This is a genomic window from Butyricicoccus sp. AM27-36 (genome assembly GCF_003480945.1).
Classification (GTDB): domain Bacteria; phylum Bacillota; class Clostridia; order Oscillospirales; family Butyricicoccaceae; genus Agathobaculum; species Agathobaculum butyriciproducens.
The window spans coordinates 1-54879 of record NZ_QUJR01000005.1; the positions used below are offsets into that span (position 1 = coordinate 1).

Annotated in this window: 55 protein-coding genes; 42 read left to right on the forward strand and 13 right to left on the reverse strand. The window is 50.5% G+C overall.

Annotation, left to right across the window (positions count from 1 at the left end):
* Positions 1-103: 103 nt before the first annotated feature.
* From DW724_RS07850 to DW724_RS15440, 22 genes are all read left to right on the forward strand, one after another.
* The gene (locus DW724_RS07850) at positions 104-3274 is read left to right on the forward strand and encodes an S-layer homology domain-containing protein (protein WP_158580237.1); all 3171 of its coding nucleotides are present in this window, start codon (positions 104-106) and stop codon (positions 3272-3274) included.
* A 341-nt stretch (positions 3275-3615) separates the two neighbouring features.
* Positions 3616-3984, forward strand: coding sequence for a sigma-70 family RNA polymerase sigma factor (locus tag DW724_RS07855; RefSeq protein WP_118761136.1), 369 nt, complete (start codon positions 3616-3618; stop codon positions 3982-3984).
* A gap of 148 nt (positions 3985-4132) precedes the next feature.
* The gene (locus DW724_RS15590) at positions 4133-4297 is read left to right on the forward strand and encodes a hypothetical protein (RefSeq protein WP_158580238.1); all 165 of its coding nucleotides are present in this window, start codon (positions 4133-4135) and stop codon (positions 4295-4297) included.
* Complete coding sequence (locus DW724_RS07860) at positions 4297-4701, forward strand: sigma-70 family RNA polymerase sigma factor (protein ID WP_118761137.1); 405 nt, start codon at positions 4297-4299, stop codon at positions 4699-4701. Before DW724_RS15590 ends, DW724_RS07860 begins: the two co-directional genes overlap by 1 nt.
* Before the next feature lie 456 nt (positions 4702-5157).
* Complete coding sequence (locus DW724_RS07865) at positions 5158-5331, forward strand: transposon-encoded TnpW family protein (protein WP_118761138.1); 174 nt, start codon at positions 5158-5160, stop codon at positions 5329-5331.
* An 87-nt stretch (positions 5332-5418) separates the two neighbouring features.
* Entirely contained in the window at positions 5419-5835 is a 417-nt protein-coding gene (locus DW724_RS07870) for a recombinase family protein (RefSeq protein WP_158580239.1), read from the forward strand.
* Positions 5832-7499 (forward strand): recombinase family protein, encoded by a 1668-nt coding sequence (locus tag DW724_RS07875; RefSeq protein ID WP_243105709.1) that lies wholly within the window; start codon positions 5832-5834, stop codon positions 7497-7499. The genes DW724_RS07870 and DW724_RS07875 overlap by 4 nt, the downstream gene beginning before the upstream one ends.
* Before the next feature lie 288 nt (positions 7500-7787).
* Positions 7788-8165 carry a hypothetical protein gene (locus DW724_RS07880; protein ID WP_118761140.1) on the forward strand — a complete coding sequence of 126 codons (378 nt, stop codon included), beginning with the start codon at positions 7788-7790 and terminating at the stop codon, positions 8163-8165.
* A gap of 402 nt (positions 8166-8567) precedes the next feature.
* The gene (locus tag DW724_RS07885) at positions 8568-9752 is read left to right on the forward strand and encodes a THUMP domain-containing class I SAM-dependent RNA methyltransferase (RefSeq protein ID WP_118761141.1); all 1185 of its coding nucleotides are present in this window, start codon (positions 8568-8570) and stop codon (positions 9750-9752) included.
* A 174-nt stretch (positions 9753-9926) separates the two neighbouring features.
* On the forward strand, positions 9927-10211 hold the full coding sequence (locus tag DW724_RS07890; RefSeq protein ID WP_110436870.1) for a co-chaperone GroES: 285 nt from the start codon (positions 9927-9929) through the stop codon (positions 10209-10211).
* A 20-nt stretch (positions 10212-10231) separates the two neighbouring features.
* On the forward strand, positions 10232-11857 hold the full coding sequence (gene groL, locus DW724_RS07895; protein ID WP_118761142.1) for a chaperonin GroEL: 1626 nt from the start codon (positions 10232-10234) through the stop codon (positions 11855-11857).
* Positions 11858-12122: 265 nt separating this feature from the next.
* A complete protein-coding gene (locus DW724_RS07900) occupies positions 12123-13691 on the forward strand; it encodes a type I restriction-modification system subunit M (RefSeq protein WP_118761143.1) in 1569 nt (522 codons plus the stop codon).
* Positions 13688-14944: a restriction endonuclease subunit S gene (locus DW724_RS07905; protein ID WP_118761144.1), complete on the forward strand. Its 1257-nt coding sequence runs from the start codon at positions 13688-13690 to the stop codon at positions 14942-14944. The genes DW724_RS07900 and DW724_RS07905 overlap by 4 nt, the downstream gene beginning before the upstream one ends.
* Positions 14945-14985: 41 nt before the next feature.
* Complete coding sequence (locus DW724_RS07910) at positions 14986-15519, forward strand: restriction endonuclease subunit S (protein WP_243105710.1); 534 nt, start codon at positions 14986-14988, stop codon at positions 15517-15519.
* 12 nt (positions 15520-15531) lie between these two features.
* On the forward strand, positions 15532-18660 hold the full coding sequence (locus tag DW724_RS07915; RefSeq protein ID WP_118761146.1) for a type I restriction endonuclease subunit R: 3129 nt from the start codon (positions 15532-15534) through the stop codon (positions 18658-18660).
* Positions 18661-19283: 623 nt separating this feature from the next.
* The gene (locus DW724_RS07920) at positions 19284-19583 is read left to right on the forward strand and encodes a helix-turn-helix domain-containing protein (RefSeq protein WP_118761147.1); all 300 of its coding nucleotides are present in this window, start codon (positions 19284-19286) and stop codon (positions 19581-19583) included.
* Positions 19584-19914: 331 nt separating this feature from the next.
* Complete coding sequence (locus tag DW724_RS07925) at positions 19915-20226, forward strand: hypothetical protein (protein WP_118761148.1); 312 nt, start codon at positions 19915-19917, stop codon at positions 20224-20226.
* Between the two features lie 156 nt (positions 20227-20382).
* Positions 20383-21372, forward strand: a complete 990-nt coding sequence (locus DW724_RS07930) for a viral replication protein (RefSeq protein WP_118761149.1) — start codon at positions 20383-20385, stop codon at positions 21370-21372.
* On the forward strand, positions 21320-22591 hold the full coding sequence (locus DW724_RS07935) for an FtsK/SpoIIIE domain-containing protein (protein WP_158580240.1): 1272 nt from the start codon (positions 21320-21322) through the stop codon (positions 22589-22591). The genes DW724_RS07930 and DW724_RS07935 overlap by 53 nt, the downstream gene beginning before the upstream one ends.
* A gap of 8 nt (positions 22592-22599) precedes the next feature.
* Positions 22600-22800, forward strand: a complete 201-nt coding sequence (locus DW724_RS07940) for an excisionase (RefSeq protein WP_118761151.1) — start codon at positions 22600-22602, stop codon at positions 22798-22800.
* 79 nt (positions 22801-22879) lie between these two features.
* On the forward strand, positions 22880-24037 hold the full coding sequence (locus tag DW724_RS07945; protein WP_118761152.1) for a tyrosine-type recombinase/integrase: 1158 nt from the start codon (positions 22880-22882) through the stop codon (positions 24035-24037).
* A 223-nt stretch (positions 24038-24260) separates the two neighbouring features.
* Positions 24261-24452, forward strand: coding sequence for a hypothetical protein (locus DW724_RS15440; RefSeq protein ID WP_147358649.1), 192 nt, complete (start codon positions 24261-24263; stop codon positions 24450-24452).
* 82 nt (positions 24453-24534) lie between these two features.
* Here DW724_RS15440 and glyA read toward each other — a convergent pair whose 3' ends face one another.
* The 10 genes from glyA to DW724_RS07995 all read right to left on the reverse strand — a co-directional run bounded on the left by glyA (position 24535) and on the right by DW724_RS07995 (position 33306).
* The gene (gene glyA, locus DW724_RS07950; protein WP_110436868.1) at positions 24535-25788 is read right to left on the reverse strand and encodes a serine hydroxymethyltransferase; all 1254 of its coding nucleotides are present in this window, start codon (positions 25786-25788) and stop codon (positions 24535-24537) included.
* 158 nt (positions 25789-25946) lie between these two features.
* A complete protein-coding gene (locus DW724_RS07955) occupies positions 25947-26312 on the reverse strand; it encodes a hypothetical protein (RefSeq protein WP_116704907.1) in 366 nt (121 codons plus the stop codon).
* Between the two features lie 141 nt (positions 26313-26453).
* Positions 26454-28145, reverse strand: coding sequence for a recombinase family protein (locus DW724_RS07960; RefSeq protein ID WP_442861271.1), 1692 nt, complete (start codon positions 28143-28145; stop codon positions 26454-26456).
* Between the two features lie 38 nt (positions 28146-28183).
* A complete protein-coding gene (locus DW724_RS07965; protein ID WP_004849804.1) occupies positions 28184-28369 on the reverse strand; it encodes a hypothetical protein in 186 nt (61 codons plus the stop codon).
* Positions 28370-28639: 270 nt separating this feature from the next.
* Positions 28640-29980 carry a virulence-associated E family protein gene (locus tag DW724_RS07970; protein WP_118749564.1) on the reverse strand — a complete coding sequence of 447 codons (1341 nt, stop codon included), beginning with the start codon at positions 29978-29980 and terminating at the stop codon, positions 28640-28642.
* Entirely contained in the window at positions 29865-30605 is a 741-nt protein-coding gene (locus DW724_RS07975; RefSeq protein WP_118749565.1) for a CHC2 zinc finger domain-containing protein, read from the reverse strand. The genes DW724_RS07970 and DW724_RS07975 overlap by 116 nt, the downstream gene beginning before the upstream one ends.
* A 47-nt stretch (positions 30606-30652) precedes the next feature.
* A complete protein-coding gene (gene mobQ / locus DW724_RS07980) occupies positions 30653-32125 on the reverse strand; it encodes a MobQ family relaxase (RefSeq protein ID WP_182436540.1) in 1473 nt (490 codons plus the stop codon).
* Between the two features lie 2 nt (positions 32126-32127).
* Complete coding sequence (locus tag DW724_RS07985; RefSeq protein ID WP_182436539.1) at positions 32128-32445, reverse strand: DUF3847 domain-containing protein; 318 nt, start codon at positions 32443-32445, stop codon at positions 32128-32130.
* Between the two features lie 286 nt (positions 32446-32731).
* Complete coding sequence (locus tag DW724_RS07990) at positions 32732-32935, reverse strand: hypothetical protein (RefSeq protein ID WP_004614949.1); 204 nt, start codon at positions 32933-32935, stop codon at positions 32732-32734.
* A gap of 146 nt (positions 32936-33081) precedes the next feature.
* Complete coding sequence (locus DW724_RS07995; protein ID WP_005362423.1) at positions 33082-33306, reverse strand: helix-turn-helix domain-containing protein; 225 nt, start codon at positions 33304-33306, stop codon at positions 33082-33084.
* Positions 33307-33683: 377 nt separating this feature from the next.
* Between DW724_RS07995 and DW724_RS08000 the strand changes: the two genes are divergently transcribed.
* The 6 genes from DW724_RS08000 to DW724_RS16295 all read left to right on the forward strand — a co-directional run bounded on the left by DW724_RS08000 (position 33684) and on the right by DW724_RS16295 (position 38724).
* On the forward strand, positions 33684-34649 hold the full coding sequence (locus tag DW724_RS08000) for a DUF6076 domain-containing protein (protein ID WP_442861272.1): 966 nt from the start codon (positions 33684-33686) through the stop codon (positions 34647-34649).
* A 120-nt stretch (positions 34650-34769) separates the two neighbouring features.
* The gene (locus DW724_RS08005; RefSeq protein WP_118347102.1) at positions 34770-35471 is read left to right on the forward strand and encodes an ABC transporter ATP-binding protein; all 702 of its coding nucleotides are present in this window, start codon (positions 34770-34772) and stop codon (positions 35469-35471) included.
* The gene (locus DW724_RS08010) at positions 35464-36168 is read left to right on the forward strand and encodes a hypothetical protein (protein ID WP_118347100.1); all 705 of its coding nucleotides are present in this window, start codon (positions 35464-35466) and stop codon (positions 36166-36168) included. Before DW724_RS08005 ends, DW724_RS08010 begins: the two co-directional genes overlap by 8 nt.
* The gene (locus DW724_RS08015; RefSeq protein ID WP_118719088.1) at positions 36159-36806 is read left to right on the forward strand and encodes a hypothetical protein; all 648 of its coding nucleotides are present in this window, start codon (positions 36159-36161) and stop codon (positions 36804-36806) included. Before DW724_RS08010 ends, DW724_RS08015 begins: the two co-directional genes overlap by 10 nt.
* 33 nt (positions 36807-36839) lie before the next feature.
* The gene (locus tag DW724_RS08020; RefSeq protein ID WP_118347096.1) at positions 36840-38144 is read left to right on the forward strand and encodes a hypothetical protein; all 1305 of its coding nucleotides are present in this window, start codon (positions 36840-36842) and stop codon (positions 38142-38144) included.
* Positions 38125-38724 carry a response regulator transcription factor gene (locus DW724_RS16295; RefSeq protein WP_118347094.1) on the forward strand — a complete coding sequence of 200 codons (600 nt, stop codon included), beginning with the start codon at positions 38125-38127 and terminating at the stop codon, positions 38722-38724. The genes DW724_RS08020 and DW724_RS16295 overlap by 20 nt, the downstream gene beginning before the upstream one ends.
* A gap of 225 nt (positions 38725-38949) precedes the next feature.
* Here DW724_RS16295 and DW724_RS08030 read toward each other — a convergent pair whose 3' ends face one another.
* The 3 genes from DW724_RS08030 to DW724_RS08040 form a co-directional block, all read right to left on the reverse strand.
* Positions 38950-39087, reverse strand: coding sequence for a helix-turn-helix domain-containing protein (locus tag DW724_RS08030; RefSeq protein ID WP_118761153.1), 138 nt, complete (start codon positions 39085-39087; stop codon positions 38950-38952).
* Positions 39088-39311: 224 nt separating this feature from the next.
* On the reverse strand, positions 39312-40367 hold the full coding sequence (locus tag DW724_RS08035) for a type IV pilus twitching motility protein PilT (protein WP_118761154.1): 1056 nt from the start codon (positions 40365-40367) through the stop codon (positions 39312-39314).
* A gap of 164 nt (positions 40368-40531) precedes the next feature.
* Positions 40532-40837, reverse strand: coding sequence for a phage holin family protein (locus DW724_RS08040; RefSeq protein ID WP_118481242.1), 306 nt, complete (start codon positions 40835-40837; stop codon positions 40532-40534).
* A gap of 277 nt (positions 40838-41114) precedes the next feature.
* On the opposite strand from DW724_RS08040, the gene DW724_RS08045 reads away from it, so the two are divergent.
* The 14 genes from DW724_RS08045 (at position 41115) to DW724_RS08110 (ending at position 54556) form a co-directional block, all read left to right on the forward strand.
* Positions 41115-41852, forward strand: coding sequence for a WecB/TagA/CpsF family glycosyltransferase (locus DW724_RS08045; RefSeq protein ID WP_117751751.1), 738 nt, complete (start codon positions 41115-41117; stop codon positions 41850-41852).
* A 5-nt stretch (positions 41853-41857) separates the two neighbouring features.
* Positions 41858-42628 carry an FAD-dependent thymidylate synthase gene (thyX, locus tag DW724_RS08050; protein ID WP_118761155.1) on the forward strand — a complete coding sequence of 257 codons (771 nt, stop codon included), beginning with the start codon at positions 41858-41860 and terminating at the stop codon, positions 42626-42628.
* A gap of 69 nt (positions 42629-42697) precedes the next feature.
* Positions 42698-43564 carry a DUF2156 domain-containing protein gene (locus DW724_RS08055; protein WP_202183517.1) on the forward strand — a complete coding sequence of 289 codons (867 nt, stop codon included), beginning with the start codon at positions 42698-42700 and terminating at the stop codon, positions 43562-43564.
* Between the two features lie 5 nt (positions 43565-43569).
* Positions 43570-44370, forward strand: a complete 801-nt coding sequence (locus DW724_RS08060) for a GNAT family N-acetyltransferase (RefSeq protein ID WP_118761157.1) — start codon at positions 43570-43572, stop codon at positions 44368-44370.
* 14 nt (positions 44371-44384) lie between these two features.
* Positions 44385-44936, forward strand: a complete 552-nt coding sequence (locus DW724_RS08065; RefSeq protein ID WP_110436852.1) for a DJ-1 family glyoxalase III — start codon at positions 44385-44387, stop codon at positions 44934-44936.
* Complete coding sequence (locus DW724_RS08070; RefSeq protein ID WP_118761158.1) at positions 44923-45495, forward strand: 5-formyltetrahydrofolate cyclo-ligase; 573 nt, start codon at positions 44923-44925, stop codon at positions 45493-45495. Before DW724_RS08065 ends, DW724_RS08070 begins: the two co-directional genes overlap by 14 nt.
* Complete coding sequence (locus DW724_RS08075) at positions 45482-46372, forward strand: CPBP family intramembrane glutamic endopeptidase (protein WP_118761159.1); 891 nt, start codon at positions 45482-45484, stop codon at positions 46370-46372. Before DW724_RS08070 ends, DW724_RS08075 begins: the two co-directional genes overlap by 14 nt.
* Positions 46373-46396: 24 nt before the next feature.
* Positions 46397-47650 (forward strand): endolytic transglycosylase MltG, encoded by a 1254-nt coding sequence (mltG, locus tag DW724_RS08080; RefSeq protein ID WP_118761160.1) that lies wholly within the window; start codon positions 46397-46399, stop codon positions 47648-47650.
* Complete coding sequence (locus tag DW724_RS08085; protein WP_243105711.1) at positions 47643-48875, forward strand: peptidase U32 family protein; 1233 nt, start codon at positions 47643-47645, stop codon at positions 48873-48875. Before mltG ends, DW724_RS08085 begins: the two co-directional genes overlap by 8 nt.
* A gap of 267 nt (positions 48876-49142) precedes the next feature.
* A complete protein-coding gene (gene trpS / locus DW724_RS08090) occupies positions 49143-50153 on the forward strand; it encodes a tryptophan--tRNA ligase (protein ID WP_110436847.1) in 1011 nt (336 codons plus the stop codon).
* A gap of 18 nt (positions 50154-50171) precedes the next feature.
* Positions 50172-51260: an MraY family glycosyltransferase gene (locus tag DW724_RS08095; protein ID WP_117491700.1), complete on the forward strand. Its 1089-nt coding sequence runs from the start codon at positions 50172-50174 to the stop codon at positions 51258-51260.
* Complete coding sequence (gene wecB / locus DW724_RS08100) at positions 51253-52401, forward strand: non-hydrolyzing UDP-N-acetylglucosamine 2-epimerase (RefSeq protein WP_110436845.1); 1149 nt, start codon at positions 51253-51255, stop codon at positions 52399-52401. The genes DW724_RS08095 and wecB overlap by 8 nt, the downstream gene beginning before the upstream one ends.
* A complete protein-coding gene (locus DW724_RS08105) occupies positions 52398-53192 on the forward strand; it encodes a hypothetical protein (RefSeq protein WP_118761162.1) in 795 nt (264 codons plus the stop codon). Before wecB ends, DW724_RS08105 begins: the two co-directional genes overlap by 4 nt.
* A 107-nt stretch (positions 53193-53299) precedes the next feature.
* The gene (locus DW724_RS08110) at positions 53300-54556 is read left to right on the forward strand and encodes a methionine gamma-lyase family protein (RefSeq protein ID WP_117491692.1); all 1257 of its coding nucleotides are present in this window, start codon (positions 53300-53302) and stop codon (positions 54554-54556) included.
* Positions 54557-54879: the final 323 nt, after the last annotated feature.

A 54879-nucleotide genomic window follows, 5' to 3' on the forward strand; every position in this document is an offset into this window, starting at 1 on the left:
GAGGTCGGCGAAAGCTGGACGAAGCTGACGAGCGTCCCCGACTGGAAGCAGTATCAGTAAAAAGTTAAAACGACATACAATAGCGATATTAGATAAGGACATTATGAATAAAAGAATTATTGCAAGTATTTTGACGGTTATAATGCTTATGACCATGCTTCCGACTGCTGCTTTTGCGGCAGACGGAGAGAGCACGGAGACAGGTGACTCGACCACCCCGGAAGCTGCCATTTATCTCGACCAGCAGCATGGCGCAGATGATAATGACGGACTGAGCAAAACGACTGCTGTAAAGACGATTGAAAAGGCAAACGAGCTAGCAAACGAAAAGAATATCAAGGATATTTGTCTTTCGAGTTTTTATCAGGTCACGGGGACGGAAACTTGGGACCTTGGCGGAAAGACACTGCACCGCTATGGGCTCGGCGGCTATATGATCGAACTCGTCGGTGCGTCTGCCTCGCTGACACTGAGTAACATTGTGATTGATGGCGCAGAGTGTACTGTGGATGCAACACACGCTGCGGAAACCGACTCGATCATCAAGGCGGCGAACGGCGGCACCATCGTGCTGAACAGCGGCGCTATTTTGCAGAACAATAAAGCGGCTCAGTTCGGTTCCGGTATTTTAGCGAATAACGGCGTCAATATAACGATGGAGGACGGCGCAATCATTCGTAACAATACAAACAGCAACTACGAATTGGGCGGCGGCATTCTGATTGGCAACGGCAGCACCTTTACCATGAACGGCGGCGAGATCAGCGGCAATACGGCGAATGGCGGCGGCGGTGTCGCAATCATCGGCTCAACGATGGTCATGAACGACGGCGTGATCTCCAACAACAGCACCTACAAGACATCCGGTCAGGGCAGTTATGGTGCCGGTGTTTATGTTGCGGACTATGCCAATGCAAGCGGCGGCGATACATTGTTTACCGCTCAACCTGCCTCCTTTGAAATGAACGGCGGCAAAATTACTGGGAACACGGCGCTTGACTACGGCGGCGGTATACTCACCTTCCCGCAGCAAAGTAAGAAAATTACAATCACTATTAACAACGGCGAAATTTCCGGCAATAAGGTTACAAAGGGAAGCGGCGGCGCAGTCGCAGCATTCTTCAGCGTAACTGAGCTGAATATCAAGGACGGCACGTTAACGGGAAATAGCGCGTATCAATTCGGCGGCGGTGTCTTTCTGTATCAAGCAACGAATGTAACGATTTCCGGCGGTACGATTTCCGAAAATAAAGCCCTTCGGGGTGGCGGCGGTGTATGCTTGTTCGCTGGCTCTGAAGTGAAACAGACCGGCGGCTCTATTGAAAACAATGTTGCAAATGTAGGCGGCGGTGTCTACGGCGGTACTTATACCATGACAGGCGGCATCATCAAGGACAACAACAACTCTCTGACTGAGACAGCTCGACTTGCTGCCAAAGGTGACGGTGTTTTTGTAGGAACTGCCTTCAATCTGGGAAATGATGCTGAGATCAGCACGAATAACGATGTCTATCTGACAGCGGGCGACTCTATTTCCAAGGAAGGCCGTTATATCAATGTGATCTCCCCGTATACGGGCGCAAGCACCGCTAAACCGATTCAGATCCACAGTGAAGATCGCACGGTGGAAAATACCGAAATCGGTACGCAGCTTGTTCGTTATACGACGAACGCGGGCGGTGAGACTGCGGCAGCAAAGGCGGACGAGGACGGTATTTTCGTCCCGAGCTGGAAGATGCAGGAGGGTCTGGCCATTGGACAGAGCAAGGCGGCAGGAAAGACCGACTGGATGACCTATGTACCGGCTGTCAAGATCCAGTATCAGTGGGTCAGCACAGATAATCCCACCGATGTAACACCCCCTGCGAATGATTATATCCGTACCGGCAGAGCATATACGGCGAAAGTACAGCAGGATTCCCACCAGGGTTATACCTTTGATGGCTGGTACACGGATACTTCATGCTCGGTGCCGTATGTGGACGGTACGGTTCTGAATGCGGATACGGTTCTTTACGGTCGTTGGACGGCGGCGCACGGCAATCTGTCCGTTACCAAGACTGTAGCCGGGAACAACGGAGATACCTCCAAGGCGTTCAACTTCACCGTGACGCTCGGCGATACCGGCATCAACGGCACATTTGGTGAAATGACCTTTACCGGCGGCAAGGCAATGTTTTCCTTGAAGCACGGCGAGAGCAAAACCGCCACAAACCTGCCCGCAGGGATTACTTACACAGTGAGCGAAGCGGAAGCGGATAAGGATGGCTATACCACAACGTTCGCCAATGCCAGCGGCAGTATCGTGAAAGATGCTACCGTAACCGCAGCCTTTACCAATACCAAAGATAGCTCCGGTGGCGGTGGAGGCGGCAGCCATACAACCAAGTACACGCTGCACTACGAGTCCAACGGCGGCACAATTTACAAGGATGAGCGCTATTCCTCCGGTACGGTTGTGACGCTGGACAAGGTTCCTATCCGTGAAAGCTATACTTTCACCGGATGGTATGCGGATAAGGAACTGACCAAAAAGATCAGCAGCATCAAGATGACCAGCGATAAGACCGTTTATGCAGGCTGGAAAGCAACCGGTGTGCCGGATATACTCAACGGCGACAACCACTACGCCTATGTGATCGGTTACCCGGACGGCAATGTTCGCCCCCAGGGGAACATCAGCCGTGCCGAAGTCGCGACGATTTTCTTCCGTCTGCTCAAGGAAGAAGTGCGTGATGGTAATCTCACCGCGGAAAATACCTTCACGGATGTAACGGATGGACAGTGGCACAACAAGGCGATTTCCACAATGGCAAAGCTCGGCATCGTCAAGGGCCGCCGTGCGGACAGTTTTGACCCCGATGCCTCGATCACTCGTGCGGAATTTGCGGCAATCTGTGCGCGCTTCAACACCAAACCGGTCAAGAACAGCGGCAGCTTCTCCGACATTTCCGGTCACTGGGCGGAAAACGAGATCGAGAGAGCGGCGGCGTTCGGCTGGATTTCGGGCTATCCGGACGGCACATTCCATCCCGATGCCCGCATCACACGCGCTGAGGCCATGACCATGATCAACCGCGTACTCTGCCGTATGCCGCAGAGCGAAAGCGATCTGCTGGACAGCATGGTAACGTGGCCGGACAACAAGCCGTCCGACTGGCACTATCTCGCCGTACAGGAGGCCACGAACAGCCATGACTTCAACCGTCAGGGCGAGGTCGGCGAAAGCTGGACGAAGCTGACGAGCGTCCCCGATTGGAGACAGTATCAGTAACTTGTCTCCAATAATCATTAAGGCATTGAATATAGGAGACAGTAGGACACTAAACGATTGTGTACGCAACAGGAAATATCAATTATTGGAACATTACTATCGCTTTCAAACTTGGGTGGTATGTGTCATCCATCGCTATAACTACATGCCGATAGATTTTCTAACTCTACACAGAAGAGTCGTCCGGCTTTGCAGTTGTCCTCACACAGAAATTTGAAAAAGGCACTATTGCGGTCATTTTTACCCGCAATAGTGCCTTTTGCTATCTCCACCCGATTCGGTGTCGTGGTCCGCCACCGTGAGAATTTCAAAAATTCTCACGAAATGGAGGAACCGATACTTTGGATTGGGAAAAAATTCTGGCGGATGAGGAGCGTATCATCCGCAACGCAGACCGGCGCTTTCGCCGGCACAGCTATTCACTGGAAAGCATGAGTGAGGAACTTGTTCACATGGAATGCCGCCTGATAGAGCGCAGTGACCCGTTGGAGGTGGTGCTCATCACCGACTTTGTAGACACCGTTCAGAATGAGCGCCTTGCCACAGCGCTGCGTCAGCTGACGGATCGCCAGCGGCGCATGATCGAGCTTGCCTATTGGGAGGGGTATCCGCTCAAAGACATTGCCGTCATCATGAACTGCAAGCCGAACACCGTTTCTCAGCTGATCAGCCGGGCAAAGCGGCATCTCTACATCGCACTGACCAGATAAATGACCTAAAGCAAGACCAGCACCTGCAAGTGCTGGTTTTGCCTTAGAGCATTTCAAAATGTTTTTTCCGAGTATAGATTTTTTACCTTCTGCCGTGACCGATGAGTAGAGGGTTCTATCCTCAATAACACTCAGGAGGTACTTACCTATGGAAAAATTGATTCGTGTGATCCGTCTGCATCCCGGCGAAAGCGTTCTGATCGTCGCGCCGGAGGACACGCCGACGCCGCCTGCGGCTGTACTGCTCACAGCGGAACTGCCCATGCCGGACAAGCTGCCGGAGGACATCGCCATGCTGCTGCGGGTGGTGTAATGGCTGTCTACATCGTCACGGTGCCGGACGCAGATCGCAAAATGCAGCCAGTCGAAGTTTCTCTTGAAATCTATCAGGTCTTTGTGGAGAGCAATCGCATGGAACAGCGGCAGCGCTATGAGCGCAGGATGCACTTGGACAGCCGCCCGCTGGAGCACTGTCTGCATCGAAATGCTGCGTCTGAAACGCTGGAGGAAACCTTTGAACGGCTGGAATTGACAAGGAATGTGTGGTGTGCGCTGGCTCATCTTTCTCCCAAACAGCAGCATCGGCTCATCCTGCATTTTTGGTCTGGTTACAGCTACACGGAAATTGCGGAACTGGAACACTGCAACAAGGCAACGGTCATGCGCTCTGTCAAAGCCGGTCTGAAAAAATTTCAAAAATACTTTTTGAAAACATGACAACATTCGGGCGATTTCCCTCCTATATAGTGAGAGGGGCAAACAGAGCCTTTCGCCGTACCTTGATAAACAGCGGTCATCCGTTCATAACAGCATTCAGGAGTTTGAATGCAATGGTGAGCAGCACAAAGTGAAGCGCCAAGACCTCCTGCGGACCGGTCAGAGCAGTCCGTCAAAACGATAGCATCAAAGGAGCCGAGCGATACCTTCATTGCTGGTGTCCCTCTTGTGGTGAGAGGGACACTGCCACGACCCATTGCTGGAGATGCCGAACAGATCACCGATCTCGGAGCGTCAAAACCATGACCGACCTGAATGTTCCCGCGTACCGGGGGTGAGCCGAGGACAAGCCAAGTCCGACAATACGGTACAAAGAGTAAGAAAAGAAATCGGCAGTGCGCCGGAGCGGTTTCGCTTCGGCGTACTGTCTTGGTTATAGATTAGGATGGTGAGAAAATGGCTGATAGAAAACCGGATCTGGTCTGTGAGCGCAAGGTCAAAGGAACGACCTACATCGTTTCGTCATTCTTCAATCCTGACGCGACAGAAACAGCAGCAGAGAAAATGGGACGCATCATCGAGCGCGAGTTATCCGGCACGGTCAATGAAAATAAAAATTTATCACTTTAGCGCGGTAAACCACTTCCCAGAACAGCGGCGATGCGGTATAATAGGGGCATGACCCAAAGCCTTTTCGTTCGCAGAATGGAGGATAATATGTTACAGTCGAATGGAAAGGATAAAATTGAATATGTCGCGCTCTATTGCCGCGTTGCGACCGCCGGTCAGTTCTCCGATGAAGCGGTGAAAGTGCAGGAGGATGAACTCTTGCATTGGCTCAAGGCTTCGGAGATCAACGCAAAGGTCGTCCGCGTTTTTGCGGACAAAGGGAATCCAGCTCAGGATGCTCTGACCGAGATGATGCAGGAGATGAAACGGTATGGCGGCAAGACGCATGCGGCCGCAGTATCCGCTGACCGCTTCAGCCGGACCATCTGGAAACTGGATCACCTGATCCAGCTTGCAGACGCGCAGGATACCACGCTCTATGCTATTCGGGAAAATGCTATGTTGAATGATGAGGCGCAAATGACGCTCTGCGTTGCTCTCCTGAAAGAGGGTGCAGCACGATGATGCCGAACCTCAACAATCTGATGTCCTTTAAGCCGGCTGTGGCTCCTGATGAACCGACTGCGCTGTACGCCAGACTTTCCGTGGATGACGCGAACGATGGTGACAGCAACAGTATCGTACATCAGAAAGAAATGCTGGAACGCTACTGCAAGGACAACGGCTACACCAACTACAAATTCTATGTGGACGATGGTTTTTCCGGCACGAACTTCGAGCGTCCTGACTTTAAGCGGATGATCGCGGATGTGGAAGCCGGCAAGATCAAGCGCGTGATCGTCAAGGATCTGTCCCGCTTCGGCCGCGACTATCTTCAGGTGGGAATGTTCACGGAAGTGCTGTTTGCACAGTACGATATTCACTTCATTGCGATTGCCAACAATGTTGACTCGCAGAAAGGTGAAAATGACCTGACGCCGTTCGTCAATTTGTTTAACGAATGGTATGCGCGAGATTGCAGCCGTAAGCAGCGAGCAGTCCAGCGCATGAAAGGTACTTCCGGTAAGCGTTTATCCACGCAAACACCGTATGGCTACCTCAAAGGCGAAGATGGGCACTTGATTCCCGATGAAGAAACGGCATGGGTTGTGAAACTTATCTTCAACCTCTGCATTCAGGGATATGGGCCGACGCAGATCGCAAATGAACTCACGCGCCGAAACATCCCTACACCGGGAACGATGGAGCATCGCCGCACAGGAAATATGCGGCATTACAGTCCGGAAACAGAATGCGTATGGTGTGGTCGCACAATTTATTGTATTTTGGCAAGGAAAGAGTATTTAGGGCACACGGTTAACTTCAAGACATACTCGAAGTCGTATAAGCTCAAGAAACGGATACCCACACCAGAAGAACAGCAGGTAGTATTTGAGAACACGCACGAAGCACTGATTGACCAAGAAGATTGGGAAACAGTCCAGCGTATCCGCGCGGGGCGCAGACGGCTGAACAAGCAGGAGATCCCGGCTCTATTCTCCGGTCTGTTGTATTGTGCGGATTGCGGTTCTCTGCTTCGTGTACATCGCGGAAAAAACATCTCCAAAGGGCAGGTATGCTATGGCTGCGGACGCTATCGTGTACGGACCAAATCCTGCTCTATGCACTATATCCGTGAAGTGACACTGGCGGAGTTGGTGAAAGACAACCTCAAGCAGATCGTGAAAATGGCTGCGGAGGATGAGCAGGAGTTTGTTCGGCGATTGACCTGCCAGAGCGCGAAAGAACAGACAGTTAAGACCCGTGTTCTGAAAAAAGAACTGGAGTTGAAAGAGCGGCGTGTCAAGGAGTTGGACGGCATTATCAAGCGGCTTTACGAGGACAATATTACCGGCAAACTGTCTGATGAGCGATTCAAAATCTTCTCTGCGGATTATGAGCAGGAACAGCATTCGCTGCGGGAGGAAGTTGTTGCTCTGCAAAAGCAGTTCGATGACGCAGAGAATACCTGCACGAACATCAGCAGCTTCTTGAAAATGGCGAAACGTTATGCTGACTTCGATGAACTGACACCTGCTATGCTCCGTGACCTGATTGAGAAAATCATCGTTCATGAGGGCGATAAGAGCAGCGGACACCGGGAACAGCGAATTGAAATCTACTACACCTTTATCGGTGCGGCAGAAAGTTCGCAAATTATTGTAAAACGCAAGAAAAAAGCAGCGTAACATACAAAGTACATTACGCTGCTTCTCTCATCAGTAAAAAAACTTCCTTGTTGACATTACCCTAAAGAGCCTTCCTTTCAGGTCACAGGCCTCACGGGCTTCTGCGACACTAATCACTGTAAACAGTATAGCATAGCAAATGCCGGCCCGTAAAGCGCTGAGAAAGGCTTTATTGTTCAGACGGTATTATTCCCGCATTGTCGAAAGTGTCGGTAATGAAATCCTCATTACCGGCACTTTTTTATTTGTCCGCAGTAAAAATAGGCCTCAAATAAGGAGGAAAAAGGTGTGAAAAATGAAAAAATGATCTATCTCCCATATGTTCGTTTTGAGCAGAAAGAAGGAGAAGCAGAGGGCAGCGGCTGGTACTTTACGCAGTATAATGCCGAGACTGGAGAAGGTAAAGGCTGGCACGGAACAGAGTTCATGCCAAATTGCTTCTTTGAAACGAACTGCGAGTGCGGCGAACCGGAAACAAAGTTCTTTGACGTGCATATCAATGAGCCGATCGAGCAGTGGAGTTGGCCGGAACCGCCGGATGACGATGCGTTCACGAACTACGATGCGTGTTCCAACACAACGCGGGTTTCGCTGTCAAGTGCCTTCAAGTGCTCGGTGAGAGAAGCCAATCCTCCCGCGTTGCGGACAATATCCAACGGCAGCTGAACAACCTCGCCCAAAGAGCGAAGCGCTGCAGCCGTGCTCTTTCCGCTTGGAACATCAATACCCACTGTGTTCATATTTACCCATTGCCGATTCTATCTGTTTGCTTACATGAATGCGCTGGCTCTACCTGCACAAATCGAACACTGCTTTAATCCGCACACGGCGCGGGAAAAAGGTTTAGTGGCCTACGGGCAAACCTTGGTGTCTCCCTCTTGTGCCCGTGCAGAGCAGGCAAGAGCCTGTTCGCTTCTCAAGCGATAACGCTTCGGATAGCGGCATTCAGCAAACCGCGTTATCTCGTCGCAAATCTTGACAAAATCCTTAAAAACCGATACAATATAAAGGTTAAAAAGGACTTTCGGCTCCTGCTATGACGGCGGGAGCCTTTTTGGAGGAAACACGATGGAACTTACATTATGCTGCCCGACTTTATTCGGGCTGGAGGGCATCGTCGCGGATGAGCTGCGCTTCGGCGGCAGGCTGACCGACGTGCACGCGGAAAACGGCCGCGTGCTGTTCACCGGTGACGAAAACACGCTTGCATGGGCGAACCTGAACCTGCGGTGCGCCGAGCGTGTGCTCATCCGCATCGGCACATTCAAAGCCAAAACGTTCGACCAGCTGTTCGAGGGCGTAAAAGCACTCCCGTGGGAGCAGTTCATTCCGGCGGACGGCGCATTTCCGGTCAAGGGTCACAGTCTGGACTCCGCGCTGCACTCGATTCCGGACTGCCAGAAGATCATCAAAAAGGCAGTCGTATCGCGTCTGGGCGCGAAGTACGGTCAGACCTGGTTTGATGAGATTGGTGAAAAGTATCAGATTCAGTTCGCCATCATGCACGATGTGGCTGAGCTGTACCTCGATACCTCGGGTGCCGGTCTGCACAAGCGCGGCTACCGCGCCAACAGCAATGCCGCGCCGCTTCGTGAGACGCTGGCGGCGGCTATGGTCAAGCTGGCGCGCTGGCGCGGGCGCGATCCGTTCCTCGACCCGTTCTGCGGCTCGGGCACGATCGCGATTGAGGCGGCCATGATCGCGCAGCGCCGTGCCCCCGGTCTGCTGCGCCGCTTTGACGCGGAAAAGTGGAGCTGCTTTGACAAGTCGGTCTGGCAGCAGGCGCGCGAGAGTGCGCTCGACCTTGCCCAGCCGGACGCAAAATTCGATATTGTCGGCAGCGACATCGACCCGGACTGCGTGCAGCTGTCCATCGAGAACGCGCGCAAGGCCGGTGTAGCGAACACGGTGTTCTTCGAGCGCGCGGACGCAGTAAAGCGCGATTACAGCGGTGCAGGCGTACTGTTTGCCAATCCGCCGTACGGTGAGCGTCTGCTGGACTTGCAGCAGGCGGAAAAGCTGTACGCCGACCTCGGCAGAGCGACAAAAAACAGCCCGATGAAGCAGTATCTGCTCAGCTCGGACCCGCTGTTCGAGCGTTGCTACGGCCGCAAGGCGGATAAGCGCCGCAAGCTGTATAACGGCATGATCAAGTGCGAGCTGCATATGTATTTTAAAGACCCATCTGCACAGGATAAGCCGGTAAATAAGCACTCCGACCGTCCGTCTGCTAAACGACCGGCAAAACACTGAGCAGTACAGGGCACTGTTCATAATTTGTTCAGAAAATTTTTGTGAAAATTCCGGATTACCCCCTTGCATATTGCGGCTCCTTGGTGTAAGATAATACTCGAAGTTAGCACTCGGGTAATTTGAGTGCTAACCCCCAACATTGTAAAATCTTATTTTTCATAGGAGGAATCCATTATGAAGCTCAAGCCCCTTTGCGACCGCGTAGTTATCAAGATGGTCGAGGCGGAGGAGACCACCGCAAGCGGCATTATTCTTACCGCATCCGCACAGGAGAAGCCCCAGGTTGCTGAAATCATCGAAGTAGGCCCGGGCGGTGTTGTTGACGGCAAGGAAATCAAGATGGAAGTTCAGAAGGGCCAGAAGGTCATCACCGGCAAGTACACCGGCACCGAGGTTAAGCTGGACGGCGAGAAGTATATCATCGTTCGTCAGAGCGACATTCTGGCAATCGTAGAGTAATTTTCAGGAGGTAATTCATCATGGCTAAGCAGCTTATTTACGGCGAGGACGCGCGCAAGGCTCTGCAGCGCGGTATTGATCAGCTCGCTGATACCGTTAAGGTAACCATCGGTCCGAAGGGCCGCAACGTTGTACTGGATAAGAAGTACGGCGGTCCGCTGATCACCAACGACGGTGTTACCATCGCTAAGGAGATCGAGCTGGACGACGCTTTCGAGAACATGGGCGCACAGCTTGTTAAGGAAGTTGCCACCAAGACCAACGACATCGCAGGCGACGGCACCACCACCGCTACCGTTCTGGCGCAGGCTTTCGTTCGTGAGGGTCTGAAGAACGTAGCAGCAGGTGCAAACCCGATGGTAATGCGCCGCGGTATCGCCAAGGCAGTCAAGGCTGCTGTTGCAGCGATTGCTGAGAACTCCAAGAAGGTTGACGGCACGAACGACATCGCACGTGTAGGCGCTATCTCCTCCAGCTCCGACGAGATCGGCACCCTGATCGCAGAGGCTATGGAGAAGGTTTCCACCGACGGCGTAATCACCGTTGAGGAGTCCAAGACCGCTGAGACCTACTCTGAGGTTGTTGAGGGCATGCAGTTCGACCGCGGTTATATCACCCCGTATATGTGCACCGACACCGAGAAGATGGAAGCAAATCTGGATGACGCTCTGGTTCTTATCACCGATAAGAAGCTGTCCAACATTCAGGAGCTGCTGCCGATCCTCGAGCAGGTCGTTAAGGACGGCAAGAAGCTGCTGCTCATCGCTGAGGACGTTGAGGGCGAGGCTCTGTCCACCCTGATCGTAAACCGTCTGCGCGGCACCTTCACCTGCGTAGCTGTTAAGGCTCCGGGCTTTGGCGATCGCCGCAAGGATATGCTCCGCGACATCGCAATCCTGACCGGCGGTACCGTAATCTCCGAGGAGGTTGGTATCGAGCTGAAGGACGCTACCATGGATATGCTGGGTTCTGCCCGTCAGATCAAGGTAACCAAGGAGAACACCACCATCGTTGACGGTGCTGGCGACAAGCAGGCTATCGCAAACCGCGTTGCTGAGATCCGCGGCGCAATCGAGCGCACCACCTCCGATTTTGACCGTGAGAAGCTGCAGGAGCGTCTGGCTAAGCTGGCCGGCGGCGTAGCAGTTATCAAGGTTGGCGCTGCAACCGAGACCGAGATGAAGGAGCAGAAGCTCCGCATCGAAGATGCACTGAACGCAACCCGCGCAGCTGTTGAGGAAGGCATCGTAGCAGGCGGCGGCGTAGCTTATGTAAACGCTATCGCAGCGGTTGAGGCTCTGGCTGCCGAGGCAACCGGCGACGAGAAGACCGGTATGCAGATTGTTGCACGCGGTCTGGAAGCACCGATGAAGCAGATCGCTGCCAATGCAGGCATCGAGGGCGCAATCGTTGTTGATAAGGTAAAGCACGCTGACAAGGTTGGCTACGGCTTTGACGCTGCAACCGAGACCTACGGCGACATGATCGCAAACGGCATCGTTGACCCGACCAAGGTAAACCGTTCCGCACTGCAGAATGCAGCATCCGTTGCTTCGATGGTTCTGACCACCGAGAGCCTGGTTGCTGATAAGAAGGAGCCGGTTCCGGCTGCTCCGGCTGCACCGGATATGGGCGGCATGTACTAAGCAGTACCGAAAAACGCTGAAAACACTGGGGATTTCAAGGGTTAAAAGGCAAACTTACCATAAACTTACGATAATTATCAGTGAAAAAGCGTCAGATGTGTATAAGACCTCTGTCTGTATTTTGCAGGCAGGGGTCTTTTGTCTTGCAGGAATGTGAAAAGGTTGGCATCATGCTGATCTTCTTTTTTTGACTGAGGTTTGAAAAAGGTGCGGTATTATGGTACAATTTGCATATAACGAACAGCAGAGCAACGGAGGGTGAAGAATGGTTGACACCAAAAAGGAACAGGAGCGAGAAGAACTGCATCGCGCGATATGGGCGATTGCGGATGAACTGCGCGGTGCGGTAGACGGCTGGGATTTTAAGAATTATGTTCTCGGCACGATGTTTTACCGCTATATCTCGGAAAACCTGTGCAATTACATAAATGACGGTGAGGCTGAGGCTGGCAACGATGATTTCGATTTTGCCAAGATGCCGGATGAAGAAGCAGAGGAAGCACGCGAGGGATTGGTAGAGGAAAAAGGTTTCTTTATTCTGCCGAGCGAGCTGTTTTGCAATGTTCGTGCAAATGCCGCGAATGACGAGAACCTGAACGAAACGCTCGAGCGTGTGTTCCGCCATATCGAGGAGTCGGCACAGGGCAGCGAGGCCGAGAGCGACTTTGCCGGTCTGTTCGATGATTACGATGTCAACAGCAACAAGCTGGGTTCGACGGTCGCTAAGCGCAATGAGAAGCTCGTGAAGCTGCTGAATGGCGTTGGCGAAATGAAGCTGGGCGATGTCAAGGATCACTCCATTGACGCATTCGGCGATGCGTATGAGTATCTGATGACCATGTATGCCTCTAATGCAGGCAAGTCCGGTGGTGAGTTTTTCACTCCGGCGGAAGTATCCGAACTGCTCACACGGCTCGGCACGGTCGGCAAGACGGAGATCAACAAGGTTTACGATCCGGCGTGCGGTTCGGGTTCGCTGCTGCTGAAAGCGGAAAAGGTGCTCGGCAAGGATGCAATCCGCAACGGCTTCTATGGTCAGGAAATCAATATCACGACCTACAACCTGTGTCGCATCAATATGTTCCTGCATGATGTAGGTTTTGATAAATTTGATATTGCGTGTGAAGATACGCTGCTCAGTCCGCAGCATTGGGACGATGAGCCGTTCGAGCTGATTGTTTCCAATCCGCCCTATTCCATCAAATGGGAGGGCGATGACAATCCGCTGCTCATCAATGATCCGCGTTTTGCACCGGCAGGCGTGCTTGCGCCGAAGAGCAAGGCGGACATGGCGTTCATCATGCACAGCCTGTCGTGGCTGGCGTCCAACGGTACGGCGGCGATCGTTTGCTTCCCGGGCATTATGTACCGCGGCGGCGCAGAACAGAAGATCCGTAAGTATCTGGTCGATAACAACTATGTGGACTGCATCATTCAGCTACCGAGCAATCTGTTCTTCGGTACTTCTATCGCAACCTGCATTATGGTGATGAAGAAGAACAAGACCGACAACAAGACGCTGTTCATCGACGCGACGAGCGAGTGTGTTAAGGTTACGAACAATAACAAGCTGACGCCGGAAAACATTGACCGCATTGTTGACGTATTTGCAAAGCGTAAAGACGTCAAGCATTTTGCACATCTGGCGGAGTATGCGGAAATCGTCGAGAATGACTATAACCTGTCTGTATCTACCTATGTAGAGGCTGAGGACACCCGTGAGAAGATCGACATTGTAAAGCTCAATGCGGAGATCAAGGAAATTGTGGCTCGTGAGCAGGTGCTTCGTGCGGAGATTGATAAGATCATCGCAGAAATTGAGGTGGACGTATGAGCAGACTGGACGAACTGATTAAGGAGCTTTGCCCGGATGGGGTTCCGTTTCTTAAAATCAAGGACGTATATACTCGATTAAAAGGAACCCCGATAACAGCGGGAAAAATGAAAGAAATTGCTTGTGATGATGGAGAAATTAGAATATATGCTGGTGGAAAAACCATTATAGATGCACATGAAATAGATATTCCTAAAGCTAATATTACACGAGTTCCGGCAGTATTGGTTCAAAGTAGAGGCGTTATTGATGTTGTATATTGTGAGCGACCATTTACTTTCAAAAATGAGATGTGGGCGTATACGACTGATAATATAGTAAGCGTTAAGTTTCTATACTACGTTCTAAAAAACCATATACAATTTTTTAGAGATGCTGCTTCAGGAATGGGGTCATTGCCGCAGATTTCGTTGAAAATAACAGAAGAATTTCAAATTCCCATTCCGCCGATAGAAGTTCAAAATGAAATTGTCCGTATTCTGGACAATTTCACGGAGCTTACAGCGGAGCTTACAGCGGAGCTTACAGCACGCCAGAAGCAGTATGAGTTCTATCGGGATAAACTGTTAGACTTTGGTGTCCTCGGGGGGGCAAGTGAGTGCGTATGGAAAACACTTGGAGAGATTTGTGATGTTAGAGACGGTACACATGATAGTCCTAAAGCGGTTAGTGAAGGAAAGTATCTCATTACATCAAAAAATATCAAGAATGGGTCAATAAACTTCAAGGGTGCATATTTTATCAGTCAAAATGATTATGATAAGATAAATATGCGTAGTAGAGTAGATATTTGGGATATACTATTTACGATGATAGGAACTATTGGAGAGATTGGAATAGTATCGGAACAGCCAAGTTTTGCTATAAAGAATATAGGGCTTATAAAAACAGGGGATGAACTATTATCTCGTTTTTTAAGGCATTATTTAGTTTCTACAAGTGTTAAATCGTATATTGAAACTAATAAAAGTAAAGGTACACAATCTTTTTTTGCATTAGGGAAATTACGTAATCTTCCTGTTCCGATACTGTCTAGAGAGGTAATGAAACGACTAGTCCATGTCCTCGACAACTTCGATGCCATTTGCTCCGACCTCAACATTGGTCTGCCTGCCGAGATTGAAGCACGCCAGAAACAGTACGAATATTACCGCGATATGCTCTTGACATTTGCAGAGTCCGGCAACACAATTAGCAGAGCAGAGCAGAGCAGAGCAGAGCAGAGCAGAGCAGAGCAGAGCAGAGCGCTCTAATTAAAATTTTGCAGTATGTGTTTGGGTATGCAAATCTGACATTGGATAAGATTTCTGAAAATTGTGACCGTCAGAGAAAGCCTGTAACTAAAGGCAAAAGAGCATCGGGAAAGTATCCGTATTACGGTGCTTCTGGAATTGTTGACTATGTGGCTGATTATATATTTGACGGGGATTATTTACTTGTATCTGAAGATGGAGCAAATCTTCTTGCAAGAAGTACCCCTATTGCTTTTTCAATCTCGGGGAAAAACTGGGTCAATAATCATGCACACGTTTTGAAATTCGATACTTACGAGTTAAGACGTTATGTGGAAATATATCTTAATTCGATTGATCTTAGTCGGTACATTTCTGGTGGCGCGCAGCCGAAACTTAATCAGGAGAATTTGAATAAAATTGTTATTCCGGTTCCTGATAGTGAAAGAGTGAAATATATCGTCACTATCCTTGACCGTTTCGACACCCTCTGCAACGACCTGTCCGCAGGTCTGCCTGCTGAAATCGAAGCACGCCGTAAGCAGTACGAATATTACAGAGATAAGCTGTTATCTTTCAAAGAATTACAAAAATAAGGGGGCGGTGATGTGCCGTACTTTAATATTGTAGCGGAAACATCGGAAAATACCGTTGTCACAGAATATGAGCCGGTCAAACGACGTTCAGACAGTTATCAGAGCGAAGCCGAACTGGAGCAGGAGTTTATTCATCTGCTCGGAGAACAAGGCTATGAGTATCTGCCGATCCATACCGAAAAAGATTTGATTGCCAATCTCCGAAGCAAGCTGGAGGAGCTGAACAATTATCAGTTCTCTGATACGGAGTGGGAATCCTTTTTCAAAACCTGTGTGGCTAATCCGAATGAGCATATCGTCGAAAAGACGCGCAAAATTCAGGAGGACAACATACAGGTGTTGACCCGTGATGACGGTTCCTCGAAAAACATCACCCTTATTGACAAGAAGAACATTCACAATAACCGCTTGCAGGTTCTCCATCAATATGCCGTCAGCAGGCAGGAGGGCGCAAAGCATGATAACCGTTATGATGTTACGGTGCTGGTCAATGGTCTGCCGCTCGTCCATATTGAGCTGAAACGCCGTGGTGTTCCAATTCGTGAGGCGTTCAATCAGATTGACCGTTATCAGCGTGAGTCTTTTCAGGCTGGCAGCGGACTGTTTGAGTATGTGCAGATTTTTGTTATCTCTAATGGCACGAATACTAAATATTATTCCAATACGACCAGATATAATGCTGAGGATGAGAACAAAAAGTGCGGTTCAAGCAAGAAAAAGACAAGCAACAGCTTTGAGTTTACCTGCTTCTGGGCGGACGCGCATAACCGCGTTATTCCGGATTTGATCGACTTTACCAAGACGTTTTTCGCAAAGCATACCATTCTGAATATCCTTACGCGGTACTGTATTTTTACCTCGGAGAATATGCTGATGGTGATGCGACCGTACCAGATTACGGCAACCGAGCGTATTCTCAACCGTATCGAAATTGCCAATAACTACAAGAAATACGGCAGCATTGAGGGCGGCGGCTACATCTGGCATACAACCGGCTCCGGCAAAACGCTGACCTCGTTTAAGACGGCAAGACTGGCTTCGCAACTGCCGTATATCGACAAGGTGATGTTCGTGGTTGACCGCAAAGACCTCGACTATCAGACCATGAAAGAGTATGACCGCTTTGAAAAGGGTGCGGCAAACAGCAACACCTCGACGGCAGTCTTGAAGCGACAGCTGGAAGACCCTGATGCGCGGATCATCATCACCACGATACAGAAGCTGGCTACGTTCATCAAGAAGAACCCCGGGCATGAGGTATACAGTAAGCACGTTGTTATCATCTTTGACGAGTGTCATCGCAGTCAGTTTGGCGATATGCACATGGCTATCGTCAAGAACTTCAAGAAGTACCATCTGTTTGGCTTTACCGGTACGCCGATTTTCGCGGCTAATTCGCCCGGGGCACGGAGCACGCAGTTCCTCACCACGGCACAGACTTTCGGCGATCAGCTGCACAGCTATACGATCGTGAACGCGATCAACGATAAGAATGTTCTGCCGTTCCGCGTGGATTACATCAAAACGATGGATGTCGAGGAAGAGATTACGGATGAAATGGTCTGGGACATCAACCGTGAAAAGGTTATGATGGCGCCGGAACGTATCCGTAAGGTAACGGAGTACATATTAGAGCACTTCGACCAGAAGACTTATCGCGGCGACTCAAGGTATTATTATAGCTATCGTGCTCTGACCAATATTTCGGAAGTCGCATCGGCCAAGCGGGACGAGGTGGCGGAGATCAAGCACAAGCAGCGCCTCAGCGGCTTCAACTCGATCTTTGCGGTTGCCAGCGTTCCAATGGCGAAACTGTACTATCAGGAATTCAAAAAGCAGATGGCGGCAGACCCAACGAAAAAGCTGCGTGTTGCAACAATATTCAGCTATGGAGCGAATGAAGAGGAGTCAGACGGAATTCTCGATGAGGAAAATTCCGAGGATACTTCTGCACTCGATCAGTCCTCTCGGGATTTTCTGGAGCAGGCTATCGGGGACTATAACGAGATGTTCCATACGAATTACGATACGTCGAGCGATAAGTTTCAGAACTACTATAAAGATGTATCGCTTCGTATGAAAAACAAGGAACTTGATCTGCTGATTGTCGTGAATATGTTCCTGACAGGCTTTGATGCGACCACGATGAATACGCTGTGGGTGGATAAAAACCTGAAAATGCACGGCTTAATACAGGCGTTTTCTCGTACTAACCGTATTCTTAACTCGGTTAAGACGTTTGGCAATATCGTATGCTTCAGAAGCCTGCAAAAGCGTGTGGACAGCGCGATTGCGATGTTCGGTGATCCCAATGCTGGCGGTATCGTGCTGCTGCAGAAGTTCGATGACTATTATCATGGCTACGAGTCGGCAGACGGCAAACCGATGCCGGGTTATGTAGATATGATCGAGGAGCTGCAAGGCAAGTTCCCTCTGACAGAGCCGCAAGTTGTCGGGGAACAGAACCAGAAAGACTTTATTGCCTTGTTTGGTGCTATTCTCCGTATGCGTAATCTTTTGGTTTCCTTTGATGAATTCAAGGACAAGGAATTGCTTTCAGAGCGTGATTTGCAGGACTATCTCGGGCGGTATCAGGACTTACGCGATGAATGGAAACGCAAGCGGCAGGAAGGCACGGATATTACGGATGATGTTGTCTTTGAGATTGAACTCATTCGTCAGATTGAAATTAACATCGACTATATCCTGATGCTGGTAAAGAAATACCATGATACAAACTGTGAAGATAAAGAGGTGCTTGTGACTATACACAAGGCGATTGATGCCAGTCCTGAGCTTCGCAGCAAGAAAGAGCTGATTGAGAACTTCATTGCCGGTGTCAACGATGTGGACGATGTTATGGACGGCTGGCAGAGCTATGTAGTCGAACAGCGGAAAAACGATCTCAATGAAATCATCACAACGGAAAAGCTGAAACCGGAAGACACTCGAAAATTCATGGAAAATGCATTCCGCGATGGTGAGATCAAGACTGCCGGAACAGATATTGACAAGATCATGCCGCCGATTTCACGTTTTGGCGGTGGCGGCAGAGCGAAAAAGAAACTGGGCGTTATCGAGAAGTTGAGAGCGTTCTTTGAAAAGTATTTCGGCATTGGCGGTTCGTCGAGTTTTACTTAATAAATGACTTGGAAGTTAGGCACGGGGATTTTAAGCAATTCCCGTGCTATTTCTATTTAATGGTTGACAAAAATTCTCAAGATGATATAATATAAATATTAAGGGATAACCAATGCAATAATAAGAGTCAAGTTGGTCTGACCGATTATTGCGCTTCTGCAATCAGCGGATGAAGGAGTAGGGGCCAACCACCGAAGAGCATCCAACGGATGATCCCAAACTCGGAGGCGTTAAGGAGGAAAATGGGCCGACGGGAATGTTGTGCCCAATTGTATAAATTAAAGAGTGAACACTACTTAAGCAGTAGTGAATTTATGACACAATTTCTTTGAAATTGTGTCTTTTTTTATTATTTTATCGCAGTCCGTCTAACTTCTAATAGAAAATAAATATTTTACATTAGAAAACTGAATATGCAACCATGTGACAAGTGGTTATGTGTGCTTGCTATGTTATAATATGACGATACCAAATAATTCCATTTATCGTTTTCCTGCATATATATAGCATCAGTAATCACACAGCATTAAGCAGATTTGACTACAGGCAAGATTTATTAAGGAGCAATATAATCTATTAACCGATCAACCTATTGAACAAATATACATCTTAGGGCCAAAAATATGAATAAAGATTATATTGACTGCAAAATTGAAAGCACTTTGCATACCATCGGAGCGAGGATCAGTGCTGAGCGTAATCATCAAAATTTAACGCGTGACGATCTTGAGGAGTTATCCGGCGTGTCTTCTGACACCATCAAGCGAATCGAAGCCGGATATATTGTCAAAGTCGACAAGTTTCTGCGTGTTATATTCGCTTTAGACGTTCCAGTTGATATGTTCTTTCCTTGTGAGGTCACAAGCAAGGAAGATATGGCAAAACGTATCAAGCGTATGATAGATGAACTAGTGGAACAATAAACACCATTCAAGATGTAAGAAGCAACACCAATGGTGTTGCTTCTTTTGTTTTCTGAGGCAGTATACATAGAATAAATGTCATTATATGGATAAAATGGTCAGAACTGCATTAAGAGAGTGCAGTCATGCCCTCCCCTTCTTTTGAAACATGGATTAAGATAATAATACGCAAAGCGCATTGCATTTGTAAAGAAAATTGGAGAATATCAAAAAAACGGTCATCAGATTGCCTCCTTTTCAAAGTTAGGACGCTGATTTTGAAAATCTTTGCAGCTAAAACATAATAGCAACAGACCATTGCTATGCCGGATGAACGAGAGTAGGTGAAAAAATGATCAACATTCGCGAACTGAGGATCGACCCCGATTCGTTGGGCGAGAAAAAGCTGCTGGTAGATATCATTCCAGTGCATGAGTACCGCGACAGGCAGCGCACAGATAAGGTGGTAGGATTTCGCTACGTTGTCGCACTCCCCAGCCACAGTCTGGAAAAGATTGGCGTGCGCATCGACGGCAAGCAGCAGCTGGAGAAACCGGATGGCTACGCCGAGGTCGAGTTCGAGGGCCTGGAGCTGACGCTGTACGAGGCACAGGGTCACGTGCAAATGACGGCAAAGGCGCAAGGGATAGTGCTGATTACGTAATCAGTGGTATCGGGCAGCGCATCAACGCGGCAGCCGAGGATAGGCAGTCCTATTAAGGGATTGCCCCTCGGAGGTCGCGTTTGTGCGCCCCTGCGACCCCTCGTTAAGTATTACCGAGGGGTCGCAATGTAGCATGTAGCAGAAAGGAGAAACAAAATGGCTACGGATCCTCAAAGTCGGAGATGGAATCTGACGATTAACAATCCGCAGAATGCCGGTTTTGACCATGATCTTATCATTGAGAAAATGCTCATGTTCAATCCCACTTATTTCTGCATGGCAGATGAAATCGGCGCAGAAGGTACGTATCACACGCACATGTACTTTTGTACAAAATCACCGGTTCGGTTCAGTACGATTCATCGTCGTTTTCCAGTCGCCCACATCGAGAAGGCGATCAAAAGCTCGTTTGCAAACCGCGAGTATTTCACCAAGACCGGGAAATGGAGCGATACACCCAAAGCGCAGACAACCGTTGAAGGTACATTCTACGAATGGGGAGAAATCCCTACGGAGGCAGAAGAAGAATCACCCGGAATGTTTGAAGTTCTGAAATGCGTGCAGGCGGGCATGTCGAACGTCGAAATTATTCGTCAGAAACCCTCTCTGGCATTTCGGCTGAAAAACATTGACGAGGTTCGCGATGCGTTGCAGGCTGAACGCTTTATGCAGGAAAATCGGCAGGTAATGGTAAGTTATCTGTGGGGCGATAGCGGAACCGGAAAAACGAAAAGCATTTTCGAAAAGCACGATCCTCGCGATATATGCCGAATTACGGACTACGGCGGCAAAAATGGAATCCGGTTTGATTCTTACCATGGTCAATCCGTTCTCGTTTTTGAGGAATTTCATTCTCAAATTCCGATTGCAACGATGCTGAATCTGCTTGATGTTTATCCACTTCAGCTTCCGGCACGTTATCACGATCGAACGGCTTGTTATACAACCGTTTATATCACATCTAACATCGCGCTTGAGGAACAATACCAAGATCTGCAAATAACCGAGCCGGAAACATGGAACGCGTTCATGCGTCGTATCACACATGTTATCGAATTCCGTAAGGGCAAAGAACCGAAGGAGGTCAAGAAAAATGAAGACGAAGAAGAACAAGGATCGCAATGCACTCTGGATGAGTGGCATTGATAATGCAGCTAAGTTCATTATGCTGCTGTGCTTCCTGATTGGTGCGGTGGTTATCGCGCTCAAGCAGGATGCATGGAATGCTGCGGCAGAGAACGCGGTAATGCTGTCGCCGATGGTCAAGAGCATGATGTCGAATTTGCTCTTGGTGTATCTGGTCGCAGGAGGCATCATCGTGGTTGCACTGATGTGTTGTGCAGACAAGAGAAGAGTTCGGGCACAGTTTGAAAGTATAGGTCTAACAAATCATGTCGGCATGACGCCTGTGTTACTGCGGAAGCATCAGGAACAAAACCACTCCCAAATTATTATTTGGGAGTTTAGGAATTATAGTATTCCATTAGAAGAGTGGGAGAAGAAAAGAGCAGCGATCGAAACAGCATTAAGCATAAACATCATCAAAATAGAGTATTCTGCAGCCAAAAGACACATTCGGATTTATGCAGTTCCGGCAAGCCATGAATTGCAGTCAGTCATTCCATGGAGTGACTGTTACCTGTCTAATGAGAATTTCGTTTTGACGTTAGGTGAAAGTCATTTGGGGCTGATGACAGTAAATTTGAACCATATTCCACATATCCTGATTGGCGGCTCCACTGGCAGCGGCAAGAGTATTTTGTTGAAATCTTTACTGATGCAGGCATATCGAAAAGGTGCAGTCATCTATGTAGCAGATTTTAAGGGCGGTGTTGACTATCCGAAAATCTGGCACGAAAAGTGTCGGATGTGTATGGATGAGAGATGCTTGCTGTACTATCTAACTCAATTAACTACGGTTTTAGAAAGCCGAAAAAAGCAGTTTGCAGAAATCGGTTGTCCTAATCTGGATGGTTATAATCAAGTCACTGGTGAGAATATGCCGCGTTTGGTTTTTGCGTGTGATGAAGTAGCTGAATTGCTAGATAAAACCGGTGCGGACAGCGAACGGAAAAAGCTGATTGCACAGGTCGAAAACAAATTGGCGACTATTGCGCGGCAGGGACGTGCATTTGGCGTTCATCTGATTTTAGCGACACAGCGCCCTGATGCGAACATTATTCCCGGTCAAATTAAGAACAACATGGACTTTAGGGTATGTGGGCGAGCGGATAATGTTCTCTCGCAGATTATTTTGGATAGCACGATTGCAGCGGATCAGATTCCTAAGGATACGCAGGGACGTTTTATAACAGGTGATGGAACGGTATTTCAGGGTTACTTCTTCGACGAAAGCAAACTCTGAGGTGCATCATGTCTTGCGAAATTCCAATTTGGCAGAAGTCAAACCTGACATTAGAAGAAGCCGCTGCCTACTTCAATATAGGCATCAACAAATTACGTCAGATGACCGAAACGAAAGAGTGTGAACGGTTCGTGCTCTGGGTCGGAACGCGGAGACTGATCAAGCGCAAGGCGTTTGAGGCTTATCTGCAAAATGAATTTTCTATATAATCAGTTATAGTAAAAAGCGTTCAGATATGTTATATTAGGTGTAACACATCTGGACGCTTTTCTAAAAGGAGCGTGTAAAGTGGCAGAAAAGCGTAAAGATAAAAACGGTCGTATTTTGAAGACCGGTGAAAACCAACGTAAGAACGGAACTTACGATTATCGTTATACCGGTACTGATAAGAAAGCGCGATGCGTTTATGCAAAAACACTGGAAGAACTCCGCAAGAAAGAGGAGATCATTCAGCGTGACAAGGCAGATGGAATTGACTATGCAGCTGGTGAAATTACGGTTTCAGAGCTGATAGATCGCTATGTGAACTTAAAACGGGATTGGCGAGAGAATACTCGCCGAGCTTACGGAACAGCCATCAATCGGATTAAAGAAGATGCGTTCGGGCAGATGAAAGTACGGCTGGTGAAGCCATCTGATGCAAAAGCGTTCTATATCGGTCTGCACGATAAGGGCAGCAAACGTAATACCATCACTATTTTTCATAGTGTTCTGCGTCCGGCTTTTGAAATGGCGGTGGATGATGATATTATCCGTAAAAACCCGTTTAAGTTTCAAGTTTCGGACATTCTCCAAAACGATGCGGAAAAGCGCACTGCATTGACGGATGCGCAGCAGAAAGCGTATTTGAAGTATGTACAGGAGAATAGTCAAGATAATTACTATGATGATATTGTAATTCTTCTGGGAACAGGTCTTCGCGTTAGTGAACTGTACGGTCTGACAAAGAAAGATGTTGATTTTAAGACACGTTGCATTTTTGTTGACCATCAATTATGCAGGACGGCAGATAAGCCGTATTTCATCACTGCACCGAAAACATCGAGCGGCGTTAGAACGGTACCTATGTCTGAAACGGTATATGCGGCATTAAAACGTGTGTTCAAGAAGCGGACGGCAAGTAAGTCAGAGCCCATTATAGATGGCTATGGCGGCTTTTTGTTTCTGGATAAGTCGGGAATGCCTAAAGTTGCAATGCACTTGGAAAACTATATGCGAAATCTTCAGAAGAAAATCAACCGCATTTACGGCAATGCGTTCCCTCGAGTGACACCGCACGTTTTACGGCATACGTTCTGCACGAATATGCAGCAAGGCGGCATTGATGTAAAGAGCCTGCAATATTTGATGGGTCATTCTAATGTCAGTGTAACGTTGGATGTATATACCCATACCGATTTCAACACAGTGCAGGAAGCATTCCGCAAAGTTGCATCAAACCTGTGAGAATCGCTTTGATAGCTTACGATAAAACTTACCATTTTTGCCCGTAGATCTATGAATATCCTTGTAGAGATACGTCGAATAAGTAAAAACGAGTACGTTTATATCCCTACATAACCCTACATTTCTCGTTATAAAAATGCAGAGTTTCCATGGGCGGTATGTACTAAGCAGTACCCCAAAACGCTGAAAACACTGGGGATTTCGAGGGTTAAAAGGCAAACTTGTGACAATCGTCAGTGGAAAAGCATCAGATATGTACAAGGCCGACGCCTGCAAAATGCAGGCGTCGGCCTTTTTCCGTTGTCGAAAAATTACAGATGCAAATGTGCTTAATGGATTCTTCAAGGGGCTTGAGACTTACCCGGAAATGAAAACAGAGCGCTTCACAGCAGTGAAACGCTCTGTTTTTGTATGAGTATCATCGGATTTGCGTGCGCCGGAGCTTCATGCTGTATTGCTCAGAAATCCGGATGAAGCAGTTCCGCGGCAGCCGGAGATTATTCGTACAGCGGGAACTTCTCGGTGAGTGCCAGAACACGCGCGGAAATCTCGTCCTTCTTCTCATCGTAGTGGTAGATGCAGTCTGCGATGCAGTCCGCGATGACCTTCATCTCTTCTACACCCATGCCGCGGGTTGTAGCGGCCGGAGTGCCCAGACGAACGCCGGAGGTGATGAACGGGCTGCGCTTCTCACCCGGAACGGTGTTCTTGTTGGCGGTGATGTGAACCGAATCCAGACGCGCCTCCAGATCCTTGCCGGTGCACTCCTCGTCGGTCAGGTCAACGAGCAGCAGGTGATTGTCGGTGCCGCCGGAAACCAGCTTGACACCGCGTGCCTGCAGCTGTGCAGCCATAGCCTTGGCATTTTCGACGATCTTGCGTGCGTACTCCTTGAACTCCGGCTGCAGTGCCTCGCCGAAGCAAACCGCCTTGGAAGCGATAACATGCTCGAGCGGGCCGCCCTGGGTGCCCGGGAATACAGCGGAGTTAATGCGCTTTGCCAGAACCGCGTTGTTGGTCAGGATCAGGCCGCCGCGCGGACCGCGGAGCGTCTTGTGGGTGGTGGTGGTAACAACGTCAGCATACGGCATCGGGTTCTGGTGCTGGCCGCCGGCGACCAGACCGGCAATGTGCGCCATATCAACCATCAGGTAAGCGCCGTAGCCATGTGCGATCTCGGCCATTTTCTCGAAGTCGATGGCACGCGGATACGCGGATGCACCTGCAACGATCAGCTTCGGGCGATGCTTCTTGACAGCCTTCTCAAGCTCAGCGTAGTCGATGAAGCCGTCCTCGTTTACGCCGTAGGAAACAAAGTGGTAGTTCTTGCCGGACTGGTTGACCGGAGAGCCATGGCTCAGGTGACCGCCCTGAGACAGATCCATGCCCATAACGGTGTCGCCCAGATCGAGCAGAGCGAAGTAGACCGCAAGGTTGGCCTGTGCACCGGAGTGCGGCTGAACATTCGCGTATTTTGCGCCGAACAGCTCACATGCGCGCTCGATTGCGATACGCTCTACCTTATCAACAAATTCACAGCCGCCGTAGTAGCGCTTGCCGGGAAGACCCTCTGCGTACTTATTGGTCAGCACGCTGCCCATAGCAGCCATAACGCCGGGAGAAACGATATTTTCGCTGGCGATCAGCTCGATATTCTGGCGCTGACGGTGCAGCTCCTCGTTCATCGCACTGCCCAGCTCGGGGTCGATCGACTGGATCATACCGATGGAATCCATCATTTCTTTGTACATTTGAACTACCTCCAAGCTTTAGTAGTATAAAGTTCTCTTTGACTATACCATTGCCCTCATAAAAAAGCAAGTCGATTTTATGAAAAATATAACCAAAAATGAAGGATTGCAAAAAGCCTCCTGCAAAATGAGAAAAAGGCAGGTTACCCTGCCTTTGCTCAGATATTCTGATAGAACAGTCCGTCCCTCGTGCAGTACCACAGCAGCATGCCGTGCCGAATATAGGGCAGACGCACGTCTAATCCCCATTCCGGGTACTGCTTTTTGACGATCATCGTGTCTCCGGTGAGAAATGCAACGAACGAGATATAGTGCTCGCGGTGCATTTCATGCGGTGCGGTGATATACCATTCGCCGTCGCTGTGCTCAATTTGCAGTGCATTTTCCTCGTCCGGTTTGTGCATAACGAGGTTGGTCAATTTTGCACCGCAGCAGGTCACATCTGCGTCATCGGTCGAGAACAGCAGGTTGCCGCAGGCCGGACAGCGGTAAAACCGCATTTTCTTCATATTGCCGTTAGTCATATCGTTTCCCTCCAGATCGCCTCTCAGCAGGGCTTCGGTGTCCACGCCGAGAGCCTGTGATAACAACGGGAGGAGCGAGATATCGGGAGCACCGCCACCCGTTTCCCTTAATTAAAGATATTGTTGGGTAAAAAAGAAAGGTCAGTCGATTTTGCCGATGAAGCGGTAGTAGATTTCTACTTCCTGCTCACGACTTCCGTCCTCGCCCTTGACAGCTTCGTGGACGGTTATTTTTTCAATTAGAGTGTTCAGAAGTTCGGCGGTCAGCTCCACAGGGTTGACATACTGTTTCATTAGGGCAATCCACTTTTCAGCATCCGCTGCGGTCTGTACGGCGGCTTCCATCATTTCGTGAAGCTGTCTTATTTTTGTTTCAAGCTCCTTTTGCTCGTTCTGGTACTTCTCGGACAGCATATTGAAGTTATACTCGGTTATGCGTCCGGCAGACCAGTCCTCATACATTTTAGCAAACAGCCCGTCAACCTCGGCTTTACGCTTCTCTGCCTTTTTCAGCTCCGCAGCCTGCTTTTTCTTCGCAGAGTTTCTTTCCCTGTCGCTGGCATTGAGTAGCCGTTTCAGCAGCTTGTCCTCGTCTTTCTGTACCATCATAGACCAGTATTGCAGTCTTGCAAGCACATAGGCATACAGTACATCATAGCGGATATAGTGCATGGAACACTGGCGTAATCCCTGTCCGTTCTTGCTGCAATGGTAGTACCCGTATGGGTTTTTGTTCTGCTTGTTTTCCCCATAGGCTAAAGACCATCCGCAGTCTGCACATTTTATCAATCCTGCGAAAATCTGTGTCGTACCGTTTCTGCGTTTCCTGCGTCTGCTTGCAATCAGCTCTTGAACTTTTTGGAACACTTCTTCGGAAATGATGGCTTCGTGGGTATTTTCCACACGATACCATTCTTCCTGCGGCTTCCGCACCTTTTTCTTGTTCTTGAATGAAATGTTGCTCTGCTTGTTGTGAACGCTGTGACCGATGTAGGTTTCCTCTTTCAAAATGCTCTTGACCTGTGCAATCGTCCACGCATAGGCTTTTTCTGCGGGCGCACCGGCGTAGATATTGGCGAAAGTCCCGTATCTTTCATAGTTCAGCCAGCCGGGGGTAGGTACTTTTTCCTCCACCAGAATCCGTGTAATGCTGGCGGCTCCACGCCCGTGTACAGCAAGGTCAAAAATCTTCTCTACAATCCAGCGTGTTTCCGGGTCGATCAGAAGATGACCTTTTTTGTCCGGGTCTTTTACATAGCCCAGCGGTGCATAGGCTCCATAGTGTGCGCCATTGGCAAATCTTGTGTGCATGGCAGCCTTGACCTTTTTGCTGGTCTGTCGGGCGTGCATTTCATTCAGGATGTTTAAGAACGGTGCAAGCTCGCTTTCTCCGTTGATGGTGTCCACATTGTCATTGATGGCAATGTAGCGTACTCCCTTGCTGGGGAAATAGATTTCCGTGTACTGACCGGTCAGGATATAGTTTCTTCCCAGACGGGATAAGTCCTTTGTGACAACGCAGTTGATTTTCCCGTCTTCGATGTCATCAATCATCCTTTGGAAACTTGGACGCTCGAAATTTGTCCCACTCCATCCGTCGTCAATGTACTCGTCTACAACGGTCAGCCCATGCTCTGCGGCATACTGTCTAAGCATCATGCGCTGGGTCTGGATACTGCCGCTTTCCCCCTGTAATTCATCGTCACGGCTCAATCTCAAATATAGTGCAGTGTTATAAATCGTTGTATTGTATGGTTGTTTCACGGTTAAAAATCCTCCTTCTAAAAGAAACAACCCACGCTTATACAATACTCGCTGGTACAAGTATATCATAAGCGTGGGCTGATTGACAGTCGTTATTCCGTATTTTTTCAGGAAGCGGCGGCAGCGTGCTGGATCACATCTTCCAGCAGGCTGTCAAGCGGCTTCCCATCCTGTGCGAAATGCTCCGATACCTTGATACGGACTTTCCCCATGACAAAATACTGGGTGCCGTCTTTTTCGGTAAGCAGGGTGCCGCTGTTTTTGTTATTGCTCTCGTTTTTGCTTTTTGCCATAGGCAGTTACCTCCATAAATGAAATATGCCCGACAAGGGAATGTCAGACAGGTGTACAGCCGCAGACTGTCTCCGTGTCAACCAAACCGTGTCAACCGGCAGAAAAGACTTTGAAAACAATCCATAGGCGCTCTATTATTACTTTTTACTTTTTCTTTGATTTCTTGGTTGACATGGTTGACAAAGGAGAGAAATGCCCCAAATATCAGGCTTTTCCCCGTCAACCGGCTGTCAACCAAAGCGTCAACCAAACTGTCAACCGGTGGCTTTTCAGAATGGAAGTTCCATTTGCCGGGCTTCTTCTTCCGTGATTTCCTGAAAACCGTCCCCCTCCGGCGGAGCTTGGTTGACACGCTCCCAGCCTTTTTGAGAACCGTATTTCTTATACCGCTTCGGGCTTTTGTAGGCTACCCAGCCCTGTATGATGCCGCCCGCAATGCCGGTATTCATAATCTCGCAGATTGCCCGTGTCTCCCAGTCTGCCGGGGAATTTAAGTTCCCCAATGCTTCCTCATAAAGCTGCTTGGAGCATACCCTGTCGCCGGTGTAGTCCTCCAAATAGGCGTAGATCATGCCAGCCTGTGTGTCCTCCTGCATGAAGTCCTGCTGATGGGCGTTCAGGTATCGGTTCATTTCCATGCTGAATGACAGCTTATACTTCCCACTGCGGTAAACCGTCATGGCTTCCGCCCACATCTGTTCGATATACGCCCTCGCCGCCGCTTCATCGTCCAGTATGTGAACCTCCGCCCGTTCCGGGTACACCGTCACGGGGAGAAAGCGCCGGTTGCCGGTGCGGTCACGGGGTAAAAAGTCCTGCCGGTTGGTCGTCCCTCCAAATACACATTGCCGCAGCCGGTCTGCCGGATGTGTCTCATACGGCACTTTGTAGGTTTCTTTCTGGCGGCTTAAGAATGACTTGATTTCCTCAATACTCTTGGCGTTGGCTGTGGCGATCATCTCCGACATCTCGATAATCCAATGCCCTTGCAGCTTGCGGTACACATTTTCATCGTCCAGCTTCTTCAAATCGTCTGAAAACCATTCGTCCCTGCCTGCCAGCAGCCGGAAAAAGGTAGATTTCCCGGCTCCCTGACCACCAACCAGACAGAGCATGACCTCAAACTTGCTCCCCGGTCTGAATACCCGCCGGATGGCTCCCATCAGGAACAGTTTCAAGGCTTCATAAGTGTATTCGTCCGTATCGGCTCCCAGAAAGTGATGCAGGGCGTAACGGATGCGCTCTGTGCCGTCCCATTGCAGGTTGTTCAGGTAATCCCTGACCGGATGGTAGCGGTTTTCATTGGCAACAATCTTGATGGCGCTCTGCACCTTTTTCTCGCTGGTAAGCCCGTAATTTTCTTCCAGATACAAAAGCAGGTAGTTCATGTCCATGTCGGTCAGCGTGGTACTGGTGCGCTCCCAGCCCAGCGGCTTCACAATGTCAATCTGCTCCGTCAAAAGGTTCAGACGCAGTGCCCCACGAAACAGCGGGTCACGCTGGAACACCGTCAGGCAGTTTCGGATGCTGTTCTTCACGCCGCCTTTCTGCGTCCCCTCTAACGTCTCCCGGATTTCTTCCGGTGTCTGCGCCGGTTCCATTGTGTCCATCGTCCTTTTGACCGCTTCCTGCGTTTCCGGCGGCAAGCTCTGAAATTCGCTGTTCAAGCCGCAGCACCTCCTTTCCCTGTGCGGCGATCAATGCCGCTTTTTCTTCTATTTCTCCGTATAACAAAATATCCAAAAGGTATTCTGTGTAGCTTATCCTCTGCAACGCTTCCACAAAAAGAGGATGCCAGATGGCATCCTGCGGCTGTGGGGCGTGTGCTGTTTTCCAATGCTCCAGCAGGCGCAGATAATCGCATAGCACCCGGAAACAATACCGTTCCGTTTCCTGAAATCTCTGCTCCGCTGATTTTTGTCGGGGCTGTGACCTGTTGTGACGCTTCCTATCTGGCGGCGCATTGCCGGATTTCTCATAGGAAACGCCGAAGTCCTCCGCAAGCCTGACCGCAGCTTCCCGTTTCCCCAATCCATGCAGCAAAGCGGCAAAGTCGATCACATCCCCGGAAGCCCCGCAGCCGAAGCAGTAAAAGCGGCTGTCCACTTTCATGCTGGGCGTGCGGTCATTGTGGAATGGACAGCAGACCATGCCGTTTCTTCCCACCCGGATTCCATAGAATGAAGCAGCCTGCCGGGTGGTAACAGACTGTTTCACCGCTTCAAATACATTCAAATACTCCCTCCATAAAAATACCGGTAGCGGTAAAGCTGCCGGTTATATCATAGCTCCATCTCATGTTTCTTTCTCTGTACTGCCTGTGGCTGCTCCCTCCGGCGCAGTGCGGTATCTACGGCGTTCTGCACCTGCCGCAGCCGTATGACTTCCTCCCGGAGTGGCTTGTGCTGCGGAGACAGTTCGGCATACTCTGTTTTTAACTGTGCATATTCCTGTTTCCATGCTTTCAGGGCAATGGGTTTTCCGTCCAGTTTTTCTTTCAGAATACGGCGGGCGGCATAAAACAGCCGTAACTCCGCATCGTGGGATGTTTCAAATTTCTCCCTCTGTTTCTTAAACTTGATATTGTTCAATTCCGTATGGACAGGTTTTAGCCGCTGGTAATTCTCGCCCTCCCGTATCAATTCCTGCAATTCCTTTATCCGGGCAGATTTCTTTTTCATGGAGCCGCTTAATGCTTCAAATTCTTCACTGACAGAGGAAAGACGCTCCTGCAAATCCTCTAATGTGAGCAGCTTGTTTTCCGTCAGATAATTGACGGCTTCGGCAAACTGCTTTAAGTTTCCGGTTCTGGCTTTATTGCTCCATGCCCCTGCGTTGCGCTGGTTGTAATAAGCGATCAGCAGGTCGGCAAGGCTCGGTGTCTGGGGTTTGGAAAGTTCTTCTTTTACCTCTGCCATCCAGACAAACAGGGCTTTGATCTTCTTCCTCACATCCTGCATGAGCCGGTTGGTGGCTTTAATCCAGCGGTTCAGTTCCCCTTTCTCGGTGCGGATGCCCTTTGCTTCCATCTGCCGGACATTAGCTCCCTCGTGGACAGTAGGTATCAGGTCAAGCCCCTGCCGCACATAGGAACGGTGGTCGATACGCACATCCAGCCCTTTTTCCTCAAATTTTGTATTAACGGCAGCCGCCCACTGCTCCCGCCAGTGTTCCAGCGTTTCCGGCTCATGCCAGTCTGTTGTATGGACAGCGTTAAACATATAATCGCCGTTTTTATCCCGGATTCGGTTTCCATCTTCATCAAGAAGATATTCCCGACGCTGTTTTTGTCCCCATGTGCCATCCGGGTTCAAAGGGCGCATGGTTGTCATCACATGAAAATGCGGGTTAGGGATGCCGCCGTCCTCTTTCTCCGGGCTGTGAAAAGCAAGGTCGGCAATCATGCCTTTTGTCACAAACTGCTCCTGTACGAACTTCCTCGCCAGCTCCATGTTTTCTTCCAGCGTCAATTCATTCTGCATGGCAATATCAAAGGAATAGGCAAGCTGTGCTTTTGGATGTTTCTCGCAGTTCTCCACAGCATTCCAGAGGGTCGCCCGGTCAAGATATATTTCCGGCGCATGGGGCGGCAGCATGATTTCCGAAGCGATCACGCCGCCCTTTTTGGTGTAGTCGCTGACTTCTCCATAGTAGCTGCTGTAAAGACGCTCCCCGGCTCGGTAGGCTGCGCTGGCAATGGCGCTCTGACCGGCGCTGCGCTTGATCTGTGCGATTGAAAAATGATAAAGTGCTATCCTTAGTCACCGCCTTTCTCCTGCCCGGAAATACGGGCGTGGTTCTCTGCGGCAGACCGGATGAAATGCTCCGCCTGCGGCAGATTCAAAATGCTTTCCATGAGGGAATAAAATTCCGCTTCGGATAGCTCCTTTGTCTGTGGTGCAATGCTCTCAATAGCTGCCCCACGGGTAATCAGCCGGTGCGTCCTCTGTTTCCGGGAACCGCTTTCCAGATACGCCTGCCGGTTTTTCAAACGCTGCATTTTCCGTTTTTCCTGTTCCAGCAGGACAGTGGTTTTTTCATATTCCTGCTTCAACTGTTCCAAAGATTTTTCCATGTTCTCACATCCTTTGCTGATAAGATAAAGAAAGACCATCCGCAGACAGTCCGTGTGTCAGTGCTTCTATAAAACCCGATGAAAAGGGAAAACCGCAGAGCGGATTTCTCTTTGCGGCGGGTACACAGGGGATAGCCGCTTTAGCGGCGCAAGGGGGTGCAGCCGCCTTGTCGGAGCGAAGCGAACGCAGACCTCGGATTGCTGATTTTATCAGCGGCAGAGGTAAGCTCCGCAGGACGCACGATACATGGTCTTTAGACTATGTATAGAAGTGCGCCCTTAGTTCCTAAGGGATTTTTCCGTTTCCGGCAGTCTTGTCCTTTTTCTTGGAACGCTTGGAAAGATACTTCGGGCAGTCAACCACAACCGCCCGGAAGCTCTGTTTACATTCGTGCTGGCATTTCCGGCACAGTTCGTTGTAAGTGATACGGCTGCGGTCATTTAAGAAGAAAGACCATTCCAGCCGCCGCTTGTTGCTCATTCTTGCCATAACCGGCTCCTTTCTCCGTTTCTATCTGATGTACGCAGATAGGCTGTTTTGGTGTAGCGTCTCGGTATCATTTTTAAGGTTTTTTCTCTCTGTATGCCCCTTTGGAAAGTGCGGCAGTATTGCAGTCAGGGAATGATACCTCACGCTTATTTGTCGCTTCCCGGTACGGTTTCGGAGCCTTTTGCCATCCATTCAAAGAAAGCAATTTTGCTGACCTTGATAAGCCTCCCCCTGCGGAACGCCGGAAAGCCGGGGGTGTGTACCAGCTCATAGGCGCTCGCTCTTGAAATTCCCATAATCCGCTGAATGTCCGCCACATCCAGAACCAGCGGTAAATCCTCGTAGCTGTTCAATCTCTTTTTATCGTTCATTCTGTTCCTCCCATAAATCAAATAGGTTAAAATGCTTCCTGCTGCCGCTCTCCCCAAAAGCCGTTTTCCTGCCCCATTCCTGCGGTGTTTCCCTGCATTGGTGCGCCGGATGCGTCACTTCTCCTGCCGGTCATATCCTTTTTGGACGGTCATTCACTTGTCAAGGTACTGTGCGGTACGAAATTACCAACCGCAATCATCATAGCGTACTATCCTTGACAAAACAATGATTCTGCGATACCATGAGTGTAACTGATATAACTGAATTATATAATTACCATAAACAAAGGCAGGGGATAGGGATGGAGAATCAGTTTATACGGCATGAGCCATGTTTTGAGAGGATTTTGTTTGTCCTGACGCTGGACAGGAAGAAAATGAAAGAGCGGATTTTGATTGGGGAAGAACAGCAGATCCGCTTCCGGCTGAACGGGAGCCAAAACGCAGAGGTGCTTTGTGATATGACACGCCCGCTGGGAACTTTTTTGATAAACTTTGAGCGTGACACGGACAGAGATTGGAACTTATACGGGCTTTCTCCGCTGCGGCAAGCCCTCCACTCCAACCGACGGAAACAGCCGGAGCTGGAGCAGACGGCAAGCGAATTTCTCTGGGGAAAATATCTTAGCAATGACCCTCTGAAAATGTATGTGGCGTTCCGTATCTGGAACAGCTATCTGCTTGCCAGAGAACCCCGTGACCGTAACGCTGCCTGTGACCGCTTCATGGATAAAATGAGCAGCCTGACCGGGGTATTCCATAACGAAGCCATGAGCTTTGACAGGGAGACAGGAAAACCGAAACATTTTCAAGCTGGCAGCCTTTATTTCAAAGGCGCACCGTCAGAAGATACCCGGCTTGACCTCTGGTTACCGGACAACCGGCGCACAGAAGAATGTGTGTCTGCCTATGCGTCCCTCTACCCGTTGATTACCTATTATCTGAACAGGCTGAATGACTGGGGGCTTTGCTTCCGGCGGTGCAAGGTCTGCGGGAAATATTTTCTGGCAAAGAGCCAGCGGTATGAGCTGTGCAGCGACAAGTGCCGAAAAGCACAGGCACTTCAAAACAAGCGGGAATTTGACGAGAGGGCAAGAGAAAATAACTATGACCTGCTTTATAAAAATGAATGCCAGAACTGGCGCAACAAAATAAACCGGGTAAAAAATACCGCAGGCTTTCCGGCTGACCGTCTGGAAAAAATACAGGCTGCCTTTTCCGACTTTAAGAAAGAAGCCTTACAGAGAAAAAAGGCTGTAAAAACAGGAACGGCCAGCCCGAAAGAATTTACGGACTGGCTGTATCAGCAGAGTAATGTAATTGTGAAGCTGACTGAATACTAAATTTTTTCTCGTTGTGAGGTTTCTGTGACATTTGCCTGATGGCAGTATCGAAATTGCAGTAATTACTCATGCAAAATGCTTCTTCGTTTTATACACTATACCTATATGGTGGAGCACCAAATGAAAGGAGCAAAAAATATGTCTGAGATTCAAAATGCGATTGAAGTAAAGAACTTAAAAAAAGGTTTTGGTGGCAGAGTTTTGTTTGAGAATTTTAGCCTGAATGTAAAAGCAAATACAATCCATGCGATTATTGGCCCGAACGGTTCTGGAAAGACAACACTGCTACGCTTGATTACAGGGGTATACCAGCCAAATGCAGGGACAATCAACATTGCAGGGAAATATGCAATGGAGCTTGAAAATGACTATCTGTATGAAGAACAGACTGGTCTTGAAAATTTGAGAATTTTTGGGAAATACTTTGGATTTGAAATAAATGATCGTTCAGACAGTTATTGTACGCAATTAGGATTGACCGAGCATTTAGGAAAGCGTGTTAGCACTTATTCTAAAGGAATGAAAAGAAAACTGTCCCTTTTGATTGTGATTATGATGGGACGGGATATTCTGCTCATGGATGAACCAACATCGGGTGTAGACCCCATATCCAGAGTAGAAATCCGTAGTTTGATAGAGGCTCTAAAAGCTGACGGAAAAACGGTTATTATCACTTCACATGACCTTAGCGAGATTCAAAAGTGCGCTGATGATGTATCTATGATTAAAAATGGCAGATTGCTGTTTGATAAGGGTATTCAAGAAATGCAAGGACAATCATTGGAAGAAATCTTTATTAAGGAGGGCAATCGGTATGAGTAACATGGGAAAAGGCGCAGTCTACTATCTTACCAGAAGCAAAAGCCTCCTAATTGATACTGCGATTGTTGCCATTCTGGCAACTTTTATGAGCTTTGCAATGCAGATGGACGCCTTGCAGTCTAAGGGAGAGGATTATTTAGTCTTAATGCTCTATGCGGTTATTTTGGGTCTTACCTCCCTGCAATCCGGTGCTATGATTGTAGATTTGACAGCAAAGGATAAGTTAAGCCGGAGAATTGAATTTTTTGCAGCTTCTGGAATTGCGGTAAAAGAGATTATAAAACAGTATTCGGTACAGATTTTCCGCTTTTCTGGTATTATCCCGTTCTTTGTTTTTATGAGTTGCTATTACTTTACCGACTGGACAATGAGCTTTGGGCGGATCGTATGCGTTTATCTTAGTATTCTTGTACTTAGTTTTTGTGAGATTGTCGCTTTGAATATCATTGTACTGGATGTGAAACGAGTAAAACTGTTCAAAAATGTTCTGTTCTTTGGTAATTTTGCACTGGTTTATTTGATTGCGATGTCGGCAGAACGAATTACAGAGCTTGTGAATCAACATCATATAGGAATTGACTATTTGATTATTGTGGTTGATGTTGCACTTTGCATGATGTTTGCACTATTAAGTTTCTTTAAGACTCGGCACATGAGCAACGAAACAGTTATCAGGAGGGATGGCGAATGGGTTTGATAACCTTAAACCTTAAAAGGGTATTGAACTGGAATTTTATATTTATGAGTGCGGTAGCAACTATCTTCGGCATAATCTCTCTGATGAACTTTGGGGATATTTCAGAGAACATTGTATTTGGCGTTGATATAAAGTATTTTATGCTTGATGGCTACCTGTGCTTATTTATCTTTTTTGCCGGAGAAATAAGCAAGGATATGTTGCAGCAAGAAAAAATTACAAAGAGAATAGAATGGAAACTTGCTAATGGTATTAAAATCTCAAGTATTGTTAAAGAGAATCTGCTATCACTATGGATTGGAACGCTGATTCTTTTGTTTCCTCTGCTTTTGATGATTTCCATTCGTCTGCCAAACCTTATCTTGTTATCAGGCACCTATTTTCTGATCCTTAGCATATTGTATTCGGCATTTATAAATGTTTTGATTCTCTGGATTAGAAATATGAACTGGTTTAAGAGTATTCCTATCTTTGCAACACTGCTTCATATTTTGCTGGTTTTCTTAAAATGTGGGATATTTATGAAAACGAATAATGTGTGGGTGTTGCTACTATTTTCTCCAGTGAGTATAATAGTTTTGACTGCGTGTGGTTTATGTCTGATGACTAAAGAACGGATCGTATCATCATATTACTAACATAATGAATTTTAGCTGAAAGGAGGGGGGTCTATGCAGGATAAACGCTTCTATCCGTATCTGTTTCTTCATGCGGGTATTGTGACTTTATGGGTTATATTGGATAGAACACATAAAGGAATTGCGAATGACGGAGCCATCAACTTATTGTCGATTGCCGTCTTGCTTTGTTATTTCAATCTGCTCTATCTACATGTAATGACATCACGGCGAAAGGCAACAATATCTGAATGTGGCTGGAACCTGCTTTCTGTTTCCTTTATTGCGGCGCTGATGTATGATGGATTTTCCACCTTATACACGGGTGCATTTCTGGTTTTTGCATTGATTATCGGAATAATGCTGGTAAGAACTGACGCAAGCCGGGGAAAAATGGTTCGCTTGCTGTTTGGAATTGCGTCTATCATACTGTCGTTTTTCAATTTCCGAATTCTACCTGCGGTAACTATGTTAATTGGAATGTTCGTGGGAATTTTCCTTGATTATAAATATATAAATTTGAAACAGGTTAATATTCTTCCGATTGCCCAGAGGAAAGCAAGATATGTCCTTGTTTTCATGATTCCTTTGCTTACAATCGTACTTTATTGCTTTGATTTGTCCACCCTGCAAGTCAATGTATTTTTTCAGCTTATAATGCTTTTATTTGAGGCTTTTGCTGTCATTCATCTTGGCGACATGGAAGCTCGTTACAACGAGCTGACAAAGTATTATGAATTAACGAACTATATTGCAAGTGAGAGGGAAGATTTTTCAATGCTACTTCACAACGATGTGCTTCAAGATATTGGAGGTGCCAAAAATCTTCTGTCGCTTCGCTCACCAGCTATTGATGAAACAAAAAGGATATTATCTGATTTGGAACTGCGAATAAGAAATATGATGAATTTCTATTCGTCTAATATCTTTTCGGGGTATGCTTCATGGGAACATATTGAATATATGCTTGACGCCATTAAGAAGCTGTACCCAAAGAAAAATATATTTATAGATTTTACCATTGACAGCGAAGCAAGGATTGCTTTGAAAAAAGATAACAGTTTGGAACAGACTATGCAGATAATCAAAGAGCTTGTCAACAATGTTTATAAACACGCTGCCGCTACTTTTATCCATTTGGAAATCGCGTTAAATGAAGAAAGTAAACTCGTAATTACCTGTCAAAATGATGGAGCGAAACCAAATGACATTGAAAATATTCTTTCTTCCAAAGGTGGCATGCTGTTCTTGACGGTGTTGATAAATGGGAATGGTGGTAACATTCAGTATTTAGAGAAAGATGGTATTTTAACTGCAACGGCAGTTTTGGGGAGAAAAAATGAAGATATTACTATTTGATGACCACAGGATATTTGGAGAGAGTTTAAGCAAACTTCTGGAAGATTGGGACGCAATCTCAATCTGTCACTATGTAAGTAATGAAACAGAGTTTTGGAATATTCTTTCCGTAGACGAATGGGACATTGTATTATTGGATGTTAACCTAAGAGATCAGTCAAAAAATTCTGGCATTGACCTGATAGAAAAAATATATAACAAAAACCCAAAAACAAAAGTGGCTATGCTATCCTCTTATGATATGCCGGTTTATAGACAGGAGGCACTTAAAAGAGGTGCTGTAAGTTATATTGACAAGTCGGCTTCTGCTGATGAACTGGTAAAAAAACTTACAGCTATTAGTAAAGGTCACAAATCCACTACGCCCCCTTTATTAAATCCCCTGACAGATCGTGAAGCGGAAATTATTAAGGCGATTGGAACAGGGAAAACAAAGCATGAAATAGCTCAAGAACTGTATATCAGTGAACGGACACTTTACAACCATATCCAAAGCATCTATGATAAGCTGGGGGCTAAAAATGCTATCGAAGCCTATAACAAGGCTATTGCACTTGGATATATCACACCCTTAATATGAGTTTAGGCAATAAGAGGGACAGATATATCAGAACACAAGTGACAAGTATGCACATTATGTAAGCAGATGGCAAAAACAAGTATCATTGAACGACTTCATCAAAACAATAAAGAAAAGCTGGGAGCAAAATTAAGTCTGCTTCCAGCTTTTTTGTATTTGTTATTGTATGTGGTTGACTAAGAAATATTGTTTAAGCGTGAGTTTGTGATATTGGGTGTGGTATCTTTAACTATGGGAATGCCCGCGCTCCCATTTGGATACCGCTTTGTCGCTGACACCAAGCTGTTTGGCCAGCGCAAGCTGTGTCAGTCCCAGTTTTGTCCGCAGAGCGCGGATCAGTCTGCCGGTTTTTACCTGATCCATTCGGATCACCTCCCTTGCATTCTATTATACGGAAAACGGAGGAGAATACAATGAACGCTCCGTAGAGTTGCGGAAAATTGAGAATGGAGAATTAACGTAAGAGCGAACCTGCGGCATTCTGCTCCCAAAGCAGGCGCACTGCAAGCATAAGGCGAAAGCTGCGGCTCCTTTATGCGGCATTGCCATAAAAATCCCGCGTGAAATTCAACGCGGGATTTGTTATCTTATCGGAAGACAGACTGCGGAAACGCTTCCGGGTCGGCTGCCTTTGCGGCGGCATCGTCGATGCGGACCTCTCCGCTGCGGACGAGTTCCCCGAGCGAATCGTCCATCAGCATCATACCCTGATTGCGGCCGGTTTGCATGGTGCTGATCAACTGATACGACTTGTTCTGACGGATCAGGTTGCGCACGGCAGAAGTGCCGGTCAGAATCTCAAATGCGGCTACGCGGCCGCCCATGGTGCGCGGTATGAGCGTCTGGCAGACAATGCACTCAAGCACCTCGGCAAGCTGAATGCGAATCTGCTCCTGCTGCTCCGGCGGGAATACGTCCACGATACGGTCGATCGTACCGGCAGCTCCCTTGGTGTGCAGTGTGCCGAATACAAGGTGACCGGTCTCGGCAGCCGTGATAGCGGTCGAAATGGTCTCCAGATCGCGCATCTCACCGACGAGAATAACGTCCGGGTCCTGCCGCAGAGCTGCTCGCAGGCCGCTTGCGAAGCTGTCCGTATCCGCACCGATTTCACGCTGGTTGATCATTGAGCGAATGCGCGGGTGTACATACTCGATCGGGTTTTCAAGCGTGATGATATGGCGTGCCGCGGTGCGGTTGACATGGTCGATCAGTGCCGCCAGCGTGGAACTTTTACCGGAGCCGGTCGGTCCGGTAACGATAACCAGTCCGCGCGGCTTTTCGGCCTGCTGTATAATGATATCCGGCAGGCGAAGCTGCTCCGCAGTCGGGATTTCCATCGGCAGCAGACGCAGCGCCAGCGCCGTGTGGTGTTGTTGGCGAAACAGATTGCAGCGCATACGCACGGAATCGGCAAACGTCACTGCAAAGTCGGACTCGCCGATGGTTTTCAGCTCGTGCAGCTGATGCTCATCCGCAAGCTGCTGCGCCGCATCCTGTACATCCTGCTCGGTCAGAGGTACGTCACCGTGGGTACGCAGCTCACCGTCGATACGCAGCATCGGCGGGAGACCAACGGTTAAATGTACATCGGAGGTGTTTTTCTCCTTGGCGTAAAAAATCAGAGTTTGTAAATCGTACAAGGCGTGTCTCTCTCCTTGGTGTCCCAAAGCAGGGGACAGAGTTTATATGGGTATTGTACCGCAAATTGCCTGCTGATGCAAGTAAGGATAAACGAAAACGGCTTCGGAAAACCGAAGCCGTTGAGACCGTTGGAACACTTTGTTCTTCTTTTTGTTTTCGCGTGTTATTTCGGCGGGTCGTTTCCTTTGTTTGAACTGCAGTGTGCTATGACTTCGTTCAGATAGACCGACATGCCTGTACACAGGACACCCTGTACCACACCTTCAAACAGAGCGGCTGCCCAGTTGCCGTAGCTGGCATAGCGCGATGCGACTGACAGACAAGCCAGTCCGATCCCGCAGAACGTGAGTGCCAGAGGGATAAATTGATTGGGAAACCGCTGTATTGCTTTGAGTCCGCGTCCGATGCAGTACAAAACCGCTACCAGAACCGCGAAATCCGCCTTGATATACTGCGTTAGTTCTTCCATGGGTTCACCTCCCTCTGTATCAGCTTATGCGGAAAGAGAACGATGTTTGCCAGGCATATCGCAGGGCGGTATGACCTCATGCCGCCGTTCGCAACGATCTGCATATACTTACAGGCGGCGGGCCGGGATCAGTCCGCCCTGCATGATACGTTTATCGCTATCTACTCCTCACTCTCTGCAAGCTGGGCTTGCAGATTTTAGTTTGCTGCTGTATAATACAATAGATTAGGAATGTTCATCGCCAAATAAAAGGCTGGAAAATATGGGAGATACGAAGATGAATACTGCTTCTATTCTGGGCGTGCAATTTCACGCTGTTACCAAGCAGCAGGCTGTTGAGCTTGCAATGAGCAAGATCCGTTCCCGGCAGAAGGGCTACGTTGTTACCCCGAATCCGGAGATCGTCGATCTCTGCCGCCATGACGAAAAATTCATGGGCGTTGTCAACCATGCGACGCTTGTCCTGCCGGACGGCATTGGCATCATCTATGCTGCGAAGATCCTCGGTGAAAAGCTGCAGGGCAAGGTAGCCGGCATTGAATTTGCCGAGAGCCTTGTTGCCGCGATGGCCAAGGAGAACATGCGCCTGTATCTGCTGGGCGCGAAGCCCGGTGTTGCCGAAAAGGCAGGTGCAAATCTGTGTGCGAAGTATCCGGGACTGGTGCTCGCCGGCACGCATGACGGCTATTTCTCCGACCCGCAGGAGGTTGTGGACAGCATCAACGCCGCAGGCGGTGCGGATGTTGTGTTCGTTTGTCTGGGTGCGCCCAAGCAGGAGAAATTTATCGCGGACAACATGGACGATATCCACAGCACACTGTTCTGCGGTCTCGGCGGCTCGCTGGATGTGTTTGCAGGCGTTGCCAAGCGCGCGCCGGATATTTTCATTAAGCTGGGTCTGGAGTGGTTTTACCGCCTGCTCAAGCAGCCCAGCCGTATCGGCCGCATGATGAAGCTGCCGAAATTTCTGCTCATCGTTATCAAGGAGCGGCTTTTCGGCAGGAAGGGGAAGTGACAAGAATGAAAGTAAAACTGCTTGCTTACACGCCGGACCCGGAAAAGCTGGTCGCGGCTGCAGCAAAGAACTGCTATTCCTCCACGGACGTTGACAGCGTGCTGGATGGTCTGACCGAGGAAAAGACCGAGAGCTTTGTCAACATGCTTTCCGAGATCGGACACGAAAGCCCGATCGAGCATGTGTCGTTCACCTTTGCAATCGAGGGTGTATCACGTTCTCTGCTGGCACAGATCACGCGCCACCGCATTGCATCGTTCTCGGTACAGAGCCAGCGCTATGTGCGTGAGAAGGGCTTCGAGTATGTTGTTCCGCCGGAGATTGATAAAATTCCGGCTGCCCGGGCAAAATTCATTCAGGCGATGGAGGACGACCAGCGCACCTACGAGGAACTGACGGCCGCGCTGATGGAAGGCTACCTCAAGGAGCTGATCGAGCAGGGCGTTCCGGAGAAGACCGCCCGCAGCAAGGCTGAAAAGCACGCCATTGAGGACGCACGCTACGTTCTGCCGAACGCCTGCGCGACCCGCATTGTCATGACGGCGAACGCCCGCAGCCTGAAGAACTTTTTCCGCCTGCGCTGCTGCAATCGCGCTCAGTGGGAGATCCGTGCGCTTGCCGAGGAGATGTACAAGCAGGTATACGCTGTTGCGCCGACGCTGTTTGGTCACTGCGGACCGGCCTGCGTGGACGGTGTCTGCACAGAGGGCAAAATGTCCTGCGGCAAGGCCGCAGAAGTGCGCGCGCACTATCAGGCGCTGCGCGAGGGTAAGTAATCCTCAAATCAATCTTGAGAAAGGCATTATATGTTACCGTTTAGAGAAATTACTTTAGAAGATAAACCAATGGTCGAGCACTGCGGCTCGCATTACAACTATCATCTGTGTGAGCGCTGCTTTGTCGATCTTTTCATGTGGCGCAGTCACTACAATACGCAGATCTGCTTCAAAGATGGCTTTATGCTGGTGAAAATGTCTCCGCTGGACGGCGGGCACGACTGTTATCTTGCGCCTGTCGGTCAGGGCGATCTCGGCGCTGCGCTGGATGCGCTTGAGCAGGATGCCGCCGAACGCGGTCTTCCGTTCGTCATCGTCTCGGTTGCTGAGCCGATGATCGAGCGTATCGAAGCCGTTCGCCCGGGCAAGTTCACATTCTCGCATGACAGCGAGGACGGTGACGATTATATCTACCTCGCGGAAAAGCTGCGCACGCTGTCCGGCAAAAAGCTGCAGAGCAAGCGCAACCTCGTCAACCGCTTCAAGACCGCCTATGAGGGCCGCTGGAGCTACGAGGATATGACCAGGGAAAACATCAAGGATGCCTTCGCGTTCCACATCCACTGGTGCAACCTGAACGGCTGTGCACGCGAGCGCGATTTTGAGGGCGAGACCTGCGCAATCGTGCAGGCGCTCCACAACTTTGACTACTTGAATCTGCGCGGCGGACTGCTCCGCTTGGACGGCGAGGTTATCGCGTTCACATTCGGCTGCAAGGCTACGTCGGATATGTTCGTGGTACAGATTGAAAAGGCCGACCACACGATTCAGGGCGCGTACCAGATGATCAACCAGCAGTTCGTACAGCGCAACTGCAATGATGTGGAATACGTCAACCGCGAGGAGGATCTGGGACTCGAGGGTCTGCGCAAGGCGAAAAAGTCCTATTATCCGGTCATGCGCGGCGTGAAATATATGGCTGTGCCGAAAGGTTGATTGAAATGATGCGATTTGCCGAAAAAGGCGATTTTCCTGCCGTTCGTGCCCTTTGGGAAACCTGTTTTCCGGATGAGAGCGGCTTCAACGACTACTTCTTCGCGCACTTTTATAAAGAGAAATATACGCTGCTGTATCTTGAGGGCGAAACGCTCGTGGCGATGGTGCAGATGCTCCCGTACCGCATGACGGTGGGCGGCCTCTCCCGCGAGGCAACGTATATTTACGGTGCATGCACCGACCCGAAGCATCGCCGCAAGGGTTATATGGCGCGGCTGCTCGAGCGCTCGTTCGAGCTGGACAGGGAAGCGGGGCGCATTGCGTCCGTGCTCATTCCGGCAGAAAAGTGGCTGTTTGATTTTTACAAACCGTTCGGCTACGAGCCATTCTTCCATATTTCCCGCCGGGAGATTACCCGCACGGCAGGGGAGCGCGAAGCACCTCAGCGGCTGACCTCGGCGGATGTGCCTGCACTGGCGGCGCTGTATGACAAACTGGTGCCGAAATGCCGCATCGAGCGGGACACGGCGTACTGGAACGCGCAGCTTGCGCTGTTCGACACGCTTGGTGCGGGCGTATACGGTTGGTTCAAGGACGAAACGCTCACCGGCTATGCGTTCTGCTGGGAGGACAATGCGCAGGAGCTGCTCGGCGCAGATGACGCGCAGTTGCAGGGTCTGCTGCAAACGCTCGGCCGCGGCACGCTCACCGTGACGGAGATTGGCGCAGAAACCGCACTCGGCGTATGCAAATGGCATGAGAAAGCGGATGAAACCGCTGGATATATGAATTTAATGCTCAACTGAAAGGTGTGACAAACATGGTATATGTATTACTGGCAGAGGGCTTCGAGGAAGTCGAGGCGTTGACTCCGGTCGATCTTCTGCGCCGCGCAGGCGTGGAGACCAGGCTGGTCGGTGTGACCGGTGCAACCGTGTGCGGTGCACGCGGCATCAATGTCGTAACCGACCTGTCCATGGACGAGGTTGACCTTGCAAAGGCCGATATGCTCGTTCTGCCGGGCGGCATGCCGGGCACGACCAATCTGTACGCGGACAAGCGCGTTACCGATGCGGTTCGCACGATGGCAGATGCAGGCAAGTACGTTGCGGCAATCTGCGCGGCTCCGTCCATCATTCTGGGCGGCATGGGTCTGCTCGAGGGCAAGAAAGCCACTTGCTATCCGGGCATGGAGGACGGCATGACGGGCGCGACCCCGGTCAAGGCGAACGCCGTCACCGACGGGAAGATCATCACCGGCTGCGGTGTAGGCGGCGCACTGGATTTCGCGTGCGAGCTGATTACCGCGCTGTGCGGCAAGGCCAAGGCGGACGAGATCGCAGAGTCGGTCGTACATCATGTGTACGGATAAGAAAACGCTGCGGGGGCGCTATCTTGCGGAACGGGCAAGCCTGTCCGCCGCGGAAAAGCAGGCGATTGATCGCGCCATCGCACAGAACATCCTGCAAAGTGAGTTCTATCAGCAGGCAGACTGCATTTTCTGCTATGTTTCGACTGCTGAGGAGATTGATACCCGTACGGTGCTCGAAAACGCGCTTGCGTCCGGCAGGACGGTCTGCGTGCCGCTGTGCGGCAAGGGCGGCAGCATGACCGCGCGGAAAATCACAGCGCTCTCCGAACTGCGGACCGGTCACTACGGTATCCTGGAGCCGTCCGACACGGCGCCGGAGATTGCACCGGAGAACATCGACCTGATTCTTGTGCCTGCGCTCTCGTGCGACAGAAAAGGGTACCGTCTCGGCTACGGCGGCGGCTACTATGACCGGTTTCTCAGCCGGACAAACGCGGCCTGTGCGGCGCTGTGTGCATCGCAGCGCATGAGCGCAGCCTTGCCGCACGAGGCGTTCGACCGCTGCTGTCATTACATTATCACCGAAAGAGAGGTGCTGCGCACCGATGAATCAAGATAAACGCACACTGCTGCCGGGCCTCAGCCTGTTTGTGTGCTTCTGCCTGCTGACAGGCATGGAAAAGCTGATCACGCACTTTAATCTGCCGCCGTCGCTGATGGCGCTCGGTGAGATCGTGTGCTTCGGTCTGGCGCTTGCAATGGCGCTGCCCGGTATGGATCGGGAGCGCTTTAAGCAGCGGCTTGCATTCAAAATGCCGCGTAAGGGCGGCTGGCTGCTCATCCTGTTTATGGGCGCGGCGACCGCATTTGCCGCCCTCAGCCTGAACATGCTGGAATACCGTCTGCTGGCGCATACCGGTCTCCGGCTGACGATTGCATCCCTGCCGATGCCGCTCGGCGGTATGTCGTTTGCATGGCGGCTGCTGATCGGCGTTGTGATAGCAGCTCTGGTCGAGGAGATCTATTTACGCGGTGCACTGTTCAGCGTGTACGGTGAAGAAGTCGGTACCTCGGCGTGCCTGCTGTTCGGCGGCATCGTGTTCGCACTGCTGCACGGCAGTCCGCTTGATCTGGCGGCAGGCTTCTGCGCCGGACTGGCGTTTACCTATCTGACCTATGTGTTTGATACCGTATGGGCGGCGGTACTTTCCCATGCTACGGCGGCATTTGTCACCGTGGTGATGCAGTGGATAGCAGATACCTATGCACCGTTTGGCATTTGGAACATCCTGCTGCCGCTGACTGTGCTCTTTTTCCTGCTGTTCGCGTTCTTAACGCTGGACACACTGGGAAAAATGCTGGCGCGCGGTTCCATTCCGCACTTTGAGGTCAGCGCCGGCTGGTACGACCTGTGGCTGCTGGTGAAAGAGCCCGGATTTATTGTGTTCGTGCTGGCATTTGCCGGTAAAATCATTCTGAATTACTGGATCGGCTGAGGCTGATCCGCAGAGAGGTGAATTATGGATAATCATTTTAACAACGATGAAACGCGGCGCGTACCGCTGCCGGGTTCGGAATCGCCGGTGCCTGAGCAGTTCACGCCGGAGCATTTCGATGACGATCGGGAGCCGGAGCAGCCGCAGAAGCAGCCCAAACGCCGCCGCAGCCGCCGCCAGATGAACGCAGGCTGTGCAGGCTCGATGGTGTACATGATCGCAGTAGTCGGCGTTTCGCTGGTGCTGTCGATTGCAGCGCTGTTCATGGCAAACGACATTTTTGCCTTTGTCAAGGCGGATGCGGTCAAGGAGATCACGGTTTCGGAGAACACCTCGGTATCCTCGCTCGCCAAGGAGCTGGACGACCAGGGCGTTATCAATTATCATTCGGTGTTCAAGCTGTATCTGAAGCTCAAGCACCAGACCGATACCTCGGTTCTGGCAGGTGCGTATCAGCTGAACCCGTCGATGGACTACGGTCAGATCGTAGACGCGCTGACCAACACTGCAAGCACAGAGACCGTGCAGATTACTATCCCGGAGGGTTATTCCATCTCGCAGATCCGTCAGGTGCTGCTGGACAACCATATCTGCACCGAGGATGCACTGGATGAGGTGCTGAATGAATATTCCTTCAAGCACGATTTCCTTGAGGATGAAAAACCGGCCGCGGAAGGCTGGCTGGAAGGCTATCTGTTCCCGGATACCTATGAGGTATACAAGGGCAACGCTGCGGTAGTCGATACCATCAACAAGATGCTCAACAACTTCGGCAACAAGTACGATGCGGACATCAAGTCCGGCGCGGAGAATCTCGGCCGCTCGATGCACGATATTGTCACGATCGCCTCTCTCATCGAGCGTGAGGCACAGCGTGACGATGAGCGCGCACGCATTGCGGGCGTTATCTACAACCGTCTGAACAATTCCTCCGAGTTCCCGTATCTGCAGGTGGACGCGTCCGTTCTGTATGGTCTGGGACGCACCGGCGGCAAGCTGAGTGACGAGGATCTCAAGTCGGATTCCGAGTACAACCTTTACAACCACGAGGGTCTGCCGCCCGGACCGATCTGCAACCCGGGTCATGCTTCGCTGTACGCAGCAAGCCATCCGGAGGACAACAATTACTACTATTACGTTGCTATGCCGGACGGCTCGCACCTGTTTGCAAGTAGCTATGAGGAGCACGAGCGCAACATCGAGGCTTCTAATCAGGCACAGGCGCAGGCTGCAAACGCTTCGGCAGATACGACGACAACGGAGGCAACCGGTGAATAACACACCTGAATTACTGTCGCCCGCAGGCGATCTGGACAAAATGCGGTTTGGCATTGCCTACGGCGCGGATGCGGTCTATATGGCCGGAACGCGCTTCGGCATGCGTGCCGCTGCAACCAACTTTGACGATAACGCGCTGCGCGAGGGCATTGCCTACGCGCACGCGCACGGCGTCAAGTGCTACATTACAGTCAATATCATGCCGTCCAACCGCGATCTTCCGGCACTTCCGGCCTATCTGGAGCTGCTGCAGGACGCAGGCGCGGACGCACTCATCATCGCGGACGTAGGCGTGCTGCGCATGGCGCGCAGATACGCGCCCAAGGTTCCGGTGCACATCTCGACCCAGACCAGTATTCTTAACCACGAGGCGGCAAACTACTGGGCGGATGAAGGCACCGAGCGTATCGTGCTCGCGCGCGAGCTTTCTCTTGAGGAGATCGCCGAAATCCGTGCAAAGACCCCGAAGGAACTCGAGATTGAGGCCTTCGTTCATGGTGCCATGTGTATTTCGTACTCCGGCCGCTGCCTGATTTCGCAGTACATGACCGGCCGCGACGCCAACCACGGCGCATGTGCACAGCCGTGCCGCTGGAATTACTCTCTGATGGAGGAGAAGCGTCCGGGGCAGTTCTTCCCGGTCGAGGAGGACGGACGCGGCACCTACCTGTATAACTCCAAGGATATGTGCATGATCGAGCACGTTCCGGAGCTGATTAAGGCCGGTATTACCTCGTTCAAGATTGAGGGCCGCAACAAAACTGCGTACTATGCAGCCTGTGTCACCGGTGCATACCGTGCCGCGATCGACACCTATAAAAAGGACCCGGAAAACTTTGTTCTGCCGCAGTTCTGCCGTGATGAGGTCAATAAGGTCAGCCACCGCGAGTATTACACCGGCTTCTACTTCGGCAATCAGGAAAACGGACAGCATTACGGCGACAGCCAGTATATCCGCGAGTACGAGGTTGTCGGCATGCCGGTCGAGTGTGACGACAGCGGCAAAGCCGTGTTCGCACTCAAGAACCGCTTTTTCGATGGGGAAGAGCTGGAGCTGATTCAGCCGGGTCAGGCACCGTATACGTTCTGCGCGAAAAACGTCACCGATGACGAGGGCACTGAGCGTGAGCTGTTCAACGTGCCGCAGATGCGCGTACACTTTGCGTTCCCGTTCAAGGTCAGCGAGTGGGCTATTTTGCGGAAGGTCAAAGAAAGACCGGAGTAAACAATCAATGAGGAGTTAGGAGGCAGGAATTTTCCTGCGTGTCGGCTTACCGTAGGGGCGCACATTGTGCGCCCTTTTGCGTTGCCCACTTGCAAATCGCTTGAACAGGCGAACACGGTTCGCCTCTACGGCATGGTTTCTCCTGCCTCTTATCTCCTTTTTATGAATGGTTGCAACGTATGATAAATTGTGGTATCATTACAATTAAGTATGGAAACCTTTCGGGGTGAATTGAACCGAAAAATTCTAAGCAAGGGAAGTATATACATGAGCGATAACCAGAAGAAAACGATTTTCTCCGGCGTGCAGCCGTCCGGCAAGCTGACGCTGGGTAACTATTTGGGTGCTATCCGCAATTTCCCGATCCTGCAGGAGCAGTACAACTGCATTTACTGCGTGGTCGATCAGCACGCCATCACGGTCCGGCAGGAGCCTGCGGCGCTCCGCCGTGCAACGCTTGAACTGATCGCGCAGTACATTGCCTGCGGTCTGGACCCGGAAAAGAGCATTCTGTTCATCCAGAGCCATGTGCCCGCGCATGCGGAGCTGGCGTGGGTGCTCAACTGCTTCACCATGTTCGGCGAGGCTTCCCGCATGACCCAGTTCAAGGACAAATCCGCCAAGCATGCGGACAACATCAATGTCGGTCTGTTCACCTATCCGGTTCTGATGGCGGCAGACATTCTGCTGTACCAGACCGATCTTGTTCCGGTTGGCGTGGATCAGAGCCAGCACATCGAGATCTGCCGCGACATTGCAAACCGCTTCAACAATCTGCATCCGAACACCTTTACCATTCCGGAGGGCTACTACCCGAAGGTTGGCGAGGGTGCCAAGATTACCAGCCTGGTTGACCCGAACAGCAAAATGAGCAAGTCCGACCCGAACCCGAACGGCTACATCCTGCTGATGGACAAGCCGGAGGATATTATGCGCAAGTTCAAGCGTGCGGTTACCGACTCGGATTCCCGCATCATCTTTGACCCGCAGAACAAGCCGGGTGTTTCCAACCTGCTGCAGATTTACGCACTGGCGACCGGCAAGACCATCGAACAGGCGGCAGCCGAGTTTGACGGCAAGGGTTACGGTGAGTTCAAGCCCGCAGTCGGCGAGGCCGTTGTCGAGCTGCTGCGTCCGATTCGTGAAAAGACCACCGATCTGCTGAACAACAAGGATTATCTGGAGCAGGTCTACAAGGAGGGCGCACAGAAGGCCTCTTATCTGGCGCGCAAAACGCTGGATAAGGTTTATCGAAAGGTAGGCTTTGTCGCACGCTGAGCCAAAAGGGAGTAAACCATGTCTGAATATATTGTCATCGGCACGATCATTGCAGCGTTTGCCGTAGCTGCCGTGCTGAGCTATTTTTTCACACCGCCGGTCAAAAACTTTGCACACAAGGTCGGCGCGATCGACGTGCCGAAGGATGCACGCCGCATGCACAAAAAGCCGATCCCGCGGCTGGGCGGTCTGGCCATTTACGGCGGCTTCCTGTGTTCGATTCTGATTTTCGGGCAGCTCGATGAGACCATGCTGTGCGTCCTGCTCGGAGCGGCCATCATTGTCGCACTCGGTATTTTCGATGATGTGCTGGCGCTCGGCGCCAAGCTGAAATTCGTGGTGCAGATTGTAGCGGCAGCTATTCCGGTCTGCATCGGCGACCTGCAGATTGGTCTGTTCACCAATTTGAATCCGCTGTCGGATACGCCGTTTGTCCATCTCGGCATTCTGGCAGTGCCGGTCACGATTATCTGGATTGTCGGCATCACGAATGCGGTAAACCTGATTGACGGTCTGGACGGACTTGCGGTCGGCGTTTCGTCTATTGCGGCGATTACCATGCTTGCTGTTGCGCTGCTGACCGGCAACATGCCGATTGCCATCACGATGGCGGCGCTCGCCGGCGCGTGCATCGGCTTTATGCCGTACAACCTTAACCCGGCTAAGATCTTCATGGGCGACACCGGCTCGACCTTCCTCGGTTACATGCTGGCAACCGTGTCCATCATGGGTCTGTTCAAATTCTACGCAGTCATCTCGTTTGCGGTGCCGTTCCTGATTCTCGGCCTGCCGATTTTTGATACAGCTAATGCCATCATCCGCCGTGTGGCGGCAGGCAGAAGTCCGATGAGTCCGGACCGCGGCCATGTGCATCACAAGCTGATCGACATGGGCTTCAACCAGAAGCAGGCGGTTGCTATTCTGTACGCTATCAGCGCAACGCTCGGTCTTACTGCCGTGGTGCTCACCTCGTCCGGCGAGGTTAAGGCGATCGTGCTGCTGCTGGCGGTTCTGGCTGCAATTCTGGTAGGTGCATGCATCATTTACGGTGCGGAGCACTGGAGCAAACACGCATCCGAAAACAAGGAGGATAAAGACGATGAATAAAATCAAGGTAATGACGGTTTTCGGCACTCGCCCGGAGGCCATTAAGATGGCGCCGCTGGTGCATGCGCTCGAGCAGAATGAAAACACCGAGTCCATCGTGTGCGTTACCGCGCAGCACCGCGAGATGCTCGATCAGGTGCTCGATATTTTCGATATCAAGCCGGATTACGACCTGAATATCATGCAGCCGCGTCAGACGCTGGCGACCATCACCGAGAAGAGCCTGCACGGTCTGGATGAGGTGCTCGAAAAGGCACAGCCGGACATCGTGCTCGTCCACGGTGATACCTCGACTACCTTTGCCGGTGCGCTTGCGGCATTCTACCACAAGGTGCCGGTCGGTCATGTAGAGGCCGGTCTGCGTACCTATGATAAGTACAGCCCGTTCCCGGAGGAAATGAACCGCAAGCTGACCGGTCAGATTGCAACGCTGCACTTTGCGCCGACTCCGCGCAACCGCGATAATCTTGCAAAGGAAGGTATCACAGACGGCGTGTTTGTCATGGGCAACACGGTTGTTGACGCGATCCACATGACCGTAAAGCCGGATTTCGAGTTCCGTGATGAGCAACTGAAGACGCTGGATTTTGAGAACAACCGCGTTGTCCTCGTTACCGCGCACCGCCGCGAGAACTACGGCGAGCCGATGGAGAACATTTGCCGCGCCATTGCCGAGCTGAGCGAGGCATACCCGGATGTACATTTCGTTTATCCGGTGCACCTTAGCCCGTATGTCCGCGAGACTGCGGAGAAATTCCTCGGCGGCAATAACCGCATTCACCTCATCCATCCGCTGGCCGTGGACGAGATGCACAACCTGATGGCACGCTGCTATCTCATCATGACGGATTCCGGCGGACTGCAGGAGGAGGCGCCCAGCCTCGGCAAGCCGGTTCTGGTGCTGCGCCGCGAGACCGAACGTCCGGAGGCCATCGAGGCCGGTACGGTCAAGCTGGCAGGCGTGGAGCAGGCCAATATCGTTAAGCTCGCGCGCGAGCTGTTTGACGATGAGGACGCTTACGCAAAAATGGCGCACGCTGTCAATCCGTACGGCGACGGAAAGACCTCGCAGCGTATCGTGCAGGCGATCGAGCAGTATTTTGGTCTGCGCGAGGACGGTCCGGCTCCGTTTAACCCGTGAAACCCGTAAAAAAAGAGAAGCATACGCCGAAACACTATCTGCCGGACACTACGCCGAAGATTGCGGCTGCGGGCGCTACTGTGCTCGTGCTGTTGGTGGTGCTCAGCTTTGTGCTGTCCTCCGGCTGGATGCACGGCAGCAGCACCGGCATTATCCTGCCCGGCAGTGAGGGCGATTCGCCAACGGTTGGCACAGGCAGTGCGCTGCTCACCGGGCAGAGCGTGGATGATATTACCATCGATATCAATAACGCCAAGACCGTCATTGCGACGCTCGCACGTCCGGCGGCATACAGCAGCAGGATCGAGAACACGATCTACTATGATGGCGGCTCGGCGGCTCTGTACTGCCATCGCTATGCGCGGGATAATGTTATGCGCACGGATACACTCGGCAGTGACAATCAGGTGCAGTCTACGCTGATTCGCGTTCCGGACGGCAAGGTGTATGCGTGGAATGCAGGGGACAGCATTGCTTATCAGGGCAAAGCCGGCGATTTAACCGATGACGCAGCGGCTATGCTGCCGACGTACGAGGATGTTCTGGCTGACGAAGTACAGTTGACTGCTGCCGGTCGGCAGGACATTAACGGTGAACCGTGTATTGCCGTTACATTTGAGCAGGATGGCTATCGCTGTGTATATGGCATTTCAACGGTCAGCGGTCTGCTGGCGCAGGCGTCGTTCTATGACGGCGATACGCTGACGCGCAAGGTCACCGTCAGCGAAATCAGCACGGAAACGCCGGACAGTGAATTGTTTACGCTGCCGGACGGCGAAAGCGTTATATAGAAAAAGTGGAGAGTGGAGATTGCAGAGTGGAGAGACAGCGAAACCGTTTCGTTATCTTCACTCTTAACTCTCCACTCTTCACTCTGATAGAAGGAGATTACACATAAATGTCTGAATATATTAAGATTTCACCGGAGATTCGTGCGCTCGGCCGTGAGGCTGAACGCGAGATCCGTCCGTATTTCGAGCGTCTCGAGGAGATCTGTGACCGCAACACCGAGAAGGTGTTGGCGGCATTTGCGAAGAACCGTGTATCCGACAACCTGTTTGCCGGTACGACCGGCTATGGCTACGACGACTACGGTCGTGATACGCTCGACAAAATCTACGCCGATATTTTCGGTACTGAGGCCGCACTCGTGCGCATCGGCTTTGTAAACGGCACACACGCGCTGTCCTGCGCGATGTTCTCCGCCGTCAAGACCGGCGACACCGTGCTGTCCGTCACCGGACCGGCATATGACACGCTGCAGAACACGATCACCGGCGATTACTGCGGCAGTATGAAAAGCTACGGCATCGGCTACAGGCAGGTTGACCTCAAGAACGGCGAACCTGATCTGCCTGCCATCAAGGCAGCGGCGGCAGATGAGAATATCAAGCTGGTATTCATCCAGCGCAGCCGCGGCTACGGCGTCCGCAAGACGCTTTCCGTCGAGGAAATCGGCGAAATCTGCAAGACCGTGCGTGAGGTCAATACGACTGCGGCCATCATGGTCGATAACTGCTACGGCGAATTCACCGAGGAGATTGAGCCGACGCAGGTCGGTGCGGACATCATCGCAGGCTCGCTCATCAAGAACCCGGGCGGCGGTCTGGCCCCGACCGGCGGCTATATTGCAGGCCGTGCCGATCTGGTCGAGAACGCCTCCTACAAGCTGACCGCACCCGGCATCGGCGGCGAATGCGGCTGCACGATGGGTCAGAACCGGCTGCTGTATCAGGGCCTGTTCATGGCGCCGCATGTCACCATGCAGGCCATCAAGACCGCGATGTTCTGCGCAAAGGTCATGGAAAAGCTCGGCTACGAGGTCAGCCCCAAGGCAGAGGAGCCGCGTTACGACATCATCCAGACCATCGCGTTCGGTGCGCCTGACCCGCTGCGCCGCTTCTGCGAGGGCATTCAGGCCGGTGCGCCGGTCGATTCCTATGTAACGCCGGAGCCGTGGGCAATGCCGGGTTACGATGATCAGGTTATCATGGCTGCAGGCGCGTTCGTGCAGGGCGCGTCCATTGAGCTTTCCGCCGATGCACCGATGCGTGAGCCGTATGTCTGCTATATGCAGGGCGGCCTAACGTATGAGTCCGGCAAGCTGGGTATTTTGCTTGCTGCGGATAAAATTACCAGGGCAAAGGCACAGTAATGGGAGAATGATGTTATCCTGCATTTTTCAATTCCTCATTTTTCATGCGAAATCGGTTGACAAAGCGCGGATATGAGCGTTATAATAAATTTGTATTTATTGAGTTATAGGCAATGACGGAAATCCTGTTTTCCGAAAAGCATTTGGCAGAGAGCGTGCGCCACGGCTGTAAGCACACGCAATGCGGAGAAAACAGTACCGATTCCCGAGCCGCACAGCGGAAAACCGCAGTATGCTGTGCCGTGTCGTTCGCGTTAAGAACTCCGAGCGGCAGTCCTACAAGGGCTGCAAGCAGGGTGGAACCGTGGGCAAGCGGCCCCCCC

Excerpts from the sequence above, each read along its gene's own strand:
- DW724_RS07850 (WP_158580237.1), top strand. The coding sequence starts at position 104 with ATGAATAAAAGAATTATTGCAAGTATTTTGACGGTTATAATGCTTATG.
- DW724_RS15590 (WP_158580238.1), top strand. The coding sequence starts at position 4,133 with ATGGAAAAATTGATTCGTGTGATCCGTCTGCATCCCGGCGAAAGCGTT.
- DW724_RS07860 (WP_118761137.1), top strand. The coding sequence starts at position 4,297 with ATGGCTGTCTACATCGTCACGGTGCCGGACGCAGATCGCAAAATGCAG.
- DW724_RS07865 (WP_118761138.1), top strand. The coding sequence starts at position 5,158 with ATGGCTGATAGAAAACCGGATCTGGTCTGTGAGCGCAAGGTCAAAGGA.
- DW724_RS07870 (WP_158580239.1), top strand. The coding sequence starts at position 5,419 with ATGTTACAGTCGAATGGAAAGGATAAAATTGAATATGTCGCGCTCTAT.
- DW724_RS07875 (WP_243105709.1), top strand. The coding sequence starts at position 5,832 with ATGATGCCGAACCTCAACAATCTGATGTCCTTTAAGCCGGCTGTGGCT.
- DW724_RS07885 (WP_118761141.1), top strand. The coding sequence starts at position 8,568 with ATGGAACTTACATTATGCTGCCCGACTTTATTCGGGCTGGAGGGCATC.
- DW724_RS07890 (WP_110436870.1), top strand. The coding sequence starts at position 9,927 with ATGAAGCTCAAGCCCCTTTGCGACCGCGTAGTTATCAAGATGGTCGAG.
- groL (WP_118761142.1), top strand. The coding sequence starts at position 10,232 with ATGGCTAAGCAGCTTATTTACGGCGAGGACGCGCGCAAGGCTCTGCAG.
- DW724_RS07900 (WP_118761143.1), top strand. The coding sequence starts at position 12,123 with ATGGTTGACACCAAAAAGGAACAGGAGCGAGAAGAACTGCATCGCGCG.
- DW724_RS07905 (WP_118761144.1), top strand. The coding sequence starts at position 13,688 with ATGAGCAGACTGGACGAACTGATTAAGGAGCTTTGCCCGGATGGGGTT.
- DW724_RS07920 (WP_118761147.1), top strand. The coding sequence starts at position 19,284 with ATGAATAAAGATTATATTGACTGCAAAATTGAAAGCACTTTGCATACC.
- DW724_RS07925 (WP_118761148.1), top strand. The coding sequence starts at position 19,915 with ATGATCAACATTCGCGAACTGAGGATCGACCCCGATTCGTTGGGCGAG.
- DW724_RS07930 (WP_118761149.1), top strand. The coding sequence starts at position 20,383 with ATGGCTACGGATCCTCAAAGTCGGAGATGGAATCTGACGATTAACAAT.
- DW724_RS07935 (WP_158580240.1), top strand. The coding sequence starts at position 21,320 with ATGAAGACGAAGAAGAACAAGGATCGCAATGCACTCTGGATGAGTGGC.
- DW724_RS07940 (WP_118761151.1), top strand. The coding sequence starts at position 22,600 with ATGTCTTGCGAAATTCCAATTTGGCAGAAGTCAAACCTGACATTAGAA.
- glyA (WP_110436868.1), bottom strand. The coding sequence starts at position 25,788 with ATGTACAAAGAAATGATGGATTCCATCGGTATGATCCAGTCGATCGAC.
- DW724_RS07955 (WP_116704907.1), bottom strand. The coding sequence starts at position 26,312 with ATGACTAACGGCAATATGAAGAAAATGCGGTTTTACCGCTGTCCGGCC.
- DW724_RS07960 (WP_442861271.1), bottom strand. The coding sequence starts at position 28,145 with ATGATATACTTGTACCAGCGAGTATTGTATAAGCGTGGGTTGTTTCTT.
- DW724_RS07965 (WP_004849804.1), bottom strand. The coding sequence starts at position 28,369 with ATGGCAAAAAGCAAAAACGAGAGCAATAACAAAAACAGCGGCACCCTG.
- DW724_RS07970 (WP_118749564.1), bottom strand. The coding sequence starts at position 29,980 with ATGGACACAATGGAACCGGCGCAGACACCGGAAGAAATCCGGGAGACG.
- DW724_RS07985 (WP_182436539.1), bottom strand. The coding sequence starts at position 32,445 with ATGGAAAAATCTTTGGAACAGTTGAAGCAGGAATATGAAAAAACCACT.
- DW724_RS07990 (WP_004614949.1), bottom strand. The coding sequence starts at position 32,935 with ATGGCAAGAATGAGCAACAAGCGGCGGCTGGAATGGTCTTTCTTCTTA.
- DW724_RS07995 (WP_005362423.1), bottom strand. The coding sequence starts at position 33,306 with ATGAACGATAAAAAGAGATTGAACAGCTACGAGGATTTACCGCTGGTT.
- DW724_RS08000 (WP_442861272.1), top strand. The coding sequence starts at position 33,684 with ATGAAAGAGCGGATTTTGATTGGGGAAGAACAGCAGATCCGCTTCCGG.
- DW724_RS08005 (WP_118347102.1), top strand. The coding sequence starts at position 34,770 with ATGAAAGGAGCAAAAAATATGTCTGAGATTCAAAATGCGATTGAAGTA.
- DW724_RS08010 (WP_118347100.1), top strand. The coding sequence starts at position 35,464 with ATGAGTAACATGGGAAAAGGCGCAGTCTACTATCTTACCAGAAGCAAA.
- DW724_RS08015 (WP_118719088.1), top strand. The coding sequence starts at position 36,159 with ATGGGTTTGATAACCTTAAACCTTAAAAGGGTATTGAACTGGAATTTT.
- DW724_RS08020 (WP_118347096.1), top strand. The coding sequence starts at position 36,840 with ATGCAGGATAAACGCTTCTATCCGTATCTGTTTCTTCATGCGGGTATT.
- DW724_RS16295 (WP_118347094.1), top strand. The coding sequence starts at position 38,125 with ATGAAGATATTACTATTTGATGACCACAGGATATTTGGAGAGAGTTTA.
- DW724_RS08030 (WP_118761153.1), bottom strand. The coding sequence starts at position 39,087 with ATGGATCAGGTAAAAACCGGCAGACTGATCCGCGCTCTGCGGACAAAA.
- DW724_RS08040 (WP_118481242.1), bottom strand. The coding sequence starts at position 40,837 with ATGGAAGAACTAACGCAGTATATCAAGGCGGATTTCGCGGTTCTGGTA.
- DW724_RS08045 (WP_117751751.1), top strand. The coding sequence starts at position 41,115 with ATGAATACTGCTTCTATTCTGGGCGTGCAATTTCACGCTGTTACCAAG.
- thyX (WP_118761155.1), top strand. The coding sequence starts at position 41,858 with ATGAAAGTAAAACTGCTTGCTTACACGCCGGACCCGGAAAAGCTGGTC.
- DW724_RS08055 (WP_202183517.1), top strand. The coding sequence starts at position 42,698 with ATGGTCGAGCACTGCGGCTCGCATTACAACTATCATCTGTGTGAGCGC.
- DW724_RS08060 (WP_118761157.1), top strand. The coding sequence starts at position 43,570 with ATGATGCGATTTGCCGAAAAAGGCGATTTTCCTGCCGTTCGTGCCCTT.
- DW724_RS08065 (WP_110436852.1), top strand. The coding sequence starts at position 44,385 with ATGGTATATGTATTACTGGCAGAGGGCTTCGAGGAAGTCGAGGCGTTG.
- DW724_RS08070 (WP_118761158.1), top strand. The coding sequence starts at position 44,923 with ATGTGTACGGATAAGAAAACGCTGCGGGGGCGCTATCTTGCGGAACGG.
- DW724_RS08075 (WP_118761159.1), top strand. The coding sequence starts at position 45,482 with ATGAATCAAGATAAACGCACACTGCTGCCGGGCCTCAGCCTGTTTGTG.
- mltG (WP_118761160.1), top strand. The coding sequence starts at position 46,397 with ATGGATAATCATTTTAACAACGATGAAACGCGGCGCGTACCGCTGCCG.
- trpS (WP_110436847.1), top strand. The coding sequence starts at position 49,143 with ATGAGCGATAACCAGAAGAAAACGATTTTCTCCGGCGTGCAGCCGTCC.
- DW724_RS08095 (WP_117491700.1), top strand. The coding sequence starts at position 50,172 with ATGTCTGAATATATTGTCATCGGCACGATCATTGCAGCGTTTGCCGTA.
- wecB (WP_110436845.1), top strand. The coding sequence starts at position 51,253 with ATGAATAAAATCAAGGTAATGACGGTTTTCGGCACTCGCCCGGAGGCC.
- DW724_RS08110 (WP_117491692.1), top strand. The coding sequence starts at position 53,300 with ATGTCTGAATATATTAAGATTTCACCGGAGATTCGTGCGCTCGGCCGT.